36 protein-coding genes and 1 pseudogene are annotated in these 50,360 nt (G+C 64.6%); 13 read left to right on the plus strand and 24 right to left on the minus strand.

Features of this window, described 5'->3' with window-relative positions; translation table 11 throughout:
• Together G3N94_RS17030 and opgC are read left to right on the plus strand one after the other, a co-directional pair.
• Nucleotides 1-394: Hpt domain-containing protein (locus G3N94_RS17030; RefSeq protein WP_205793762.1), on the plus strand; the 394-nt coding region annotated here is incomplete at its 5' end.
• Nucleotides 394-1,608 (plus strand): OpgC domain-containing protein, encoded by a 1,215-nt coding sequence (gene opgC, locus G3N94_RS17035; protein ID WP_205793764.1) that lies wholly within the window; start codon nt 394-396, stop codon nt 1,606-1,608. The genes G3N94_RS17030 and opgC, both read left to right, overlap by 1 nt.
• On the opposite strand, the gene G3N94_RS17040 is transcribed toward opgC, so the two are convergent.
• The 11 genes from G3N94_RS17040 to glgC form a co-directional block, all read right to left on the minus strand.
• Nucleotides 1,561-2,040 carry a globin gene (locus G3N94_RS17040; RefSeq protein ID WP_124599546.1) on the minus strand — a complete coding sequence of 160 codons (480 nt, stop codon included), beginning with the start codon at nt 2,038-2,040 and terminating at the stop codon, nt 1,561-1,563. The two genes, opgC and G3N94_RS17040, sit on opposite strands and share 48 nt — an antisense overlap.
• A 121-nt stretch (nt 2,041-2,161) precedes the next feature.
• Entirely contained in the window at nt 2,162-3,526 is a 1,365-nt protein-coding gene (locus G3N94_RS17045; protein WP_205793766.1) for a DUF3131 domain-containing protein, read from the minus strand.
• A complete protein-coding gene (locus G3N94_RS17050; protein ID WP_205793768.1) occupies nt 3,517-5,064 on the minus strand; it encodes a DUF3131 domain-containing protein in 1,548 nt (515 codons plus the stop codon). Before G3N94_RS17050 ends, G3N94_RS17045 begins: the two co-directional genes overlap by 10 nt.
• A 19-nt stretch (nt 5,065-5,083) precedes the next feature.
• On the minus strand, nt 5,084-6,403 hold the full coding sequence (locus tag G3N94_RS17055) for a DUF3131 domain-containing protein (protein WP_205793770.1): 1,320 nt from the start codon (nt 6,401-6,403) through the stop codon (nt 5,084-5,086).
• The gene (locus G3N94_RS17060; protein ID WP_205793772.1) at nt 6,400-8,286 is read right to left on the minus strand and encodes a cellulose synthase catalytic subunit; all 1,887 of its coding nucleotides are present in this window, start codon (nt 8,284-8,286) and stop codon (nt 6,400-6,402) included. Before G3N94_RS17060 ends, G3N94_RS17055 begins: the two co-directional genes overlap by 4 nt.
• 5 nt (nt 8,287-8,291) lie before the next feature.
• Nucleotides 8,292-10,070: a glycoside hydrolase family 9 protein gene (locus tag G3N94_RS17065; protein ID WP_205793774.1), complete on the minus strand. Its 1,779-nt coding sequence runs from the start codon at nt 10,068-10,070 to the stop codon at nt 8,292-8,294.
• Entirely contained in the window at nt 10,067-12,298 is a 2,232-nt protein-coding gene (locus G3N94_RS17070) for a sugar-binding domain-containing protein (protein ID WP_205793776.1), read from the minus strand. Before G3N94_RS17070 ends, G3N94_RS17065 begins: the two co-directional genes overlap by 4 nt.
• Before the next feature lie 3 nt (nt 12,299-12,301).
• Nucleotides 12,302-12,784 carry an ATP-binding protein gene (locus G3N94_RS17075; RefSeq protein ID WP_205793778.1) on the minus strand — a complete coding sequence of 161 codons (483 nt, stop codon included), beginning with the start codon at nt 12,782-12,784 and terminating at the stop codon, nt 12,302-12,304.
• A gap of 31 nt (nt 12,785-12,815) precedes the next feature.
• Nucleotides 12,816-13,154, minus strand: coding sequence for an STAS domain-containing protein (locus G3N94_RS17080; RefSeq protein ID WP_205793780.1), 339 nt, complete (start codon nt 13,152-13,154; stop codon nt 12,816-12,818).
• A 37-nt stretch (nt 13,155-13,191) separates the two neighbouring features.
• Entirely contained in the window at nt 13,192-14,367 is a 1,176-nt protein-coding gene (locus G3N94_RS17085; protein WP_205793782.1) for a SpoIIE family protein phosphatase, read from the minus strand.
• A 236-nt stretch (nt 14,368-14,603) separates the two neighbouring features.
• Entirely contained in the window at nt 14,604-15,884 is a 1,281-nt protein-coding gene (gene glgC, locus G3N94_RS17090; protein WP_205793834.1) for a glucose-1-phosphate adenylyltransferase, read from the minus strand.
• Between the two features lie 587 nt (nt 15,885-16,471).
• Between glgC and G3N94_RS17095 the strand changes: the two genes are divergently transcribed.
• On the plus strand, nt 16,472-17,356 hold the full coding sequence (locus G3N94_RS17095; RefSeq protein ID WP_205793784.1) for a hypothetical protein: 885 nt from the start codon (nt 16,472-16,474) through the stop codon (nt 17,354-17,356).
• A 31-nt stretch (nt 17,357-17,387) separates the two neighbouring features.
• Here the strand turns inward: G3N94_RS17095 and glgX are convergent, their stop codons facing one another.
• On the minus strand, nt 17,388-19,532 hold the full coding sequence (gene glgX / locus G3N94_RS17100; protein WP_205793786.1) for a glycogen debranching protein GlgX: 2,145 nt from the start codon (nt 19,530-19,532) through the stop codon (nt 17,388-17,390).
• Nucleotides 19,533-19,706: 174 nt separating this feature from the next.
• Between glgX and G3N94_RS17105 the strand changes: the two genes are divergently transcribed.
• A complete protein-coding gene (locus G3N94_RS17105; RefSeq protein WP_205793788.1) occupies nt 19,707-22,151 on the plus strand; it encodes a glycogen/starch/alpha-glucan phosphorylase in 2,445 nt (814 codons plus the stop codon).
• 58 nt (nt 22,152-22,209) lie between these two features.
• Here G3N94_RS17105 and galU read toward each other — a convergent pair whose 3' ends face one another.
• Complete coding sequence (gene galU / locus G3N94_RS17110; protein WP_205793790.1) at nt 22,210-23,097, minus strand: UTP--glucose-1-phosphate uridylyltransferase GalU; 888 nt, start codon at nt 23,095-23,097, stop codon at nt 22,210-22,212.
• Between the two features lie 150 nt (nt 23,098-23,247).
• On the opposite strand from galU, the gene G3N94_RS17115 reads away from it, so the two are divergent.
• Together G3N94_RS17115 and G3N94_RS17120 are read left to right on the plus strand one after the other, a co-directional pair.
• The gene (locus tag G3N94_RS17115) at nt 23,248-24,402 is read left to right on the plus strand and encodes an acyltransferase (RefSeq protein ID WP_205793792.1); all 1,155 of its coding nucleotides are present in this window, start codon (nt 23,248-23,250) and stop codon (nt 24,400-24,402) included.
• 621 nt (nt 24,403-25,023) lie between these two features.
• A complete protein-coding gene (locus G3N94_RS17120) occupies nt 25,024-26,211 on the plus strand; it encodes a TIGR03118 family protein (protein WP_205793794.1) in 1,188 nt (395 codons plus the stop codon).
• 102 nt (nt 26,212-26,313) lie between these two features.
• On the opposite strand, the gene G3N94_RS17125 is transcribed toward G3N94_RS17120, so the two are convergent.
• Both G3N94_RS17125 and G3N94_RS17130 read right to left on the minus strand, forming a co-directional pair.
• The gene (locus G3N94_RS17125) at nt 26,314-27,114 is read right to left on the minus strand and encodes an anti-sigma factor (RefSeq protein WP_205793796.1); all 801 of its coding nucleotides are present in this window, start codon (nt 27,112-27,114) and stop codon (nt 26,314-26,316) included.
• On the minus strand, nt 27,104-27,631 hold the full coding sequence (locus tag G3N94_RS17130; protein ID WP_205793798.1) for a sigma-70 family RNA polymerase sigma factor: 528 nt from the start codon (nt 27,629-27,631) through the stop codon (nt 27,104-27,106). The genes G3N94_RS17125 and G3N94_RS17130 overlap by 11 nt, the downstream gene beginning before the upstream one ends.
• A 347-nt stretch (nt 27,632-27,978) precedes the next feature.
• On the opposite strand from G3N94_RS17130, the gene G3N94_RS17135 reads away from it, so the two are divergent.
• Nucleotides 27,979-28,293 carry a hypothetical protein gene (locus G3N94_RS17135; protein WP_205793800.1) on the plus strand — a complete coding sequence of 105 codons (315 nt, stop codon included), beginning with the start codon at nt 27,979-27,981 and terminating at the stop codon, nt 28,291-28,293.
• A 194-nt stretch (nt 28,294-28,487) separates the two neighbouring features.
• Here G3N94_RS17135 and G3N94_RS17140 read toward each other — a convergent pair whose 3' ends face one another.
• The 9 genes from G3N94_RS17140 to G3N94_RS17180 form a co-directional block, all read right to left on the minus strand.
• The gene (locus G3N94_RS17140; protein WP_205793802.1) at nt 28,488-29,432 is read right to left on the minus strand and encodes a heme-binding protein; all 945 of its coding nucleotides are present in this window, start codon (nt 29,430-29,432) and stop codon (nt 28,488-28,490) included.
• Nucleotides 29,433-29,545: 113 nt separating this feature from the next.
• Entirely contained in the window at nt 29,546-30,664 is a 1,119-nt protein-coding gene (locus tag G3N94_RS17145) for a tryptophan 7-halogenase (RefSeq protein WP_205793804.1), read from the minus strand.
• Complete coding sequence (locus G3N94_RS17150) at nt 30,654-32,468, minus strand: LodA/GoxA family CTQ-dependent oxidase (protein WP_205793813.1); 1,815 nt, start codon at nt 32,466-32,468, stop codon at nt 30,654-30,656. Before G3N94_RS17150 ends, G3N94_RS17145 begins: the two co-directional genes overlap by 11 nt.
• A gap of 16 nt (nt 32,469-32,484) precedes the next feature.
• Nucleotides 32,485-34,029, minus strand: coding sequence for a ferritin-like protein (locus tag G3N94_RS17155; RefSeq protein ID WP_205793815.1), 1,545 nt, complete (start codon nt 34,027-34,029; stop codon nt 32,485-32,487).
• 519 nt (nt 34,030-34,548) lie between these two features.
• On the minus strand, nt 34,549-37,260 hold the full coding sequence (locus G3N94_RS17160) for a TonB-dependent receptor (RefSeq protein ID WP_205793817.1): 2,712 nt from the start codon (nt 37,258-37,260) through the stop codon (nt 34,549-34,551).
• Between the two features lie 185 nt (nt 37,261-37,445).
• The gene (locus G3N94_RS17165; protein WP_205793819.1) at nt 37,446-38,804 is read right to left on the minus strand and encodes an MFS transporter; all 1,359 of its coding nucleotides are present in this window, start codon (nt 38,802-38,804) and stop codon (nt 37,446-37,448) included.
• Complete coding sequence (locus G3N94_RS17170; RefSeq protein WP_205793821.1) at nt 38,797-39,507, minus strand: hypothetical protein; 711 nt, start codon at nt 39,505-39,507, stop codon at nt 38,797-38,799. The genes G3N94_RS17165 and G3N94_RS17170 overlap by 8 nt, the downstream gene beginning before the upstream one ends.
• 2 nt (nt 39,508-39,509) lie before the next feature.
• Nucleotides 39,510-40,283, minus strand: a complete 774-nt coding sequence (locus G3N94_RS17175; RefSeq protein ID WP_346778705.1) for a 2OG-Fe(II) oxygenase — start codon at nt 40,281-40,283, stop codon at nt 39,510-39,512.
• Nucleotides 40,284-40,350: 67 nt separating this feature from the next.
• Nucleotides 40,351-42,735, minus strand: a complete 2,385-nt coding sequence (locus G3N94_RS17180; RefSeq protein WP_346778706.1) for a TonB-dependent receptor — start codon at nt 42,733-42,735, stop codon at nt 40,351-40,353.
• A 332-nt stretch (nt 42,736-43,067) separates the two neighbouring features.
• On the opposite strand from G3N94_RS17180, the gene G3N94_RS17185 reads away from it, so the two are divergent.
• The 6 genes and pseudogenes from G3N94_RS17185 (at nt 43,068) to G3N94_RS17210 (ending at nt 50,236) form a co-directional block, all read left to right on the plus strand.
• Entirely contained in the window at nt 43,068-43,256 is a 189-nt protein-coding gene (locus tag G3N94_RS17185; protein ID WP_205793827.1) for a hypothetical protein, read from the plus strand.
• Between the two features lie 359 nt (nt 43,257-43,615).
• Nucleotides 43,616-43,849 (plus strand): annotated as a pseudogene (locus tag G3N94_RS43215) (transcriptional regulator); the annotation flags it as partial.
• Between the two features lie 343 nt (nt 43,850-44,192).
• On the plus strand, nt 44,193-45,515 hold the full coding sequence (locus G3N94_RS17195) for a HipA domain-containing protein (RefSeq protein ID WP_205793830.1): 1,323 nt from the start codon (nt 44,193-44,195) through the stop codon (nt 45,513-45,515).
• A gap of 60 nt (nt 45,516-45,575) precedes the next feature.
• Nucleotides 45,576-47,738, plus strand: coding sequence for a DUF4132 domain-containing protein (locus tag G3N94_RS17200; protein ID WP_205793832.1), 2,163 nt, complete (start codon nt 45,576-45,578; stop codon nt 47,736-47,738).
• A gap of 448 nt (nt 47,739-48,186) precedes the next feature.
• Entirely contained in the window at nt 48,187-48,432 is a 246-nt protein-coding gene (locus G3N94_RS17205) for a hypothetical protein (protein ID WP_241021906.1), read from the plus strand.
• A gap of 109 nt (nt 48,433-48,541) precedes the next feature.
• Nucleotides 48,542-50,236 (plus strand): hypothetical protein, encoded by a 1,695-nt coding sequence (locus G3N94_RS17210; RefSeq protein ID WP_241021907.1) that lies wholly within the window; start codon nt 48,542-48,544, stop codon nt 50,234-50,236.
• Nucleotides 50,237-50,360 lie beyond the last annotated feature (124 nt).

Below are 50,360 nucleotides of genomic sequence, written 5' to 3' on the forward strand. Positions count from 1 at the left end.
TCCCGCGACGTCGGGGCGCGAGCCGGCGCCCGCGCCGATCGCGGAGCGCACACCGCTGTTCGATCGCGGTCAGGCGCTGTCCCGTATCGGCGGCGATGAGCAGTTGTTCCGCGAACTGGCGCATTTGCTGGTCGATGAGGCGCGACAGAAGCACGCGGAGATCGACGGCGCGCTCGTCGGCCCGGATCTGGAAAGGCTCGCTCACGTCGCGCACAAGCTCAAGGGCGACGCCGGCACGTTCGCGAGCGCGCCGCTGTCCGATGCGACGGTGCAGCTTGAGCGCGCGGCGAAGAACGGCCAGCAGGAAACGGCGCTGGCGGCGGCCCGCGAAACGATCGCGGTGTTCACGGATCTGGTGGATGCGGTGCGCACCGACGTGCTGGGAGCGTCCTGATGAACTCGTTGAACGCATTGAACGCGTTGTACACGCGCACGACCGCCCTCGCCTACGCCCAGACTGAACGCGACGAGTCGATCGATTTTCTGCGCGGCATGGCCGTCGTGTTCATGACGGTCGTCCATATCGAATATTTTTCCGCGTTCAGCCTGCTCGCGACGGAGCGACTCGGTTTCGTGACGGCGGCCGAATGGTTTGTCATCCTGTCCGGGCTCGTGCTCGGCAAGGTCGGCCGCTCCCGGCTCGCGCATCTCGGCTGGACGACGACCGCATGGAAATCGGTGGCGAGAGGCGCGAAGCTGTATCTCGTCAACGTCGCGCTGATCCTGATCCCGATCGTCCTGCAGCCCGTCGGCTTCGTGAAAACCGCGTCGCTCACGCATTTCGTCGACGAGGCGACCGCGACCGTCTATCCGCTTTATCCGGTCGAGGGCTCCCGCCTGGAGGACTGGTTCAACACCGTGCTGCTGTTGCGCGGCGGCCCGCATCAGGCGCAGGTGCTCGGCCTCTATGTCGTGCTGCTGATTTTTTTCGTACCGCTGCTGCTGCTCGCGTTCCGCCGATTGCCGTCCGCGTTGCTGGCGCTGTCGGCAAGCTGTGCGCTGTACGTGTGGCATCTGTTCGTGCCGTTCCGTCTGTCGGACATGCAGTTCGAGAATGCGTTTCCGGTCGCCGCGTGGCAATTTCCGTTCGTCGCCGGGATGTTCGTCGGCTGGTTCTCCAACGAGGCGTATCTGCTGTTCGCGTCCCGCTTCAGACGCTTCCTGCTGTACGCCGTATGCGCGACCGGCGCCATCGTCATGTTCGTCCTCGCGCAGGGGCACCTCGATCCGTTCACCCCGGCGTGGGCCAAGTTGCAGGCGCTGCCGCACGGCGCGATCGATTCGCTCTATCTCGGCTACGCGCAGAAGAACGCGCTCGGGCCGCTGCGCCTGATCGACGATCTGTGTCTGCTGGTCGTGCTCCACGCGGTGCTGCGCAGCCAGTGGCGGCGTATCCAGCCCGTCGCCGGATGGCTGCTGGTGCCGATCGGCGGAGCTGCACTGTACTGCTTCGTCGGGCACGTCGTGCTCGTGCTGATCGCGAGCCAGGTACTGCCGTTCGGGCTGCGGCCGCCGAGCTGGATCGCGGGAACGGCGATTCATCTCGGCGCGATCGCGGCCTTATGGCTGATGGCCCGGTACGGCCCCTGGCGCAGGTGGCTCCGGTGACGGCGCGTCGGACGCGATGTGCGCCGACATCTGGCGCATGAATTCGAGGCCGGGCGCGATCGTCATCGCCCACGCGATCTCGACTCGCGTATCGTAATGGCGCTCGTCCAGCTCGCGCACCGTCGCCAGGATCGCCGCTCGCCACGCATTGAACATCTGCTCGGGGATCGCCAGCCTTGACGGACCGTGTTCGCTTGCGATCCGTTCGAGATAGTCCGACGTCACCTTCGTGTGATACAGGTTCAGCAGATGGAAGAAGGATTTGCGCATCAACGCCTTCTGGCGCGTCATTTCCGTATTCGCGAATTTCTCGCGTATCTGTTCCGACGAGTTCAGGAAAATCTCGTAAAAGCGGTCGAAAAAGCGCTCGCCGTTGTCGTTGCCCGTCAGGCGGTGATAGCTCTCCAGAAATATTTCTTCGTAGTTCGTCACGGCATTCTCCCGGATGCGTCGCGCCTGATTCCGATGCTCGTATCCAACTTGAAACGCAGCTCGCTGGACCGGATGGCGGCATTGCTCCATATTGCCCGACGCGCATCTGTCCGTCACGCACTCATTGCGGGCCGGGTTCGACGCTGGCGGCGATCGGCAGGCACGTTGCCGGGTGAGCGAATACGTCCTTCATGCGGGCGGAGAAATAGCCGTCGGCCCGCGCTTCGGGCACGAGCCGGCCACTCGACTTGTAAAGCAACGCTTCCAGCACGGTCGCGTTGGTCGACAGCGCGAGGGTGCGGTCGTGTGCGCCGGTCGCCTCGTAACGTCCTTCGAACCAGCCGCGATCCGCGTCGTACAGCGCATCGACGCTTCGCATCAGACGAGTGGTGTACGCGGTGTCCCACAGCACCCACAAGCCGAACGCCGCGCGCGTCGCGACGAGCGCGAGTTGCGGATAGGCGTGGCCGTCGTCGCCGACCGTGTTCCACGCATAGCCGTTCGCGAACACCGAGTCATACACGAAGTACGGCGGCTGATCGACCTGATGATCGGTGCGGGCGGTCAGGATCCCGTCCTTGCGCCATCGCGCTTCCTGCGCTCGATAGACCGCGTCGGCTTGCGCGGCGCCGTCCGGTCGCCCGCTCGCGTCGGCGCGCTGCGTCCCGCGCCAGCCGAATTCGATGCCGGACAGCAGCCACGGCGCGCTGACGAGCGCGTTGGTCACGCCGGACTGGCGCGGATCCCGCGCGTCGAAATAGATGCGCACGCCGTTCGCGTAGGCTTGCGCGAGCGGCGCCGCGTCGGCGTCGGACGCCCGCACGCCCCACAGGCGGAAGCCGGTGCCCGCATACGCGTCGTAGCCGGGCCGGATCTCGGCGACGCGCACGGTCTGCCGAGCGTCGATGCGTGTCGCATGCAGCGTGCCGTCGCCACCGACCAGTTCACACAGATTCCAGCGCAGCACCGCGCGGTCCACGTATTCGCCGTACTCGGGATAACGAGCGCCGATCGCATGCAGCCACACCAGCACGCGTCCGACATCCACCGCTGACGTGCCGATCGTGCCGGGCTGATTCGCATCGTTCGACATCGCGCCCGTTTGCGTGTTGTAGACGCGGTTCGGCAGGCCGTTCGGCAATAGCGGCATCTGGCCGAGGAAGCGCAGCACGTCCGAGAGCCGGCGATCGAACTCGTTGCGTTCGATCAGCTTGAGTTCCCGCGCGGCGACGAGCGCAGCGAGATAGTCGCCGATCTGCCACATCGTCGTCGCCGGATAGCCGTCCGCGGAATTGACGAGGCCCGTCGACGCGTTGGTGTTGTTCGCCACATAGCGCCACGCGGCGCGCGCCCAGATCCGTTCGGTATCCGTCAGCGGACCGATGCGCCCGGGATTGGTCAGCGCGCCGGCATTCAGTTTCTCGTAGCCGTCGATCACCGTTCTCGCCACGATGCCGCAACCGCTGCACGCGAGCGTCAGTGACATTGCGAGTACGCAGGTAAAACGAACGGAGCGTTGTCTTGGCATGTTGAGCATTGACAGGATTGCGAGCATGCGGATACGGCGAACGGCACCGTGGCCCCGCTGCATCCGGCCTGGCCGCGAACCACGGCCCGCGGGCGATTCCTGGGTGCGTTCTCCAGGTCATACGGATCGGTCAGCGTGCGTTCCCACAGGCTCGGCTGCCGCCCGCCCGGTTGCGGCGCCCGATCGTCGAACGCGAGCAGACGCCCTTTCGCCTTGAACATCAACGCTTCCAGCATGATGCCATTGTTATTGGCCGTGAACGTCTTGATCGGCCCCGCGCCGTTTTCGAGCACGCCTTCGTAGTAGCCCTTCGCCGGCTGATATTGGCCCCACACTGCATCGGCGAGCCGATCCGTATACGGGGATTGCCAGAGCACCCACATGCCGACGGCCGCCTTCGTCGAGATCGCCGCGAACTGCGGGACGTACTCGCCCTTCTCCGTAATCGTGTTCCACGCGTACCCGTCCGAGTAGATCGTGTCGTAGACGAAGTACGGCGCACCGTCGAGCTGATGTTCGCTTCGCGCCGTCAGGATGCCGGTCTCGACAAAGCGGTTCTCCTGCGCCTGATAGATCCGCTGCGCGAAATTCGCGATCCACGTGTCTCGGGACAGCTCCGCCTGCGTCGCGGCCGTGCGGTCGATCGTGTCGGCCCAGCCGAGCTCGAGGCCAGAGAGCACATACGACTCGCTGACCACGTAGTTGTGCTGGGAGAGCGCGCGAGGATCGCGCGTGTCGTACGGGACATCGACGCAATAGATCGGCACGAGCGAATAAGGCTCGGGACGCGACGCGAGGCAGGTCGAGAAGCCCCATAGCCGGAAGCCGCTCGCCGCGTATTCCTCGTAGCCGAGCCGGCCTTCCTGCACGTACTGGACCTGCTTGTCTGCCCCGAGCTTCGCGCCGTACATCGTGCCACACGCATCCACGACATGAGCGAAATTCCAGCGCAACACCGCGTGATCGATCGCGTTCGCATGCTCCGGGTAACGCTGCTCGATGATCTTGAGCCAGATCAGCAGCCGCCCGAGATCCACAGCCGAGTAGCCGATTTCGCCGGGCTGGTTCGCATAGTTGACCTTCTGCGCGGTCTGCGTGTTGTACACGGTGTTCGGCAGTTCGCCGCGAAACAGGTCGAGCGAATTCAGCGTCCTGAGGAAGGCGCCGACACGGTCGTCGAACTCGCGCTTGTCGATCAGGTCGAGGTTGCGCGCGGCGACGAGTGCGCCGAGGTACGACGCGGTGTCCCACATCGTCGTCGACGGATAATTGTCGCCCGCGTTCACGAACCCGGTCGCCGGCTGGTAATTGTTCTCGAAATACAGCCACGCCTGACGCGCCATCTGCATTTCGCGCGCGTCGAGCGGGCCGTGCCGCGCCGGGTACGACGCGGCGGGAATGGCTCCGGCCCGCTCGCTGTTCTCGCCGCCCGGGTGCGCGCATCCCGCGCACGCCAGCAGCAAGACGAACCAGACGTGGCGCAACAGTTTCCCCATGCTCCCTCCTCACGCCCGTTCAATTGCGCAGCAGCGGCCCGCGTTCAATATACGCGAGGCTTTCGAGTATCACCGCGTTCGTGTTCGCGTTGAGCGCGGCGTTCGGCTGCCCGCTCTTCTCGTACACGCCCGCGTACCAGCCCTTGTCCGGCTCGTTGGCGGTGCGCACGTAAGCGACGAGCCTGGCCGTATAGTCGTCACGAAACAGCGCGTGCCACGCGAACGCGGCCTTCGTCGACACCGAACGCAATGCCGACGCGTCGGCACCCGTATCGGTGACGGTCGCCCACGACTTGCCGGCCGAATAGACCGTGTTGTAAGCGAAGTACGGCGGACGGTCGAGATGGTCCTCGGTGACGGCCGTGAGCTGTCCGGTCGAGCCGTAGCGCGCGCGCTGCACCTTCAGCAGCCGCCACGCGAATTCCCGGGTGGTGCCGTCGAGGCCGAACTCCAGCCCCTGAAGCATGTAAGGCTCGCTCAGCACGTAGTTCTGCGCGCCATACCGTGCGGGATCGCGCGTATCGGTCGGAATCGTCACGTCGTAGATATCGACGAAGCCGAGATGAGGCGACCACGTGGCCGCCTGCGCGCAATCGACGCCGGTGAGCAGCAGCGTGCGCGCCGCGTACTGCTCGTAGCCGAGCCGGCCTTCCTGCTGAAGCACCACCTTGTCGGCCGCGCGCGACGCGCCGATCAGCTCGCCGTCGCGCGCCAGCGCCGGCAGCGACCAGCGCCGGGTGACCTTGTCGAGCGCGTCGGTGAAGCGCGGATAGCGCCATGCGAGGATGTTGAACGGCACCGCGAGACGCCCGATGTCGATGGCCGACCAGCCGATTCCGCCTTCCGCCTTCTTGTTCGTGTAATCGACCATGTCGAGCGTGCGCGTGTCGTACGACTTGTTCGGCAACTGGCCGTTGAACAGCGGAATGCGCGCCAGCGCGTCGAGCGCGGCGGACATCCGGCGATCGAATTCGTCGGTGCCGATGACGCCGAGCCGTTCCGCCGAGATCAGCGCAAGCAAGTAGGACGCCGTGTCCCACATCGTCGACGACGGAAAGCCGTCGACCGAATTGACGAGCCCGGTGGCCGCCTGCGTATTGGTCGCGAAATATCGCCATGCGATGCGCGCCGCCGCGCGCTCGTCGGCGGTCAGCGGGCGCTGCGCGGGCAGCGCGGGCGAATCGGCACTGCGCGTGATCGGTATCGACGGCGCCGCGGCGGCCGACGACACGGCGGGACTGTTGCGCTCGATCGCCACCACGGCCGCGAACGATACGAGGATCGCGGCGATGAGCACGAGATGGCTGCGCGCCCGGACGAGGTTCTCCTTGAAGCTCATCGACTGCCTCCCGTTCCGGACGGCACGCGCCAGCCGGACGCCGCATCATGTTCCGTTTCACTCGCTGCTCCCGCATCCTGCGATTGCGCTTCGTCGGGCGGACGCCAGAACGCCGCGAAGACCACCGGCAGCATCGCGAGAATATTGTTCGTGCCCCAGACCAGATTGACGACGATCGACGCGGGATCCACGTTCGCGCCCATCGCCCAGCGCACCGTTGCGCATGCGAGCGCGAACGCGGTCAGCGCTGCGATCGCGATCTGCGGCATCACCAGATGCAGGAAACTGCCTTCCTGCCGGTCCTTCGGCGTCACCGGGAACTTGATCGTCTCGCCGTTCAGCACCGCGCGCAGCGCGCGCAGGCTCACCGGAAAAAACGCGAGATAGGACGACTTCGCGGCCCATCCCGGTATCCCCCATGCGCCGAACATGAACGCCAGCTCGGTGCAGATGATGAACGGCAGAAAATGCCAGTAGAACGGGCCGCTGTAGGTCTGGACCGGCGAGATGTTCGTCAGCAGGTAGACGATCGGCGCGATCAGGAACATCAGGTTCCACACGCAGCCGAAATACGACCAGAACGTGCTGAGGTACATCAGCTTCTGCGCGAACGTCAGGCCCGGACGCAGCAGCGGGTTGTCGTGCAGCGCAATGTCGAGCGTGCCGCCTGCGTACTTGTAGCGCTGGATCGTCCACGTGAGCAGATCCTGCGGCGACAGCATCTTCGATTCGACTTGCGGATGCAGCACGGATTTCCAGCCGCGCGTGCGATCCGAGTGCAGCACGATCGACGTGTAGATGTCCTCGGACACATGGAACTTGTATGGCGTCATCTCCGAATGGGTCGCGGCCTGGCGGCGCAACTCCCGTTCGAGATCCGCGCGCAGCGCCGGATCCGCCACTTCGCTTGCAAGCCGCGTCGCTTCCCGGTCGACCGCGAGTCCGTACGCGCGCAGCGCCGCTTCCATCACCGCTTCACGCCGATGGATCGACGCGGCGCCGCAGCAGAACGCGGCATTCGTGCGATTGCGGCGGCGCTGGATCACGTCGTAGAACATCTGCGGATCGCTGACGAACGGGTCGGCGCCGATCCGGATCGGGCCGACGAATCGCTGCACGCCGCGGGCGAGCATGCGCGCGGCCGTGCCGAGACGGCGCCCGGCCCATGCGTCGAGTGTTTCGCCTTCGGGGAGATCGAAGAACCACTGCGGCGTCTGCACCCACGCGACCTTCGGATCGCGGAAATAGCCGAGCGTGTGTTCGAGGATCGTCGGGAACACGCGCGTATCCGCATCGCAGATCACGATGAAGTCGCCGTCGGTCAGATCCATCGCGTGGCGCAGGTTGCCGGCCTTGAAGCCGACGTTGTTGTCGCGCGAGATGTAATGCGCGCCCTCCTCGGCCGCGACCGCGCGCATGGCCGGACGCCGGCCGTCGTCGAGCACGTGCACGCGGTAGTCGATCGGATGCGGGTACGCGACGGTCCGCGCCGCGCGGATCGACAGCCGCACCAGCTCGACGTCTTCGTTATACGTCGCGATGAACAGGTCGACCTTTGGCGGGCGGTGCGTCGCGTCGGACGGCGTTTCGACGTATTCGGACGCCCATTGCAGCGGCGCTCGCCGCGGATAGTCGTCGACGCGCCACAAATTGAACACGAACAGCGCGAGCCCAATGTACGAAAGCGTCTCCGCCACCACGAGCGGCACCGCGAACCACATCGCGTCGTGGTTCAGCGATGCGCTCCAGCGCCACACGAGATAGTTCGCGCCGAACACGAGTGCGAGCACCGCGAAGAACTGCCACACGCTCTCGATCGCCGGGGAATGAGGCAGCGGCTCGGGCGGCTTGCGATGTTCGAAGGAATCGAAATAGAAGGCCATGGTCGCTATTCCGGGTTGGCGCCGACGCCGTTGCGCTCGAGCGCACCGATCAACGCCAGCAGTGACGCGTTGTAGTCGATCGCGAATTCGTTGACCGAATAGGCGCGGTCGTCGTCCACATAACTCAGGAGCCGCTTGCCGCGCGGCGCCACGTGATCCTGCGCGGCGTCGTTCGGGCCGCCGACGAACAGGCCCGGTATCGTCTCGCCCGCCGCACGCCCGTACAGGTGCGCGGGGTGCCGCACCGAGCGCTCGCCGATACCGGTCACGAACGACATGCCGAACGGATTGACGCCCAGCAGGAAATCGAGTTGCGCGAGCGCCGCGCGCAGGTAGCGTGGATCGCCGCCGTGGCGTGCCGCTTCGGCGAGCAGCACGCCCTGCTCCGCATCCATCTTGTTGGAGCCCCAGACGAAACGCCGGTTGGCGAGGCCAAAGCCGCTGCGGCGCGCATCGCGATAGGCTTCGTCCGCCGCGCGCTGGAGCGCGTGCGCGATGCGCGAGCGCAGCGTCGCGGGAATCGCGCGCGCGCCGCGCGCGTCGAGCAGATGCAAGAGCCCGAGCGCCGCCGGATTTTTCCATTCGAAGATCGCGATGCGGCCGGTCCACTCGGGATGCCGCTCGACGAAATTCAGATATTGCCGGTCCCCAGTCGCGAGCCACAGCTCGGCCGCGGCCCAGATTCGGTCGTCGACGTCGCTCAGCAGGCTCGGTTCGGGGTCGACGGTGGACCATACATACGGGCCGGACCCGCTGTCGTCGCCGGGATGCGCGTCGACGAACAGCGGCGCGCGCACGGTCCGCAACCACGCCCATGCGCGCGTCGCCGCCTCCCGATACCGCGCGGCCACGTCGGCGTCGATGTGGGTCCACGCGCGCGATGCGAGCGCGAACGCGGCGGCGGCCTTCGCGGTGTCGGCACTCGACACGCCGTACACGTAGCGCGTCTGCGTGTCCTGATCCGGCGATATCGCGCCGGGCCAGTTCGCACCGGACAGCTTGCGGTACAGCGCGCCGTCCGCGCGCTGCATCGCCAGCATCCAGTCGAGCCCGACCCGCACTTCGTCGAGGATGTCGGGCACGCCGTTGCCGCTTTCGGGGATATGCGTCTGCCCATCCGGGAAGCGTGCCGGTGCGTCGAGGTATAGCGACACGAGACGCCCCGCCGTGACGGCCGTCGTCGCCACGTACTTGCCGAAATCGCCGGCGTCGTGCCAGCCGCCCGTCGCAGCGATCCGGACACCCGCATGCGTGTCGCCCGCATCCGGACCGGCCGCATCGGGATGCGCGAGCACACCGTCGGCGAGATGATCGGCGGGATGCTTCAGCCCGGTCTCGGGATCATCGAGCGCGACGCCGCAGCGTTGCAGGTAGTACGCGCGCAGCAACGATCGTTGCACGCGGCTCAACACGTCGGCGGCGACCACGAACGTGGCGTCCGGCACGCCATGCGCCGACAGCCGGTAGCGTCCGGCGCCCTGCGGCGGCAATGCGAGCATCGTCACGACAAGGCCGCTGTCCGGATCGAGACGGCCCGGCAAATGCGGCCAGGTGCGCAGCACGCGCCCTTCGGCGTCGGTCAGGCGCACGCTCGTGCCCGGCGCGAGCCCGATGACGGCCGCCGATTGCGCGAGGCCCGGCAGATAGCCGGCCTGAACGACCGCGAAGCCGTTGGCCACTGGCGCCGCGAGCAGCGTTTCGCAGCGCGCGCCGGACGTGCAAACGAACAGCACGGCCGCGCAGAGCGCCGGGAGCGCAAGCCGGGAGCGGCGAGCCGCACTCATGGAAGCGCTCGCACGTCGAAGTCGAACTGGTTGGTGCCGAGCACGCGCCCGCCCGCGTCGCGAATCGTCGCTTCGAGCGCGTAGGCGCCGGCCGCGAGCTGCGGCACCCGCACTTGCGTCACCGGACTGCCGCTGTCAGCCGCCATGTCGAACACCGTGCGCCCGGCGGCAATGGTTGCCCCACCCGTATCCACTTTCCATTCGATGACGCTGTTCGCGTACGCGCTCCACGTATCGTTAATCGCCCAAAGCGTACCGTCGAACGCTTCGCCGGGCACATACGTCGCGCGCGTCCATTCGATCGACGGCAGCACCGGCTGATATGCGCGCGCGAGCGCCGCATACCCGCGTTTGGGACGGCGCAGGTAATCGACGACGCCCCAGTCGATCGACGGCCATCCTTCGACGAACATGAACTGGAAGATCGCCGCGACCGGCTGGTAGCGCTGGCGGCGCAAGGTCTCCGCGATCCGCTGCACCAGCCGCGCCTGATAGCGCTGCGAGTTCGCAACGAACGTATCGAGGTCGCGGCCGCGATCGATACCCGCAAGCTCGAAGGTTTCATGGCGCTGGAAGTCGTGATACGCCCATTGCGCCCATCCGGCGTCGCTCGCCGCCGTGCTGGCCGGCCAGCTGTTGCGCGCGCTGACGATATGGCGAAGCGTGGCCACGTCGGGCAGCGCCTGCGCACCGAACTCGGTGATGTTCGACTGGCTCATCGCGGGAATCGGGTCGGTCCACTTGCCCCAGTACCAGCCGAGCCAGAAATGCTGGCTGGTCAGCGAAGCGTCGTCCGCGTGACGGGTCGTGTCCTCGCGCAACGCGGCCCCCACCGATGCGGATAGCAGGCGGTTCTGCGCGGGGTTCCAGTCGGGATAGCGGTACTTCATCCACTCGGCGTCCCACGGCGGCTCGTTCTGGCCGGACCAAGCGATGATCGACGGGTGATGCCCGAGCAACGCGACCATGTTGCGCGCCTGCCCGGCCGCCTTCGCCGCGAAACCGGCCGAATCGTCGTAACCCCACTGCAGCGGAAAATCCTGCCAGACGAGCAAGCCCTTCTCGTCGGCCACGTCGTAGAGCGGCTGGCCTGCGACATGCGCATGCACGCGGATCGCGTTGACGTGCGCGGCGAGCATCAGGTCGAGATCGCGCGCGTAGGACGCGGCAGTCATCTGCGATAGCCACGGGCTGCCGATATAGTTCGTGCCGCGCAGGAACACCCGCCGTCCGTTGATCGTCCAGCACGAATGCGCGCTGTCGAAGCGGATCGAACGCACGCCGGTGCGGCGTTGCGCGACGTCCATCGTGCCGCGCGCGTCGGCCAGCGTGACGACCACCCGGTACAGCGACGGAAAGCCGTCACCGGCAGGCCACCACAGCGCGACGTCGTCCAGCTCGCGCCGGATCGTCAAGCGATTCGCGCCCGTCGCGAGCGCGACGCTCTGCTCGAACGTATAGTGTCGTCCGTCGAAATTCGCCGGGCTCACCTGCACGCGCAAGGTCGCGTCGGTGTCGCGCAACGCGCGCGCATCGATTTCGAGCGCGAGCGTCGCATGCGACGCATCGCGTTCGCCCGGCATCGTGTCGATCTTCACCGCATCGATCGCCGCGCCCCGGCTCACGCGCAGATAGGCGGGCGCCCAGATGCCGCCCGAGTTCGCGTCCTGTCCATGCGCGGACCACGCACCGCCCGGCCGCGTGTCGTGATCGTCCAATACGCCCTTGATGAGCCGCTTGCGTAGCGACCACTCGGCGCCCGGCAGCTCGTTCGGGCTTCGCACGAGCACCGCGACACGGTTTTTTCCGTCGCGCAGCGCGTCGGTGACATCGAACGCGAACGGCGCAAAATAGCCTTCGTGGCTGCCGAGATAGCGATCGTTGAGCCATACGTCCGCTTCGTAATCAACGCCGTCGAACACCATCGTCGCCATCCGGTCGGCACCGCCGCGCGGCAGCGCGAATATCGTGCGATACCACAGTGAGCCCTGATGATCGAGGCCCGCCGCGTACCAGTTCGCCGGCACGCGCAACCGTCGCCAGCGGCGATCGTCGAGGCTCGCGCGCCACGCGTCGGCCGGCGCGGCGCCGGCGTCGCGCACCCGCCACATCCCCGTGAGCGAGACGGCGGTTGCATCGTCGCGCGCTACCTGCAGCGGATTCGCGAGCGCCGCACACTGCCACGCGAGCAGAAAGACGACGGCGGCTCGTTTCGCGACGCGCGTCATCGTCTACCCCCGATTCTTGACGAGCCGAAGACGATTGATGCCGAGCCGCCTGCGATGCTCGACGCAATCGACCGATGCGTGCATGATGCCGAGCCCCATGCCGCCTTCCGGCAACGTGTCGATGTCCTCCGGATCGAACGGCGGTAGCGCCTTGCGCGCGTCGAACAGGCCCTGCGGCACAGGTTTGCCGCCGTCGAACAGGTCGAGCGTCAGCGCGCGCGTGCCTCGACGCAGCGTCAGCGCGATCACCGGCTCATGGGACGCCTGTGCCGCACGAGCCGTCGCGGCCGCTCCATGCCGGATGATGTTCGACGACGCTTCGATCACCGCCAGCTCGAACGTGTCGAGCCACGCGCCCGATTCGCCGCAGCGCTCGCAGGCCCCGCGCAGCCAGTCGCCGATGCCCGCGAGCGCGTCGAGCCGTGCCGGAAAGCGTGCGCGCGAATGCGGCACGGGCTTGTCCGGACGTTCGCGCCGGTGTTTCATCGGGCATTCCCGCGACGGGGCGGCCAGCCGCTCAGGCTTGCAGGTGCGCACATGCCGCGTCGGTGTCGGGAACAACCGCGAACACGCGATCCATCCGCGTCAACTGCAGCATGCTCTTCACGCCGTCCGCGACGCCGCACAGCACGATGTCGCCCTTGCCGCCCAATGCCTTGAAGCCCGACACCATCGCGCCGAGCCCGCTGCTGTCGACGAACTTCACGCATTGCAGATCGAGGACGAGTTTCGCGACGCCTTGCCTCGCGAGCGACACCAGCTCGTCGCGGATCTGCGGCGCCACCGACGCATCGAAACGTTGCGGCAGCACCTTGATTACCTTGATATCGCCTGAATTGCTCATTTCGGTCAGCATGGTTTCCTCCAGTGTTCCGGTCACGGAAGTGAATCGATCAATGCGACAGACGTTCCAGCGCCAGCACCGACACGTCGTCATCGAACGTGCCCCGGTCCGCGCCGCGCCATGACTGCAACTCCGACTTCAATGCATCCAGTACCTGTCTCAACGGCATCCGGGCGCGCGCCGACAGGAACTCGCGCAGCCGCTCGTCGCCGAACAGCTCGCCGTCGGGCGCCGCACATTCGGTGACGCCATCCGAATAGAGAAAGAGACGCTCGGCGGGACGCAACGTGAACGACACGTCGTCGTACTCGCAGCCGGGGAGCAGGCCGACCGGGAATCCACCGCTCCCGAGCCGCGACGCGTTCCCGGCCGCCGTAACGAGCAGCGGGTGCGAGTGGCCGGCCTGGGTCAGGCGGCCCTCGCCCGTACGCGTGTCGAGAATCCCGTACACCATCGTGAAATACGACGCGTCGACCGCTTCTTCTAGGAACTGCCGGTTCATCTCCTCGACGACCGACGCGGGAGACTGCTGGCCGGCCGCGCCGCGCGCCTCGGCGCCGCGCGCGAGCAGGCGGTTCACGATCACCGACAGCATCGCGGCCTGCACGCCGTGCCCGGCCACGTCGATCGCACAGAACATCACGTGGGTGTCGTCCACGGCCTTGACGTTCAGCATGTCGCCGGACAGGTACGCGGATGGCGCGAACAGCCATTCGCATTCGACGCCGTCGATCCGCAGCCGGGGCGCGGGCAGCATCGACGTCTGCACGGCCGCTGCGGCCTGCAGATCGCCGCGCATCTGGCGGTAAGCGGTGTCGAGGTGGCGGTTGCGCTCGGCGAGTGCGGCTTCGAGCGCGATCACGCGCAGCCCCGCACGCAAGCGCACGCGCAGTTCATTGATGTCGACCGGCTTGGTCAGGAAATCGTCGGCGCCGGCATCCATCCCGTCGATCAGCGCTTCCGAGCCGTCGCGCGCGGTCAGCAGAATCATGTAGATGTACCTGCCGAGCGTTTCCTCGCGAATCGCCCGGCACAGGCCGGGACCATCCAGTTCGGGCATTTCCCAGTCGCATACGACCATCGCGATTTCCTCGCGCGCACGCAGCAGTTGCAGCGCCTGCCAGCCATCCTCGGCTTCGACGATTTCGAAGCCGAGTTTCCCGAGCGTGCTGCGCAACAACAGCCTGTAACTGGCGGAATCATCGACGACGAGTATCGGTTGCATGGCCATGGTCGATATGAAGACAAAGCCCTCAGTTCGATCGCCGATGCGAAAAAATGCACTCGCGCTTTCAGCGTTCGGTGTTTCGCTATTTAACCGAACCAGCGCGGGTATATCAAGTCCGGAAAGTCAAAGCTCACAATAGTAATTGTGCCGATTGCGGTCATGCGTTTCCGTGAAGAATACCGGCGAATGTCAATCGGATGTCAATCGGCAATGCGAGCGAAATCGCGATTCAATCATGCTTGAAGCCGTTCGAGCATCGCGCGCGTCACGAGCACCACGCCATTCACCGTTCGTTCGAAACGTTGCGCGTCGAGCGCCGGATCCTCGCCGATCACAAGCTTGTCGGGCAGCACGCAGCCCCGGTCGACGACGACCTTCCTCAGCCGGCAACCGCGCCCGACCTTCGTGTCGGGCAGCAGCACCGCTTCGTCGACACGGCACGACGCGCTGACCCGCACGCCCGGAAACAGCAACGAACGCCTGAGCGTCGACGCCGATACGACCGAGCCGTCCGACACGATCGTATCGACGATGTCGCCACGCCGGCCCAGGATGATTTGCGGCGGCGGCCGATGCAGGCTGCGTGTCCAGATCGGCCAGCGCACGCTATCGATATCGAAGCCGGCCTCGCCCGAGGCCAACTCGAGATTAGCGGCCCAGAATGCATCCACCGTGCCGACGTCGCGCCAGTAGCTCTCGGCGGCAGGCGCTGCATCAATGCAGGACATCGAGAACGGATGCGCACGCGCCCGCCCGTCAGCGACGACGCGCGGTATCACGTCATGACCGAAATCGTGGCTCGACGCGGGATTCGCGGCATCCTCGGCCAGCAGCCGGTAAAGATAGCGCGCGTCGAACACGTAGATGCCCATGCTGACGAGCGACGACTCGGCGTCATCCGGCATGGGCGCCGGATTCGCGGGCTTCTCCGCGAACTCGATCACGTTACGCCGCGCGTCGATCGCCATCACGCCGTAGCCGTTCGCGTCGCGTCGCGGCACCCGGACGCAGCCGATCGTGCAGGATGCGCGCCCGTCGACGTGATCACGCAGCATCACCGAATAGTCCATCTTGTACACGTGGTCGCCGGCGAGCACCAGCACGTAATCGGCTTGCGTCGTCTGGATCGAGCGCATGTTGCGATAGATGGCGTCGGCTGTCCCGCGGTACGGCGGCTCGTCGCGCAGCCGCTCGGGCGACGGCATCACGTCCACGGTCTCATCGCGATCGGCGCACAGGAAGCCGAGGCTGCCCTGCACGTGCCGACGCAGCGAATGCGTGTTGTACTGGCTGACGACGCCGATCCGGCGAATGCCGGAATTGACGCAGTTGGACAGCGTGAAATCGATGATGCGAAACCGGCCGCCGAAGAACATCGCCGGTTTCGCGCGTCGCTCGGTCAGTTGCTTGAGCCGGGTGCCGCGCCCGCCCGCAAGCACGATCGCGAACGTGCGACCGGTTGGCGCGGTAATGCGCGCGCGTTCGGCCTGCCACCAGTCGGGCAGCCCCGTCATGCGGTCGAATTCGGCAAGCATCGCTCGCTCCGCTGAAAATCCGGATTCCAGCCCCCGTTCGGGTGAGCATCCGTGTAATTCGTCACGCACGCCGCATCCCGGGATCGATGGAATGCGCGCGGCGACCGGTTACGTGATTAGTCTTTTTCCGCCAAAACCAGAATTAGTCTCTTCCCGCCAAATTCAACGTCAGTCTTTTTCCGCCAAATCCGAAATTAGTCTTTTCCCGCCAAATTCAACCCGTAAAACGCGGTGACATTCAGAGGCTTGCATGCGATAAATTTTTATGTTGGCGTTCAATGCACCAATCCGGCGCCGTTTCCAAATGCCAGAATTGCCGCGTCTGGTCAATTTAAGATGAAGTAACCGCTTTTATCAAGGCTGCGACCTCGAAATCGGCCGCCGAATTGCGTGTGCAATGGCGCGCGGATAGACTACACGCGACGCGCGTGAGCGACAGGACGGCGTCGCGTCGGCAACTGAAATGCACACGGTGACACGCCTTGTCGATAAAACTCACATTAGCCGCGCGTCTTTCATGCCGGCGGCGCGATCGCCATCTCTTCGCCTGCATCGCCGTCCCGTTGATGTGTGCGGGATCGTGGATCGATCGCGCGGCCGCGCAGACGGAGACGCGCAACGAAGTGCTCGACGGTCTCGCGAGTTCGTTCTCGACGCCATGGCATCAGCTCGTCGCGCCGAACGCGCCCGACGGCACGGGCAGTTGGCTATCCGGCCTGTCGATCAACGCAGGGATCACGCAAGCGCTGCAACCGAACCGGAAGAGCACGGTCGGCGCCGGTGCGCAAGGCGACCGGGCAAACGAATCGACGCTGCAACTCGGCATTCGCTACAACCCGATGTCATACTGGTTCGCGACGTTCACCGCCTATCGCTACCTGCGGCCAAGCTTGCAGCAAAGCTGGGATCCGGACTTCACCTACTCGTTCGGATACGACGACTGGCACCCTTACACGCTCAGCCTCGTCTACGGCAACTACACCGGCAACCGCTTTTCGGCCGGCAACGGCGTCGCGCATAGCCGGATCGAACAAGGCGGCATCACGTTCGCCTACAAGTTCCCGCTGCCCGACCTGCTGAAGCCGATCTTCCTGACCGGCTTCGGCGACGACCTGATGTGTTCGGCGTCGTTCACGCTCGTGCCGCGCTATACCGACGTGCAAAACGACGTGCGCGAAAACAAGACGAACGTCGGGCTCGGTTGCCGGTATACGTTTCGGGAAAAATGGTACGCAACCTTCACGGCTTACCATTACCTTCGACCGTCGCAGCAACAGCCGTGGGATCCCGATTTCGTATACGGCTTTGGCTATTACGACTGGCGCTCCGACACCATCTCGATCCAGTACAGCAACTATTCCGGCAATCGTTTCCCTTGGCGTTCACGCGCGGCCGGCACGGGCACGTTCCGCGCGGGCAGCGTGTCGATCGTCTGGTCGCATGGCTGGTGAATGGCGCGTTCGGCCGGCATCGCGCGACGGTTCAACGCCCGGACACCGGAATGGCCGCGCTGAGCAGCACAACCATGCTGCGTGCGCTCACATCGACGGCGTCGCCGTCGTGCAGGCCCCGCTCCGGCGCGTCCGGATGCGCGGAGTCGAGCATGATGTGCCAGCGCAACGCGGGCGCCGGCGGCACGAAACGCCTGTCGTCGGCGCCGCCGTTGATCAGCAGCAGCGCGACGTCCACGGTCGGCCCGGCATGCGCGCCGTGCCGGCGATCGTGCCACGCGGGCGCCGCGCGCCGCACCGCGAGCACGCTTTGCCGCGGGTCTTCCCATGCGGCGCTCGACATCGGCCGGCCGTCGGCGTCGAACCAGTCGACGTCCCGCACGCCCGGCAGCCATTCGTTGCGCCCGTGCGGGAAGTACGGGTGCTGAAACACCCGGTAGCCGCGCCTGAGCCGCGCGAGGCGCGCGCAGAAATCCAGCATCGCTGCGCCGCGCGGCGCGTCGCACGCGTCCCAGTCGAGCCACACGAGCGCGTTGTCCTGGCAATACGCGTTGTTGTTGCCCGACTGGCTGTTGCCCCATTCGTCGCCGGACAGCAGCATCGGCGTGCCGTTCGACAGATACAGCGTCGCGAGCATCGCGCGCCGGACCCGTTCGCGCAGCGCCTCCACGGCAGGATCGCCGCTCGCCCCTTCGACGCCCCAGTTGGCGCTGCAATTGTTGCCTGCTCCGTCGCGGTTGCCCTCGCCGTTCGCGTTGTTGTGCTTCTCCGCGTAACTCGTCAGATCGTGCAGCGTGAAGCCGTCGTGCGCGGCGACGAACTGGATCGACGCCCAAGGGCGCCGTCCGTCGCGGTCGAAGAAGTCGGCCGAGCCGCAGATGCGGCGCGCGAATTCCGGCCGTTCGCCCGCGTCGCCGCGCCAGAAGCGCCGCACGCTGTCGCGGAAGCGGTCGTTCCACTCGGCGAACAGTGGCGGATGATTGCCGAGCTGATAGCCGTTGGGGCCGAGATCCCACGGTTCCGTGATCAGCTTGAGCCGGTTGAGCACCGGATCCTGCTGCAACGCGTCGAAGAATCCGGCGCCCCGCTCGAAGCGGCGCGCCTCGCGGCCGAGCGTCGTGCCCAGATCGAAGCGAAAGCCGTCGACATGAAAGGATTCGGCCCAGTAGCGCAGCGAATCCAGCACGAGTTGCATCACGCGCGGATGCGCGATGTTCAGTGTGTTGCCGCAACCGGTGTCGTCGATGTAGCGGCGCTCGTCGCCGTCGGTCATCACATAGTAGCTCGCGTTGTCCAGCCCGCGAAACGACAGTGACGGGCCGAGGCCGTCGCCTTCGCCCGTGTGGTTGTACACGACGTCGAGCACGACTTCGATGCCCGCCCGATGCAAGCGCCGGACCGTGCGCCGGATCTCGTCCGGCCCGCCAGTGCCGAGATAGCGCGGCTCGGGCGCGAAGTACGCGAGCGGACTGTAGCCCCAGTAATTGACGAGCCCGCGCTCGACGAGCGCGCGGTCCTGCACGAACGCCTGGACCGGCAGCAGCTCGATCGTCGTGACACCGAGCTTCAGCAGATGGTCGATCGACTGCGGCGCAGCAAGCGCGGCGAACGTGCCGCGTACCGCCGGATGCAGGTCGGACCTCAGCTGGCTGAAGCCGCGCACGTGGGCTTCGTAGATCATCGTGCGGTGCCACGGCACGTCGGGGCGCTTGTCGTCGCCCCAGTTGAACGCGTCGTCGGTCACGACCGCCTTCGGCATCGCGGGCGCGCTGTCGCGCCGGTCCAGCGCGTATTCGCCGCGCGCCGCGCCGAGCCGGGGCGCATACAGCGCATCCGTCCAGTGCAGGCCGCCGTGCAGGCGCTTCGCGTACGGATCCAGCAACAGCTTGTGCGGATTGAAGTAATGCCCGTTGCGCGGCTCAAAAGGCCCGTGCGCGCGGAATCCGTACAGGAGGCCCGGATGCGCGTCGGGCAAGTAGCCGTGCCACACGTGATGCGTGCACTCGGGCAAGCGCAGCCGCGCGATTTCCTTGCGCCCGGCCGGATCGAACAAGCACAGATCGATGTGTTGCGCGTGCGCCGAAAACACCGCGAAGTTCGTGCCGAGCCCATCCCAGGTCGCGCCGAGCGGATACGGTTTGCCGGCGGCCAGCTCGTAAAACGAGGCATTCGTCATGTCGCGTCGTCCTGTGGCGAAGCGGTGTGCCGCGATGAGTGCGATCGAATCCGATTCCCGGCAAAAAGCGACTTGAATTCCTGTTTGACTAAGCCGCAATCAATTGCCTAATCTTGTACGGGCATTATGTCCGAATTCATTGGAAATTCCAGTTCGATTCCGGGAGACATGACCATGCGCGACAGCACGCGGCCCGCCGGCCGCTCCGACGCGGATGCACTGCGCGATGCGATCGTCGCCGAGCTTCGCTACAGTTTCGGCAAGACGCCTGCGCAGGCGTCGCCGTCCGACCTGTTCCATGCACTCGCGCGCGCGGTGCAAAAGCGGCTGATCGATCGCTGGCTCGACACCGAGGCCCGCTATGTCGCGAACCGGAACAAGCGCATGTATTACCTGTCGATGGAATTCCTGATGGGCCAGTCGCTGATGAGCAACCTGATCGCGCTCGGCCTGGAAGACACCGCGCGCGCGGCGCTCGAAGCGCTCGACGTCGAGCTGCACGTCGTCGTTCAAGCCGAGTACGACGCGGCGCTCGGTAACGGCGGGCTCGGCAGGCTGGCCGCGTGCTTCGTCGAGTCGCTGGCGTCGCTTGGCCATGCCGGCTTCGGCCGCGGCATCAAGTACGAATACGGGCTGTTCCGCCAGCAGATCGACAATCTCGAACAGACCGAGCGCCCGGACCAGTGGCACGGCGAATCGTCGCCGTGGCTGGTCGAGCGCGCCGACGAAACCCGTTATATCCCGCTGTATGGCCGGATCGAGCACGAGCGCGACGCCGACGGCCAATACAATCCGATGTGGCTCGACTGGAAGATGATCGCCGGCGTGCCGCACGACATGCTCGTGCCCGGTTACGACGGCGACACCGTCAACGCGCTGCGCCTGTACGCGGCGCGCGCGTCGGACACCTTCGACATGCGCATCTTCAACAGCGGCGACTACGTGCGCGCGGTCGAGGACAAGATCGCGTCCGAAACGGTGTCGAAGGTGCTCTACCCGGCCGACGACAATTACGCGGGCAAGGAGCTGCGGCTCGTACAGGAGTATTTTCTGGTCGCCTGCTCGCTGCGCGACATCATGGACACGTTCGCGAAAACGCGGCTGCCGATCGAGCGCCTGCCGGAACGCGTCGCGATCCAGATGAACGACACGCATCCGGCGCTGGCCGTCGCCGAGCTAATGCGGATGCTCGTCGACGAGCATCGCGTCGGCTGGGAGACGAGCTGGGACATCACGCGCGCCGTGTGCGCGTATACGAATCACACGTTACTGCCGGAGGCGCTCGAAACCTGGCCGGTCGCGCTGGTCGAGCGGGTCTTGCCGCGCCATATGCAGATCATCTACGAGATCAACCGGCGCTTTCTCGACGAAGTCGATGCCCGATGGCCGGACGACGTCGGCCGGCTCCGGCACATGTCGCTGATCGACGAGCACGAGCCGCGCCGCGTGCGCATGGCACATCTCGCAATCGTCGGCAGCCATTCGGTCAACGGTGTCGCGGAGCTGCACTCGAAGCTGGTCTGCTCGCAGCTTGTGCCGGATTTCCACGCGCTGTATCCGCAGCGCTTCAACAACAAGACGAACGGCGTGAGCGTGCGCCGCTGGATCGTGCAGTCGAATCCGGAACTCGCGTCGCTGTTCTCGGAACTGCTTGGCAGCGACGGCTGGATCATGGAGCTCGACCGTCTGCGCGGCCTCGAACGCTATCTGGACGACGGCGCAGTGCATGCGCGACTGAGGCAGATCAAGCGCCGCAACAAGCAATGGCTCGCCGCGCTGATTCAAGAACAACTGCGGATGAACGTGGACGCCGACGCGCTGTTCGATGTGCAGGTCAAGCGCATTCATGAATACAAGCGGCAATTGCTGAACATCTTGCACGTGATGCATTTGTACCTGCATCTGGTCGAGGATGGCGGCGACATCACGCCCCGGGTCGTCGTGTTCGCGGGCAAGGCGGCGCCCGGTTACGCGATGGCGAAGCTGATCATCCACCTGATCGCCACGGTCGCCGATCACATCGATCGAGATCCGCGCGTGCGGGAGCGTCTGCGCGTCGCATTCGTGCCCGACTACAAGGTGTCGCTCGCGGAGCGCATCATTCCGGCCGCCGACCTGTCCGAGCAGATTTCGACGGCGGGGATGGAGGCATCCGGGACGGGCAACATGAAGCTCGCGATGAACGGCGCGCTGACGATCGGCACGCTGGACGGCGCGAACATCGAGATCCGCGACGCAGTCGGCGAGGAGAACTTCTATGCGTTCGGGCTTACGGCCGCCGAAGTCGAAGCGGCGCGTACGAGCCGTTCCTATATCGCGCGCGTGCGCTACGAAGCCGACCCGTCGATCAAACGCGTGCTCGATGCGATGCTGGTCGGCCGTTTCGGCAATGGCGACGACCGGTTCCGGCCGATCTTCGACAGCCTCGTCGCGGGCGGCGACTACTACTTCCATCTGGCCGACTTCGATGCTTACGCGAAGACCCACGCGCGCGTCGCGGCCGATTTCGGCGAGACGTCCACGTGGATGCGGCGCGTCGTCGCGAATATTGCACGGCTCGGGCGGTTTTCCAGCGACCACACGATCCGCGAATACGCGCGCGACATCTGGGGGCTCTAGCCAGCGCAACGTGCAACGATGCGGCGGGCGTGAGTGCGGCTCACGCCCGCCGCGACGGTCAATCGGGCGTCGCGCGCGAGGAGATGCGCTCGCGCAGATAACCGGCGAACTCGGCGGCAACTTCCGGATGGCGCAGCGCAAATTCGACGGTCGCCTTCAGATAGCCGAGCTTGCTGCCGCAATCGTAGCGCTTGCCGAGATATTTGTACGCGAGCACCTGTTCGTCGACGAGCAATTCCTGGATCGCGTCGGTCAGCTGCAATTCGCCGCCCGCGCCAGGCTGCAGTGCACGCAGGTGCTTGAAGATGCGCGGCTTCAGGATATAGCGGCCGACCACGCCGAGGTTCGACGGCGCATCTTCCGGCGCGGGCTTCTCGATGATGCCCGCGAGCTTGACGATCGCCTCCTCCCACTCCCTGCCGAACACGATCCCGTACGAGCGCGAGTCCTGCGGCGCGATCTCCTCCACGCCGATGATCGAGCTGTGATAGTGGTCGAACATTCCGACCATCTGGCTCATCACGGGCGGCGAGCCGTCCAGCAGGTCGTCCGCGAGGATCACGGCGAACGGGTTGTCGCCGATCAGCTTTTCCGCGCACAGCACCGCGTGGCCGAGCCCGAGCGCTTCGGGCTGGCGCACGTAGAAGCAATCGACGTGACTCGGCTTGATGCTGCGCACGAGCTCAAGCAGCTTGGCCTTCCCGCGCGCTTCGAGCTCGGCCTCGATCTCATAGGACTTGTCGAAGTGATCCTCGATCGCGCGCTTGCTGCGGCCCGTTACGAAGATCATTTCCGTGATGCCGGCGGCGATCGCCTCCTCGACCGCATACTGGATCAGCGGCTTGTCGACGACGGGCAGCATTTCCTTGGGGCTGGCTTTCGTCGCGGGCAAAAAGCGCGTGCCCAATCCGGCGACGGGAAAAACGGCTTTCGTGACCTTCAGCATGCTGCCCTCCAGCGTTATTCTGTTTCATGGACATTTCGTCGATATCGCAAGCAGTGGCGCGCGCAATTTCGGAGAAATTGGCGGACTCCATCATCGTTTTCATAGTCTACTGCCATCAGGAAGAAGCGGGTAACCTAAACGGAGGATCGAATGCTTCAGCAGATTCCGCAGATTCAGACGCAAAGCAGTGTGGCTTCTGGTTCGGCACGGATGCACTGGCTCGATGCGTGCCGGGTGTTCGCCGCCCTTGGTGTGGTGTTGATACATATCAGTGCGAGTCCTGACGGACAATTGTTTCCGGATGCCCTGGCCTCTGAACGGGTTGGACCGGCCATCGTACGGATTACTGGCGAACTGTCCGGTTCAGAATTATTTTTTCTGTTTTCGATGTTCCTGATCGCCTTCAAGATCGATCGTCGGCATGTTGCATACCTTGACTTGATCCGCGAGCAGGCGAAACGACTTCTGATCCCGTTTGTCGCATGGACCGTGTTTTATGCATTCTTCCGCTTGTTCAAGGCCGGGTCATTCGGCTACCAGGCCGCAATCATGGAGCAGATCGTGCAGTGGCAGTCGTGGATTGGCTACCTGCTACTCGGCTCCGCTCAATACCATCTGCACTACCTTCCGACGATGTTCTTCCTGGTTTTGCTATATCCCGCACTTCAAGCAGCGATCCGCTATCCGGTTGTCGGATTATCGATCATTGGCACCCTGCAGGTGATGGACTACGTGCAGGGCTGGTTATGGGGACATGTCACCGATCCGCTCTACCGTGATTACCTGGTTCGGATGGTCAAGATCATCTGCTACAGCGGCTATGGATTTGCGGGATTCGCCGTATTCGGCATCTGGAAACGCAAGCTTTCGTTTGATGAGAGCAAACTGCTGCTTTGGCTATCCCTGTTACTGCTCGCTGTCGCTTATATGGCGAAGCTGGTTTACGCCGCCGACGCGGTCGCGGCCGCACAGTGGCCGGTGCGAACCGGCGCCGGATTCTATGCCCATTTTCTGTCACCGGTGCTGATGCTCACGGTATTCCTGGGATCCCAGCATCAACGTTGGTCTCCTCTCTACACGAGAATCGCAAAATATACTTTTGGAATCTACCTGATCCATCCGATATTCATCGACTGCTTCGATTTGCTCCAGCACGCCATGGGCTGGTCGACAGCGCCGATCGTCGCGGTGATATTGAAGCTGATCATGGTTGCGCCGCTAGCGTTTGCAACGACCTACCTGCTGGCGAAGTTCAGGCAAACTGCCTGGCTGGTTGGATTAGGGCCGGTTCCCTTCTTTGGCTAGCTGGGAAGCTTCAAGAGGTTGTTTCTCTAGACGGGAAGTCAGGCCATCGGCGCAATGTCGCCGATGGCGCTACGAGCATAATACTCGTGCGAGTAAAACGCAGCAAAATCAAAGGCCCCCCTGCTCGATCCCCTCAATCTGCGCGTCCAGCTTCGTCAGCCCGTTCCACGGCCCACGCAACGTATCGATCAGTGCAGCGTCGGCGCACGGACGATTCGCACCGCAATTCCATTTCGCTCTGCACGTTGGAATAAAGGTTGCCGCTTGCCCGTTTAGTCTCCGTTCCAACCGGCGCATCTATATGCGCGGGAGGCCGATCATGAAGCGGGGTCTCACGGTGCGCGCGCCCGTAGGCGGCATGCAACCGACCGGCATAGCGGCATGTGCCGGTTCAGTACACGCCCTGCAACACCGGCTCTCCTCATGTTTCCGACGGCAATGTTTCCTCGGCTCGAGTCGACGCGATTCGGAAGTGTTCGCGGAGCATTGTTGCAGTCCGAAAAGCGTCGCCCGGGACGCCAAGTGAAGCCCCGGAACGCTCGCGCGCCGTGAACCGGACCGCAGTCCTCCGGTGCTAACTCACGACGCAATTCCTCATCAGTCAGATCAAGGAGGAAAGTCATGCCTCAGGTCTCTTTGGGCCTCAAGGCGGCGGCCGTGCTGGCCCTCGTCGCGGGTTTTACAGTCGGGCATGCCGCTGACAATGACGCTTACGTCGTCACGCCACTCGTGTCCAATCTGGCAGGCGCGGCCCCGAAGGTCGACCGCGTGCTGCAGAACGCGTGGGGGATTGCCTTCAGTCCGGCAGGAAGTCCATTCTGGGTCAACGACAATGCCACTGGCTGCGCCACCCTGTATGACGGCACGGGGACGAAGGCGCCGTTGCAGGTTTCCATCCCGCTGCCAGGGAATGTCATTCCGGCCAGTGCATGTCAACCCTTCTCTCCCAACAATCCACCGAACCCCGGGCCTGCGGCGCCGACCGGCATCGTGTGGATTCCCCCATCGGCATTTCTTGTGCCCGGCACCAAGCTTCCGGCCGTATTCATCTTCGCGACCGAAGACGGCACGATTTCCGCTTGGGCTGGCGGGTTGATTCCGCCGGACCACGCGGTGCTCGCGGTCGATAACTCGTCCAACCCGTCCGCGGCCAGCGGGGCCGTCTACAAGGGCCTCGCCTTTGGTGTGAACGCGCAAGGAGGATTCCTGTTTGCGACGAACTTTCGCGCAGGTCGGATCGATGTATTCGGGTCAACCGGTGCGAACGGCTTGTTCACGACTGCGACGACGCACGGTGGCTTCATCGACCCGAACATCCCGGCCGGCTACGCGCCGTTCGGTATCGCGAACATCGACGGCGATCTTTTCATCACCTATGCGAAGCAGAACGCCGAGAAACACGACGACGTTGCAGGCAGAGGAAATGGATTCGTCGACGTATTCGATACAGACGGCCACCTGCTGCGCCGCTTCGCCAGCCGAGGGACACTCAACTCGCCGTGGGGAATCACGCGTGCATCGTTTGCATTCGGCCGCTTCAGCGGCAAGATCCTGATCGGCAACTTCGGCGATGGCCACATCAATGTCTTCGACAATGACGGCAGGTTTGCCGATCAGTTGGAGAACGCCGCCGGCAATCCACTGGCTATCGACGGCCTGTGGACGCTGACACTGGGTGGCGGCCGCAGCTCGAGCCCGGACGCGCTGTATTTCTCGGCGGGTCCCAATCAGGAAGTTAACGGACTGTTCGGAACCATAGCGCCAGTCAACGCCTCCAGGGCAAGAGAGTCGGGCGAGAACAGGCAATGACCGGCAGTCGCGCATCGCAACGGCGCAGCTTCCTGGCGGCGACAAGGTCACCGCCAGGAAGCGACGAGCGTGCAGCGCGCCGGCAGACAGCCATTCATCGTTTCAATCCCAGTCCCAGCGCTCGGGGTGTCCACCGAGCTTGCCGCACACATCGATCGCGATCACCCGCAACTGGCTCTCCGCAATCTGCCCCGACAACGCATAGCCCATATGGTCGGTGGCCCAGTAGAACGTGCGGAGATTGCCGTCGCGAAGGACGCCGTACGCCAACTCGCCTTTCGAAACGCCAGTCATGTAGAGCGTGACCCGTGCACCGGCGTGGTTCTCGTACATCAACTGACCCGCTGGCCCGGCGTCACCCGGCAACAGCCGCCCACCTACGAGCATGAACCCGTAGTTTTGCAACGACGGGGCGGACAACGGCCGGTTCATCCTTCGCCCGAGCCAACCCATCAACTGCTGCTCGTCTGCGGCACCCACTTCGACGGGATGGCGTACTTCCGGCACGTAGACCGCATAAGCAACACCGGCCCGTTGGGCGAATTCAGTTTGCCCCGGTAGCCAGCCGAACGGCGACAAGCTGCCGGCGAGCGACGCGAGACCGGCGCCGAGCGCCACCCAGCACGCGGCCAGCGCGGCGCGCTGCCACCATGGAACACGCGGGCGCAACACGATGCACGGCCCGCTCGTCCGTGCCGCCGGGTCCGCGAACAGTGCGCGCATCGCAGCGCGCTGCGCACGATAGGACGCAACGATGTCCGCCGCCCGCGGGTCGACCGCAAGCCGCTCGATCACGGCCAAGCGCTCAGTTTCGGACAACTCGCCGTCGACGAAGGCCGAGAACTCGCGCAGTTCCCGCTCGCTGTAGCCCGATGTCACTGTGGGGTCGAAATCATCGCTCATTGCCATCTCTCATGGCCTTGACTGACGCGAGCCGATGCAACGGGCCATCCGCAAGAAGCATGCGCATGTCCTCCCGTGCCCGCGAAAGCCGCGACATCACCGTGCCAATCGGCACGTTCAGCACTGACGACGCTTCCTGGTAACTCAGTTCCTCGACGCATATGAGGATCATCACTTCGCGCCGCTCGAAAGGAAGGCGGTATAGCGCGCGCTCGACGTCGCGCAGCGCAAGCGAGTCCACTTCGCCGCTCGGCGCTTCGAGTGTCCGCATTGGCTCGCTGTCGTCATCGACAGCGAGCTCGCGACGCCCGCGCAACTGGTCGATGTAAATGTGGCGCAGGATCGTCAGGAGCCAGGCAAGCAAGTTGCTGTTCGGGCGAAACGCGCGCGCACGCGTGAGCGCACGCTCGGCCGTGTCCTGTACAAGGTCATCCGCCCACGCAGGGTCACCCGTCAGCGCGCGTGCATAGCGGCGCAATCGGGGAAGCGACCCTACGACGTCGGCTTCGAAGCTCACACCAAGCCGGCACGTACATCGCCGCCGTTAGTCATCGCCATCACCGCTCGAGCTGCTCAATGCGTTCACGTCGCACGCCGACGAACAGTCGCCCGATAGTGCGAGCCCAAGTGTCATGAGTCTTGCCGACAGGATCTGCGTCGACTTCATGACTCTCCCCTCCGCATGCACGGACCATTCCAAGACTAGTTCACGCAGGCTAAAACGATCGGCGCGATCGCTTTATTCCGGGAATGAGCAGTCGTCGGAATGACGGGCGCTGCGCCGGGTCAGCGAACCCGCAGGCCTTTGCCGGTTCCGCGCACCATCCTTAGCGCTTGCCGACCGGCAGGTTCACGGCGTCCTTTATGCTGGCCGCGATCTGCGCGCCGGTCTTCGGGTCGGCAGTCGAGCGCGCGATCGAGACGCCGCCGGAAAGTATCGACAGGATCGCCCACGCTGTCTTGCGACGCGCGGCGAGTGTCCGGTCCTGCAAACCTTATGTGCTGGGCAGGGAGCACACGTTCACCGGCATGGACGAGACGCCGGTGGTTTTCGTCGAATGGAAAGTGCCGTCGTTCGCGTTTGCTGAACGCCGTGTCCAGGAAGGCTACTTCGCGGAAGCGACGCACATCATTCATGAGATGTCCGGCGGCCGGCAGCCGAAAGACAGGATCATGTGATGGCTCGGGTGATTGCGTCACCGCGATCAGTTCGCCATCGACAGTTCACCCATCATCGCCCACACGTGATAAATCGCGTCGCGTACGACCACCCAGACCTCATGCGACAGAAGCAAGTGCGTATCCATGGTGAATCCCCCCGCCGGGGCTGCATGCGATCGGCTGCATGCGGCCCCGGCTGTCGCCGTCGATGCCTACAGCTTCTCGAGCGTGGCCACCGACACATGCGGCCAGCTCAGTCCGTTGAAGTCGAGGATCACCTTTTGCGTGTATTGAAGCTGCAGCTTCGTCGAGCCGTCGGGCAGCCGCACCGTCTCGATCCAGAAGATCGCCTCGACCAGCGCCGCGTCCGCATTCGGCCCGCCCGCGGCACCCTGCAGGAACGCGATATTGGACGTGCCGCCGCCCGTGGCCGGCACCTTGCCCGATCGAGTCGAGATCAGCAGCGTCGTCGTGGCGATCACCTGCTTGCCCGAGATCCCGCTGTTCAGCACGACGTTCGGATTGTCGATCCACGCCTGCGTGACGTGCGGAATCTCCTTCGGCGGCGTACGGAACTCGCTCGGCGTGGCCAGGTTCATTTCCGGAAAATCGCCGGCCGGCAGCGGGTGGGACGGATTGCCGACCGGAAACGGCACGATGCTTTCAGGTGCGAACAGCGGCGGCCCGCTCAGTCGAAACGCGCCGCCCTGCATCACGATCGACGTACCGTGCGGAATCGTCGCGAGGCGGGCGACCGTCGCGGCGTTCGGCGGATTCTCGGTCGGCGGAACGTTGAGCCAGAGTCCGGGCTCGATATGGATGCCGGCAGGACGCCCGTCGACGATCACGTTGGCATCCGACACTTCCTGCGTATAGGTCATCCCGTGCAGATTGATATCGCCCTGCAGCAGGCCGCGATTCGGAATCGCGCCGTCAATCGCCTTGAACTCGATCGTCTCGATCGTTTCGTTCAGTTCCAGGAACCGGTCCTGCTGGCCGGTCGGCTTGCCGCCGCGCTGAATCGGGAAAGGCCGCCAGATCTGGTTGAATCCCGTTCCCTTCCACATCCCGATCAGATCCCGCAAAGGCCCGAACCGGTCGGCACCACGCAGGTCGGGAATCGTACCGGATACCGATGTCAATACGAACGCTGCCATGTCAGGCTCCTCGATGTGTCATTTGATTCGTCAACCTAACTATTCACGAACTTCCCCTCGTTCGCCCCACACCCCACCCAACGCTCACGACCGCCATGCACCAGCCGCAGTCGTTACGCGCATCCTTCGGCCAGCTCGGCGGCCGCCACCGGATTGCCGTGCCCGCGCCGCGCCCAGAACGCGCGTTGCGACCACCGCGACTCGGTGCCGTAACGCTGCGCGCGCTCAGCGAGATAGCGTCCGAACACGGCATTGGCGCGCGCGGCATACGCAATCGCGCCATCCGGCCGCCCTGCCAGCATGTCGACGACGGCCGGCGCGGCCGCGAGCCCGTCGCTGAGCGCGCCGGCAATCCCCGAAGACGTCAGCGGGTCCAATCCCATCAGTGCGTCGCCCACGGCGATCCATCCACCGCCCGAACTCCGCTCGATGCAGCCGCTGTGCGCGGCAAACACGTGAATCGCGGCGGGCGCTTGCCCGGGCGGCACATGCTTCGCGAGCAGGTGCGTGTCCTGCCACGCGCGCCGGTAGACGTCGGGATCGCGAAAGCGGCGGGCCGTGGCAATATCCCGATCGGTCATCAACGTGACGAGCGCTTGCCCGTCCGGCAAACCGACCGCGTACCACCAGCCGTCCTCGAACGACTCGACGAGCGAGAGCCCCGCGAGCTCGCGCGCATGCGATGCACGCGCAGCGAGCGCGACCATGCCATCAAAGCTTCGCCGGCGCACGCCGAACCACGCCGCCAGCGGCGAGCGGCGTCCGCCCGCGTCGACGAGCACGCGCGCATGCAACTCGCCGATCCCGCGCGCCTGTATCGCCCACCCGTCGCTCGTCGGCATGATCGCTTCCACGCCGGTGCACAAACGTACGGGGATGCCGCGCGCGCGTGCGGCGTCGCACAGTTGCGCATCGAACGCCGCCCGATCGAGATGCCAACCGTGCCCGGTCCCGCGGAACAGGAAATGGTCGACACGGGGCTGATCATCTCCCCAAAGCGACAAATTGCCGTGGTAGAACGCGTGTCCGGCGCGATCCAGCCTGTCGTCGACGCCCAAGCGACGCAGCAGGCCGGCCACGTCGGGCGTCGCCGACTCTCCGACCCGGAACGACTGCGTCGACGGGCGATCGAGCAACGCGACGCGGCACCCCGCCGCGTCGAGCGCGAGCGCCGTCGCGCAGCCGGCTGGGCCGGCTCCGACGATCAGCACGTCGTCGCGATCAGCTGTCATTCGACGCATGCTTCGACGGATAGAAAGGCCGCGGCAGGGTACGCTCGACCTCGACGAAGCGAGGCTCGCCGCCCGCGATGGGTTTCTCCATCACAAAACCGAGACGCGACCAGTACCGCACCATGTCGACGTTGTCGGGGAACGTCACATAATCGCCTGCCAGTTGATCGTAGTCGGTGCCGATCCACGGCACCTGCTTGCCGGAGCGCTCGCCGGGCGGCGGCGGTGCGACGCTCGCCTTCGCTGTCACCTGGTCGGCCGTCTGATCCCGATAGACGAACTCCGGACGCTGCGCCGGCCACCACCACAGCGTACGGTCGCCGATCGCCTGCGACGCGCACTCGTTGAAGTCGGCTTGCCACGGCAAGGCCATGTAGCGCGTGAGGTCGCCCGGCTCCATGCCCCGTTGCGGATCGTAGCCGAGACTCAGCGGCCCCTCGGTAACGAAGCGGCTGCGGATGCGGAACGGCTCGGCGTAGATCTCGGGCACGCGCGAGATCCAGGTCATCTCGATGCCCGGAGAGAACGCGCCGCCGACGCAGTTGTCGAGCACGCCGCGCGTCAGCGCGTCGGTCGGCAGCTCCTGCGGCGGCGTGTTGACGAAGTGCCCCTCCACCCATTGCTGCAGGAAGAAGTACTGCGTGTCGGTCAACCGCAGATAGCGGCTCGTGGCCGTGCCCGGCTTGAGGCAGTTGTCGCCGGCCAGAAACGGCATCATCGTCGCGCCGCGCGAATTCATCAGGTCGTTTTCCTGATACGGCGGCCGCAATACGTCCATGATGTAGCGCCGCAGCCCCTTGAACGCGTCGGCGCCGTCTCCGTCCGGCCCGAGCGCCCCGAGCTTGTCGAAGTCGAACCGGTGTGGCTTCGACGGAATCGCCGCGACCCATGGGTAAAGCATTGCGCGTTCGAGCAAGGGTTCGATCTCGGTCTGGAAATTGGGCCGGTAGCCGTGCTTGCCCGCTTGCCACATGCCGCCGTCGAGGATCTTCGGATAATGCCCGGACCGTACCATCGCATCGAATATCGTGTCGTAGAGCGTCACCAGATTCGGAATTTCCGGCGCGTACTTCGGCGGCGCGACGAGCACGTGTGCGCTGGCCGCATGGACGACTTTCCCATCGGCGAACTCGATCGTCGCACCGACCGGGCCATCGGACGTGTCATCCCACCAGCCGTCGTTGTTCGCGTAGTGCTCGAGTGACGGGTTCGGCTCCGTGGAGCCGGCAATGCCATGTCCGCCGAGCACCAGCAGCCGCCCATGGGCGTCGGTGCGCAACTCGCCGAGCGTCTCGATCGCATGCATCATCGGATAGAGCCGGCCCGGCGGGAAGTTCGTGCCCGTATACCCTTTCGGTGCGTGTTCCTGATTGAAATGGACGTTGGCAGCGTGTTTTCCGTGAATCTCGCGCGGCCCCGCATCGATCAGCAACTGGTGGCGATCGTGTGCGTCCGGGTTGCGCAACGGGTGCGTCGGCGCATAGCCGCCCTCGCCTTCGGCGGGACTGAACGCATACCAGCTGGGCTTCTTGTTCGCCAGATGGACGACCCAGCGGATCGACGTCACGTTCGCCGTGTCCAGCGTCACCTCCTCGGCGACGCCGTTCTCGACCCGGTAGACATGAAAGCGTGCGGCCTGCCGGCGAAGGCGGCCCTGCTCGTCGCGAAAATCCTGCTGCCGGAACGGCTGCCCGTCGGGATTGATCGGCAGCCCGCGATAACTTTCGGCCCCGATATAGAACGCTTCGGGTGCGTCGCCGACGCGTGCGACGCCAATCGGCGGATAGATCTTGTATTCGACCATGATGTTCCCCGTGGTTTTAGCTCGAGAGCGGCTGATCGGCAGCTTCGCTCAGCTCCACAATGTCGGTTCGCACGTCGTCCAGCACGGCCGTCAGGTCGGCGCGCTCCGCGCGATCCGTCACGCCGGATGCGGCCTGTAGCGCATGGGCCCGTTGTCGCTCCAGCATCGCCAGCGTGCAGCCCGGCCGGTACTGATAGGTCGGCGCCGCGTTCGGTCCGACCGAGCCGTTGCCGTTCGCGTGCATCGGCGTTGTCATCAGGCTCAGCGCGAGTTTCGGCATCACGTGGTGCATCAGCGGCAGCGCCAGCGCGAAGAACGGATCAGGCCCGTTCGGCGTGTCGGTGAAGCTCTTCTCCAGCGCGTCGAGCATGATGCTGTACGCGATGTCGAACGCCTCGGCAAGCTTGAGCGCGGTCTCGTTCGAATAGTCCTGCCGTCGGGGATTGGACGTGATCGGACGCGTCGCGGGAAAGTTGGCCACGTCGAGCGCCACCGCGCGGAATTTCCTGAAGTGCGACATCTCGTATGGCGTGCCGAGGATGGGGCCGTACGTTCCGTCGGTGCGTTGACCGTAGTGGTTGTAGGCTCCCCACGGGCTGTCGGTAATCATCGACTGCCCGTCGAGAATGCTGCCCTCGCCTTGCTGCTCGATCTGGGTGATCCCGTATTCCGCGGTCTTGATGTCGCTCACCCGCACCGCCTTGCCGCCGAACTTGCCCAGATAGATGTCGGTGCGCTGACGCATGTCGGGGGCCTGCTGGAACAGCGGCGGACCGTCGGGGTGGCGACTCAGGTAACGCTTCATGCCTTCTTTCAGCGCGTCGTACAGTTGAGCGATCGTGTCGTACTGATTGCCCTGCGCCGGCGCATGCGGCGGCGCGGGTGTCTCGATCGCGGCGAAGGTCTTCTCGAATACGTCGGGTGACGCCCTGTTCAGTCCGATGAACGGCATGCGGTCCGGGTTGGAATGGGGCAGAAAGCAGGGGTACTCGGGCACCGCGGTGCCCGTGAATTTCGGCGTTCCGCCAATCGCGACGAGCAGGTTGGCCGCCTGATTGAGGTGGAACATCTCCTCCACCACGACGGAGCGCAATGCCTGATAGGCGTCGCTGGCCGGATCGGCGATCGAGTAGAGCGCCGTCAGGTAAGGCGGAATCGTCGTGAACTCGACCTGGAGCGCCAGTTGCGCGGCCTCGTGCAGGCTCGCGCGGGGATCCGGTAGTGCGCCGTGTCCGATGGCTTCCCCATGCGCGGCGATGACCGCCCTGCCGACATCCGGCCCGCCGCTGAGGCGACTGAACAGGTTGCCGAATGGCTTCTTGGAATCAGCTGTGCTTGACATGTTTCCCCCGTGACCCGTCCGGATTAGGACGATTCGAATCGTCTGGCGATGCCGGGCACGACCGCCTGGCAGGGCCGGCCCGGATTGGCGCGAGAACCGGAAGCATTCGCTCCGCCGCCAATAAAGGCATTTTTCTTTACGAATCGAGCGATTTTTTGTTTTTAAAGGAAATGCCGATCCATAGGCCGCCCGCCCGAATGACAGGCGATATGGCGCCATAATTCATGGATGACCGGCGCTTCCCGTATTTGAAATCGAGCACAATTTTCCGGAAATGACCTTGTCTCCTTGCCTTATGCCGATTCACATTTCATAACAAATTAGACCACCGGGCGTTCAATGTCATCCTGATTTTTGTGACAGGCCACGGACACCAGCAGGCGCGCACGCGCACCCTGCAATGGCGCCAGAAAGCCAAGCACGAGGCTCTCGTCATCACGATTTATTTAAGCGTTTAAGACTGCGCCTGCCAGACCAATAAAGAATTTAATTCGCATGGATGTCAATTGAGATCACGCCTCCCACTCCGCTTCGATATAAAACGGAATTTTCATTCCGATTAAATTCGATCGATCGCGAATGTTTTTATCGGGAGTCGTTCGCAACTGCGGAATGGAACTCGCGCCCCGTCTTTACCATTCATTCATGGGTGGATCGTGTCGGGACAGCGTGTTCAGGAACGCGTCGTAGCCAGCCGGGCCGCCCACATTTTTCGCTGCGGCGCTCCCTGAAAGGCCCTCAGAACCGATACGTCGCACCAACCTGCGCGAATCGCCCGATGTACGCATAGAGCGATGAGTCGTAACCGGTCGGTCCCGCCATCCATACCGGATCGAACGGCGGCTTTCGATTGAAGATGTTGTCGACTCCCGCGTACAGCGTCCAATGCTTGAATCCCGTATAGCCGATCATCAGATTGAACTGGCTGTACGACGCAACGCCATCCGCCATGCCTGGGTACGTGCCTGGCGCAAGAATCGCCTGCGCGTACGGGCCGACATAGAGCCAGCTCAGGGTCGCGTTCCACCGGTGATAGTTCCAGCTCAGATCGGTGTTCCCCTTCCAGCGCGGAGAACTGCCGCCGAACGGCTGGTGGAGCGCAGCGTTGTTGCCGGCGAAATCCCTTTCTACCCCGCCGACCGGCATCTTGAAATGCCACACATAGGCCCAATCGCCTGACAACGTAAAGGTCCCGATTTTCGTCGCGACCGTCTGGCGGAACGTGGCCTCGAAGCCGTCCGTGTCCAGCGACGACAGATTACGATAGGGCAGCGTGACATACGCGATGCTGCCGTTGGCGTTACGGACCACCTGCGACGGATCATTCTGATTGACCACGACCTGCACATCGTCCGTGCCGATCACATTGTCGATGTGAATCTTGTACCAGTCGAAACCGATATCGGTCGTACGCGTCGGCGACAACTCGAATCCGATGTTGTAGTTCTTCGTGCGCTCGGGCTGCAAACCACGATTGCCCGCGCGAATTTCTTCGACAATGTTGTACGAACGCGGATTGTTCGGATCTCGCGCATCCACCACACCCTGCGAGCCGAAGGTCCGCGACGACGTATTCTCGATCAGCGTCGGCGCACGGAAGCCGCGATTGTACGAGCCATACAACGTGAATTCCCGCACCGGCTGAAAGCGCAGCGCGAACCGCGGAGAAAACGCGCCGCCGAAGTCGCTGTAATGATCGTAGCGGCCCGACTGGCTGAACGTCAGGGTCTTCAGAAGCGGGATGTCTATCTGATAGTAGACCGCCGCGACATTGCGCTCACCATCGACGGACTGGATTGACGGCGACGTCAACTGGCCGCTCGCCCACCCCGCACCCGTGCCGATATACTGGCTCTGATGCATGAACTGGGCTCCAAGCCCCAGGCCCACGTTGCCCGTTGGGAGCCTGAACAGGTTCGGGCTCGCTAGCGTCGCATCCAGCACATCGAGCTTCGTAATCGCCTGATTCGACGTGCTCTGATAAAGACCGTCAAGTCCGTTCGGCGTCGCGGACGGTTTGGAGAAATCGAATGTGCCGTTCTGGATGATGTTCGTCAGCGCGCTGGCGCTCATCAGGTTCGAATAGTGTTGCGAGACTGTATCCTGCGAATGCGCGTACGACGCACTCCAGTCCCAGTCGCCCGCCGACGGCACCGAGAACGTCCCCTTCACGCCGGTCGCGGCGCGCCAGTAATTCGAACTGACATGCACGGACTGCGAGGCCGGAAACGCATAGCGCAACTGCGTCGGCACACCGAACGGATTGTACGGATTGCTGGCCGGCACGACATTCGAAATCAGCGACACGCTACCCGTCGCCGGATCGTACGTCTGCGTACTGGTCGTCAGGCGGCCGACGCCCCGGTTCGCGACCGTCGTGTTGTTGCTCTCCCATAGATCGGCGAACGCCTGCATCGCATCGTCGATCCTGAACTCGCCATGTAGCTTCGCGCTCAGACGCTCGGTCCACGGAGAGATCGACGACGCACCTGCCGTGTTGCGTTGGCAGATCGTGCCTCCTGCACCGAACGACTGCGAATTCGAGTTGCCGGGTACGACATTGCCCCCATACGCACATGGATCGAGCGGCACGTTGCCGTTCGCCCGCGCCCAGTACGCGGTCGACTGGTTCGACAGGCCACCCGGGTAGTTCGAGAAATTCTGGTTCTCCGTCATGTTCCGGTCGGAAGCGAGCACGCCGTTGTTCTTGTAGTAACTGAGCGCGGCCGTCACGTTGAAACGATTGGCGTTGAGGTCACCGAAGCCCCCCAGGATCCCGAACCGGGTCGTGCCCGCGCCGCCGCCGCCATTCGTCGCGCCACCATAGCTGCCGGAGAGTTCGAGACCTTGATAGTTCTTCTTCGTGATGATGTTCACGACACCGGCGATCGCGTCGGAGCCGTACTGCGACACCGCGCCCGTCTTGACGATTTCGATCCGGTCAATGACGTTGAGCGGTAGCGTGTTCAGATCGAAGAACTGGTCCGTGCCGTTGGCCGCGTACGCATACGGCGCGACGCGTTGGCCATCGACGAGCACGAGCGTGTATTTTTCGCTCAGCCCGCGCAGTGCAATCCCGGCTCCGCCGACCGCGAAGTTGGCCGTCGACGCCGAGCCTTCGCCCCAACTACTCGATGAATTGGCCGTCACGCTGCGCAAATAGTCGCTGACAGTCGTATAGCCGCTGTTCTCGATATCCTTCGCGGTGATCGTCTGGACCTGGTTGAAGCCGACCTTGTCCGCGCTGCGGATCAACGACCCCGTCACTTCAAAACGCTTGATCGTCACGGCGTCGTGTTCTCCCGACGCCGGCAAGGCCGGCGCCGCAGGCGCAGCCACCGCCGCTGCGTCGGACGCCGGTTGGCTCTGCGCCCATACCGGCACCCACGGTACAGCAATGGATGCCCAGACCACCCGTGCGGCGGTCACCATCACCACGCTTCGCTTCATCGTTTCCTTTCCCGCGTTCGTTCGTCAGCAACACTGACGCGTATTTTTTAACAAGACATTTATTTAGATATACGAATGTTTAAACCGAATGCAACGCGTGTCCGGCAACCGCCCGGACACCTGTCTGCCATGGATCCGAGCAAGTTCGCGCGATAACCCGTGATCGATGCGTATCCGACAGCCGGTCAGTCGACGGCCACGGCGACCGACTCCCGCGAAAGGACGTGGTACAGCGCGCTGGCGGCGACGAGGATGGCCGCGAGCGCCAGCATCAGCGTCTGGTAGCCATGCCGAAAATCGTCGACGTGCCGCATCAGGAAGATCGCAAACGCAATGCCGCTCGCGCCGCCCACGTTGTGCACCGTCCACGACGTACCCATCGCCACGGCCGCTTTTTCGCGGGGCAGCGCGCCCAGCGCCACCAGCGTCGAGGGCCCGAGTATCGCCCCCCAGCCGATGCCGAAAAGCAGCAGAGGAACGATGAACCAGCCGGCATCGAGCTGGCCTGCGGCGACCGACAGCAGAATCGACGCGACGACGAACAGCGACAGGCCGGTCACGATCACCCGCGACGGGCCGAGCCGTTCGGTCCGGCCACCGATCCAGGACGACGTGATGGAGAACGTGATGGTCGCCGGCAGCAGAAACAGGCCGATGGTGATGTCGCTCTTATGGAGCTCGGTCGAAAAGAAGATCGGCAGCGTGAGCAGCACGATGCAGTAGAAGAACGCGAGAAAGAAAGTCGCGAGCAGCGCGGACAGGAACCTCCGTTCGCGGAAGAAGTGAAATTCGACGATCGGATCGCGCGTGCGCAGTTCGTGCCGGACGAACAGCACCAGCGCGACGATCGACACCGGCAGCAGCGAGAGATGGAGCCGGTTCCCGTCGACGGACAGATAGCTGACGAGCGTGGTCAGGCCGACGACCAGCAACAGGCATCCCGTCACGTCGATGCGCTTGCGTGCCTGTGCCTTGAATTCCGGGATCGCCCACGCACAGAGCACCAGGCTGATCGTGATGAACGGAATGTTGATCAGGAACGCATCGTGCCAATCGAGCGCGCCGGCGAACAGGCCGCCGATGATCGGGCCGAGCGCCAGCCCGACGCCGTTGGCGCCGAACAGGATCCCGAGCGCCTTGCCCTGTTCCTTCTCGTCGAACGTATAGCTGACGATCGCGCCCGACACGGTGTACAGGATCGCGCAGCCGATGCCCTGCAAGAAGCGGAACGCCACCAGCAGCCAGAACTGATGCGCGAGGCCCGCGAACAACGAGGCCGCGCCGAAGATCGCGAGGCCGATCATCAGCAGTTTCTTGCGGCCGAGGTTGTCTGCGAGCGTGGCAACCGGCACCATGAACGCGGACAGTGCGACCATGAAGATCGAGGTGATCCATTGCGTCGTCTGGATCGGGATCGAGAAATCCCGGCCGATCGCCGGAAGAATCGTGTTGACGACCGTGAGATCGATACATCCCAGGAAGCTCGCGATACAGATGCCGGTCAGCCCGACGTATTTCCGAACCTTGTCCGATGAATTAGTCATGCACGAGCGCCTCGATTTCCTCGTCGGCATGCGACCGGGATTTTTTCTTGAACTTGACGGCCAGCCAGTTGGCGCGGCCATCGCTCCCGTTCTGCACGAAAATCTCGCGGGTCTTGCTCATCGCGGCGGTCATCTGCTTCGGGTAAATGATGAAATCGATGCCGTCCCGCGCCCACATCGGCATGATGATCGGGCATTCCTCGAGAATGTAGAAAAGCGAGCGATAGAACGCGTCCTCGTGCTCGCGGGTGCCGTGCACGAGCCCGTTTCGTTCGGCGAACACGCCGATCGTGTCGTTGATCGCGTGGCGGTATTCGTGATTCGAGTAGTACTCGTTCGTGATCAGATGGTAGTACTGCGAGTAGTCGTCGCGACGCAGCAGGTCGTCCCATCGCAGGATCTCGCGCCGCATCGACAGTTTCGCGAGGGTGTCCGTGTGGTCCCGGAGCCACGCGTCGCCGCGCTCGCGGCTTATCTGATAGTTGCTGTGCGCGGAGCCCGTCGCATAGTTGTGACGCTGCAACGTATCGGCCACGCCGATCACGCATTGCCCGAACCCGGCCACGTTGATCTTGTCGACCGTTGCCGCCAGTTTCTCGCCTTCGTGATATTCCTTGCCAACGCTGATCAGCAGCAGTGCCGTCTTGCCGACATACTCGTGCGCCTGAAATTTTCCTTGTGCCTGCAATGAAACCTTGTACATGGTCAGCTCCAGTAGACTAAGGGTTCGGTTACGGACTTGACGCCGACAAAGGCACTCAACGTGACTCGGTCGCTGCCCCGGACAGGGCGAACCGCGTGAATGAAACGCGGATTCAGCAGGATCAGGTCGCCCACGTCCGGCTTGATCACCAGGTCGGGGGCGCCGACATGCTCGCGGCTGATCCCGTAGTGGCGGTCACCTTTCAGCGCTTCGTATTCACGCAGGTCGGGTGCGACGTGCCAGAGTTCCAGCTCGCCGCCGTGCGGCGGCACCTGGAGATAGATGTTGGCCGACAGTTGATACTGCAACGTCCACGCCGTGCCTTTCGGCAGGGTCCACTCCAGGTTGTCGATGTGCGGCTCGAGGTCCACCCCGGGCGTCAGGTAGCGGCAAACCCCGACGAAGCACTTGCTACCGTCGACGCTCAGCAGCCTGGCCCCTTCGGGCCATGCGTCGTCGAGCAGGGTTCGGAACCGGTCGACCGGCGACGCCAGCTCGCCGAACAGCGCGCGAACGCGCTCGATATTCGCGCGCGCATGCCGGTGGTAGGCCTGCCGAACCTCTTCGGATCGCACCTCGGCGTAGGCGATGCCGAGCCGGGTGAATTCGGTCGCATGGCCGAGCGCGCCTCGCTCAGGATGCGAGAACAGCTGCTCCTCCGCGCGCTGGATGACCGCCGGCGGCGTGAACGCACGAATGCGTATCGCGAGCGCATCGCCGCTGCACAAATCCAGAATGTGATTGGCGCGCAACGACGTTTCGTCGACGTCGATCACTGCAGGGTCAACCTCTGATCGTCGGTTCATGGCGTGGAGAGATGAACGAGTGAAGGAGCCGCGCGCATCAGAGCAGGTAGCGGGCGCGCAGGTAATAGAAGCCGCCGTTGATGCCGATCGGCGACGACACGATGTCGTACTGCGTGCCCAGGAACTGGTTCTCGGCCGGCAGCTTGCTCGGATACACGTTGAAGAGGTTGTTCGCGCCAACCGCGAGTTCGAACTTGCGCGTCACCGCATAGCGCAGCTCGACGTCGGTCACATATCTCGCCGCGTTCGTGAAATGCGCGAAACGCGTCGTCGAAAAGGCATTCGGGCCACTCCAGTAGCTCTCTTCGCCGGAGGTCGTGCCGTAACGCGTTTCATGCAGGCTGAACGCCCATTTATCGAGGCGCCACGTGCCACCAATGATGATCTTGTTCTTCGGCGTCGACGACGTGATGTAGCCGACCTGCTGCGCGTTCAGCAGCGTGTTGCCGTTCGTGTCGCGGCCCACGCTTGTCACGCTCGTCGTGTTGAAGTTGATGCCGAGATCCCAATCGACGGTGCCCCACTTCGCGAAGTTGCTGCGATAGGTGGCCACGATGTCGAGGCCGCGCGTGCGCGTATCCACGCCGTTCGTGAAATAGTTCGCCGTCACGGACGAGAGGCCCGCCGGCAACGTGATGCCGGCCTGCGTCAGCGCATCGATCGCGGGCTGTCCGCTGTAGGTGCCGCCTTGTACGATCCGGTCGCGGACGTTGATCTGGTATGCGTCGATCGTCACATTCAGGTTGGGCAGCGGGTTGAGCACCAGCCCGATATTGAAGTTGGTCGACTTCTCGGGCTTGAGCGGCGTCGCGCCGAGGTTGCGGGCGGCGGGCGAGTTCGGGGCCAGTTGCCCGTAGGCGGAGAACGGCGAAATGTTCAGGTTCGTGAAGTACTGCTGAGCGAGTGACGGCGCGCGAAAACCGGTGCCGACGCTGCCGCGCACCGCGATGCTTGGTGTGATGTCATAGCGCGTCGAGATTTTTCCGTTGGTGGTGCCGCCGACGTCGTTGTAATGCTCGAAGCGCCCCGCGAGATCCACCTGCCAGTTCGGCGCGAGCCTGGTCGCAAGATCGACGTAGGTGCCGATCACCTCGCGCGATTTCGACAGCGCGCTGAGTGGCGACAGGCCGGGCAGCGCCTGGCTGCCCGCGCCGTAGGTCGACGCGGCATCGCCCGCGCCGATCGCATAGCTTTCGTGGCGATGCTCGACGCCGACCGAGACGTTCAGCGGCGCGGGCAGCAGAGGCAGCCTGAATGCGCGCGACAGGTCGAGGTTGTTGGTCCACTGCGTGTTCGTGAACGTCGACAGGCGGAAGCTGGTCGGCGTCGATCCCGTCGCCGCGAACAGGCTCGTATTTGCCGAATTGACCATGCCGATGCCGGCGTTGTCACTGCCGTACGTCGAACTGATATCCCAGGCCCACCCGAGCAGCCGGTCGCCTTTCACGCCCGCCGTCAGCGAATAGTCGTTCTCGTTGAGCGTCTCCTGCGGGGTGAAGCCGTGCGGGTAGATGGCCGGCAGCACCGACGGCAATCGGTAGTTCTGGTAGCTGCTGCCGTAGCGGTGCGCATACGTGCCGAAGCCGTACAGCTTCACGCCGCCTTCGAGCTGGTAGCCCGCATTGAATGCGACCGATTCCCGCGTGCCGGCCGGCGACCCGAGAATCAGGTTGTCGTTCTGGCCGGTTCGCGGATCGGCTGCGGTGCGCACCGTATGATTCTGCCGGTTGTATTCGGCGCTCAGGTTGAGATAGCCCGCATCGCCGAGCGGCAGCCCGAGGTTGGCCGCATTGTTCTGCGCGAGGCCGTCGCCTTGATAAGTCTGGCCGGTCGTGTTCGACAGCTCGCCGCCCTGGTCGTCCGACTTGAGGATGATATTGATCACGCCGGCGATCGCGTCCGAGCCGTATTGAGCAGATGCGCCATCGCGGAGAATCTCGATATGGTCGATCGCCGTGACCGGGATCAGGTCCACATCGACACCGGTCGAGCCTTGCTGCGGCCCGCGGTTCAGCGAGATGTTCGCGGTCGAATGGCGGCGCTTGCCGTTCACGAGCACGAGCACGTGGTCCGGGCTCAGCCCGTGCAGCGTCAGCGCGCTGGTCAGGTTGCCCGCGTCGCCGCGCATCGCCTGGCGCGCGATCGATGGCGAGAGCTGGACGAGCGCGTCGCGCAGATTGCTCTGCCCGGTGCGCCGCAGCATGTCGCCGCCGATCACGTCCACCGGGTCCGCGGCATCGCGCACCTTCCTCGCCTTTTCACGCGTGCCGGTGACGACGACGACGTCCTGAACAGTCACGCCGCCGTCCTGAACATCGCCGGCGAGCGTCGAGCCTGGCGCGGTGCTCTGCGCCCACGCGGCGCCGCTAGCCGTGAACCAGCAGGCGGCCAGCGCCAGCGAGCGGCCACGAGGATACGTCACGCGCGCATTGTCGTTTTTCGGAAAATCCACTGCAAAGCCCTCATTTCAGCGAGCCGCGAGGTGCCGTTCGATTCCCGCGTCGCGCTTCTCGTTTGTGTTGATATCGGTGTGTTGCGAATCATCCTCCGATCGCAAAGGCTTGTTAAATAATGAATGTGGATTTTCATATGTCGCTTTAACCGATTGCCGTCGACATTGCACGCAATTCCGCAATCGAGCAGTGAATGGCGTAATTGCGTGGCGGAAGGCGACAGAGTCGGTTCGATTACCGGCTATCAGCGATATGCGATTTGAATAATGGAATGGCGCACGCGCATCGCCGGAAAATGTCGATGTCAATCAACAAGCAGCGCAGCTTCGGGATCGATGTCATTTATCTTTGCAGTACAAATCAATCTGCAGATAGCGGCAGCGCGCTCGACCAACAGGTTGTCGATCTCCAGCCGCCTGTCGTCACGGTGGCGCGTGAGCGCTTCCCACAGGTTCAGCGCATAGAGCCAGATGCCGCCTGGGTTCGATAGCGTGGTTCGGAATGCCTTCGCGTGGCCGTCTCTTTGGTGCTTCTGGTGTCACTGCGTAGAGGGCATCTTGCCGGCCATGCGCCAAGGTTGCGACCATCGCCAGATACTGTGCAATCAAACAGTTTTCCCGAATGCAATGCGCCTGCCCCAATAAAACTGTACGATCAAACGGTTTTCATCATCAGCGTGCCGCGTGACACGAAAACTCGCCGATCACACAGTTTTCGCTTGATTTTCGCGCCACAGATGCAATACTGTTTGATCGTACAGTTTTCCATCCTGCCGCCGTGGCGGGCGAAGCGTCCGCGCCATGACCCTCTGGCGCGCTGCTGGCGTCCCTGCGGCTGGAGTTTCCCGACATGCGTTACCCGATCGAACAAGCGTCGGACATCGGCGGCGTGATCCGCGCCGCCCGCAAGATCCAGAACCTGCGTCAGGACGATGCGGCCGGCAGCGTCGGCGTCAGCGAATCGTTCATGGTGAAAGCCGAACGGGGCGCGGACACCGTCCAGTGGGGCAAGCTGTTCCAGATCCTGCAGGGGCTCGGCGTGCGCGTCGTGTTCGACATCCCCGACGCGAGCGACGAACTGCTCCAGCGCCAGTCGGCCCGGGCGAACCATCGCGCAAGCGTCCGCGAACGACGGGCCGCCGAGCGCCTGCTGCTGCGCGTCGATGCGGCTCACGCGCTGGACGAAAGCGACGACCACCCGCGCGCCACGCCGCTCGCCGACGAGCGCGTGCTGAAGGCCGCCCGGCTGCTGGTCGCCGATGCCGACGCGTCCGGATCCGCCACCAACGCCCGGCACGCAGGCACCGAACACCCGCCGCATCGGCCGGACGCGCCCACCGCAGCGCGTGCGCTGGAAATCGCGCGTCGCATCCTGATCGACCCGGAAACCGCGCGCCCGGCAAGCCAGCACGGCACGGAGACGCCGCATGACTGAGCGTGCCCTCATCGCGTCGATCGACGGCCAGCAGATCGGCACGCTGCACGAGGACCGCAACCTGTGGGCGTTCGAGTACGCGCCGTCATGGCTCGACGCGCCGTCCCGTTTCGCGCTGAGCCCTCACCTGCCCCTTCAGGCGGACCTCCTGCGCGATGGCGCAACCACGCGTCCGGTCCAGTGGTATTTCGACAACCTGTTGCCCGAGGAGACGGTCCGCGCGCTGCTCGCGAGCGACGCGGGGCTGCCCGACATCAGCGATGCATTCGCGCTGCTCGCGCACTACGGCCGTGAGTCGGCCGGCTCGGTCACGCTGCGCACGCCCGACGATCACGCGGACGCCGACACGCGGCTGCGGCCGCTCGACGACGCCGAACTCGACGCGCGCATCCGCAATCTGCCGACCGTCCCCCTTACGCACGACGCGCCGAAGAAGATGTCGCTCGCGGGTGCGCAGCACAAGCTTCCGGTCGTGCTGCGCGACGGGCGGCTGTTCGAGCCGAGCGGCCAGGCGATCTCGACGCACATCCTGAAGCCGAATCATCCGCACGCGCACGACTATCCGCACTCCGTCGTCAACGAGTGGTTCGTGATGACGCTCGCGCGCCGCGTCGGCCTCGACGTGCCGGACGTCGAACGGCGCTACGTGCCGGCGCCCGTCTACGTGATCCGCCGCTTCGATCGCGAGGTCACGGCCGACGGCGTCGAGCGGCGGCATGCGATCGACGGCTGCCAGGTGCTCAACCTCGCCGCGATGATGAAATACACGGGCTGGTCGCTCGACGCCCTCGCGGCGCTCGCGAACGCGTGCCGCGCACCGGCGCCGGCGCGGCTGCGGATCTTCCGGTGGCTCGTATTCTGCATCGTGGTCGGCAACGGCGATTCGCATCTGAAGAACCTGAGCTTTCTCGTCGGCGACAGCGGGATGACGCTGGCGCCGCACTACGACCTGCTGTGCGACGGCGTATACGAAACCGCAACCTACAGCGCGAAGAGCCGCTGGCCCGATCTCGCGGAGTTCACGCGGCCGGTCGCCGGCGTGCGGCGCTATGCGGAATTCACGCGCGACGTGCTCGCGGCAGCCGGCGCAGCGCTCGGGCTCGCGCGCGGCACTGCAATGCGTCACGTCGACGAGTTGCTCCAGCGCATTCCGGCGGAAGCGGACAAGTTGCTGCTCGACGTCGCGCGCGACAACGACGCGATGATCGCGAGCCGCCCCGAACTGACCGCGACGCTCGGCGGCGAAATGCATCTGCTGAGGGCGATCCGCCATATCGTGATTCACGAGATGGTGGCGCGCTTGCGCAGCCGCTGATCACCTCGATAACAACACGGCAACACGGCCGATCCCGGCAGAAGCGCGCTGCCAACCAACATGAACGAATCCACCCGAACCGCCCTCGCCGACCGACTCATCGCGATGCTCGACGGCACGCGTGGCCATCCGCGCTTCGACGATGCGCCGCCCGACCTGTCCGGCCTCGATGCGCATCTGCTCGGCAAGGTCTGGCCGGCGCTGCGTCGAGCCGACCATCTGCCGGACTACGCCGACCCGCGCCGCGAATGCGCGCGTTGGCTGCACGAGCAGATCGACACACTCGACCTCGTGCCACTGCTCGACGAACCGGCAAGCATCGAACTGTGCCGCGACATTGCGGCAGGCGACTGGAAACGCGCGTTGCGGGAACTGCCGTACCTGTCGCTGCAGCCGTCCCGCGCCGTGCAGGATCAGCTGGACCGCATCCTGCGCGACACGCCCGAAGGCGGGTGGCGCAGTTCGATGTCGTACGGGGTGTTTGCGCTGGAATACTTTGCCGGCCGCCGCGGCCGGACCGCGCTGCGCGACCAGGTCGCCGAATCCCACGAGGATTCGCCGTTTCGCGCGCGGGAATGCGACGCCCTCGAGGAACTGGGGCCCGCCGCGCTGCTCGCGCTCGCGGCGACTAACGACGGCTATTTTGCGCCGAAGCGTCTGTGGTTCGATCTCGACGATCCGGCCGTCACGCTCGCGGACGAAATCGCCTATGTCGAATTCGCACGCGAGACGCTGACCGGGGCCGCGCGAATCGTCGCCGATCTCCACGGCGGACGCATGCCGTACGCGGCCGACCGCGCATTTACGACCGACGATGCGCAGGTCGTCGCGCGCGCCGCGCGCGTGGCCGCATATCGCGACGAGCCGTGGTTCCGGCCGCTGATCGGGCCGCTGTTGACCGGCGTTTGCGTCGCGCCGACCGCCGCGAAAACCGCGCCGTCGCAGTCGCTCGCGATCGCGGTCGGGCATGCGATCGAGACGATTCCAACGCCGGAGAGCGTCCGTGCGTTGCGCGATGCGCTGGCGGTGGTCCGTCACGCGGGTGTGCAGAAGAAGCTCGCGCGCAACCTGAAGCCTGCCGAACGGGCGCTCGGCGAACGACCGCGCACGGCCCTGCGCATGACGCTCGACGCGAAGCCGGACAAGAAGCAGCTGGCGATGCTCGCCACGTGCATGGAAGCGGGTTTCTGGCAGACGATGACGCTCGACGTCGCCGAATGGCGGCAGCGCCTCGTGGATGCGCCGGCCGGCGCCGCGTTCTCGACTCGCATGATCTGGAACGCACACGCGCGAGACGGCGCGATCGTTTCGTTCATGCCCGATGCGACAAAGGACGGCATCGTCCTGCACGACGCGGCCGGCGCCCCGTGCGAGATCGACGCGCACGGCACCGTGCGCCTGTGGCATCCGCTGCTGGCCGACGCCGCCGAGCGGCTTGCGTGGCAGCGCGCCGTCGTCGAACGCCGGATCCGGCAGCACGTCAGGCAAGCATTCCGCGAGTTCTACGTGCCCGCGCCTGCGGATCAGCCGGCCAGCGACACCGCGATGTTCGACGGGCATGTGCTGGCGGTGCGTCCGCTGCTCGGTCTTGCGCGGCGGGAGGGCTGGGCGATCCGCTCTTACGACGACGGCCTCGTGCGCGAATTCGGCGACGTGCGGGCGACGTTCGGCATTGCCGCGCGACTCTATCCAGGCGCGGACGGTTACGGCACGTCAGGCGCGATCGGCTTCGAACGCAGGGACGAGCGACGCTGGATACCCGTGCCGATCACGCAACTGGATCCCGTCGTCTTCTCGGAGATCGCGCGTGCGGCAGACCTGCTCGTGAGTGTCGCCGGCTTTGCGCTGGGTGACGATGCGAGCGACGCGCCGTTGGCAGCGGCCGAGCGTGATCGCTGGTATGCCGAGCGGCAGGCGCGCGACGATCGCCTGTATCGGCTGTCGGCGCTGCCGCTCGGCGTGATGGCGCAGCATCGCCGGCATACGCTGTCGCTCGTGTTGGCCGACCGGATCGCGCAAGGTGCTGTCGCGATCGACGAACGCCACGTGCGGGTCGGTGAGTTCTCCGTGCACTGTGCGACGGGCCGCGTGACGCGCGGCGGCGAACCTGTCGACATGGCGCTGGAGCCGGCGGCGTCACTGCCGCGGTCGGGCCTGTGGGTGCCTTACGACGAGGCGCTGCTGCAGCGGATCGTCGATGTCGTGGCGAGCTTGCTGAAGTGAATCGGCTGGAGCGTATTGGTTATTTCACTAAAGCCGGGCACGGCTGAAATATCCGAAGCCGCCGTTCGCGTCACCGCCAGCGCGCCATTCGCACCGAACGTATCGCACCTGAAACGTTTCTTACGTTTTCCAGACGCCGCACTGACATTGCAGCGACAAATATGCCAACAAATCAATAGCTTGATACGGATGGCATGCATGTAGCTTACATCCGCCGTACAGGTCGGGAAGCTTGTCGTGCGAGTGTCATCACGCCGTAATCGTCGCCCGCCAGGAGACAGCCGCTTCGCTTTCGCGACGACCGCACTGGCCTGTGCAGGAGACCCGTCGTCATTGCCCCGGGATATGCCCGGTGAACATCGGCATGCATCACACATCTGCAATGCCACCGACGTCATGGTCGTTTGTGCAACGTATTCGACACGCTACGCCGCGTCACGAGGAAATCATGACACCTCGCAGAACCCACCCGCTCCGGCTCGCGTGGCGCACGCTGCTGCCCTGCGCCTGCGCGGGACTGCTCGTCGTCGCCGCACTCGACTCGCCGGCCGCGTTCGGCGCCGGCAAGCGCCCCAGCGGCCATCCCCTGCCAGCGCCCGAGGCCCGGGTTCCGGCCAGGCCGCCGACGATGCCGACCGGCCCGCATCCGGGTGAAGCGATGCGCAAGCAGGCCTTCACGCCGAAAAAACTCTAGGCACCGCATCGCCGCGTTACCCGCGGGAAACATCCCGTCATCCGATACCCGATGCGTGAGGTCCGTCATGAGCGCAATACGATCATTATTTCGTTTTCCGAATTTTCTGATGCGCGACATCGTCGCCGCAATACTCTGCGTGCTGGCCATTCCCGGCCACGCGGTGCCGGTCGACGCCCAGATCGATCTCAAGGTGCTGATTCTCACGAGCCAGCAGGCCGGCAACGGTCCGGAACTGCAGATGGCGCAAACGGCGCTCGACCGGATCGGCGTGCCATATGCGGTCTACCGCTACGACACCACCAATCCGACCTTGCCGCCGCTCGAAACCGGCAATCACGCGTTATACGAAGGCATCATCCTGCCCGTCAGCGACTACCGCTACATGAACCCGTTCGCCGGCGGCGCGCTCGCGCAGACGCTCGCGCGCTACCAGTTCAAGTACAACGTGCGGCTCGCGAGCCTGTACACGTGGCCAGGCGACTCGGCCTGTCTGCAGTATGCCGGCTACCGCGACACGACCGCTTCGCCGCTGCCGTCGACACTGACGACATCGGGCGCGGCGCTGTTCCCGTACCTGAACGCCGGTACGAGCGCGAGCAATCCGCTGACGGTGCAGAGCGCGTGGACCTATTTCGCGTCGCCGGCGAGCCCGCTGCCGGCCGGCACGACCGTCACGCCGGTGCTGCAGGCGAAAGGCACGAACAACGTCACGTATCCGGTCGCCGCAACGTGCCTGTTCGCGAACGCGACGCCGCTCGCGGGCGACAGCACGTCGCGGGAAATCCTGTCGCTGATGTTCGACCACAACCCGTTCCTGGTCCATTCGATGACGCTGTCGTACGGGATCGTGAACTGGCTCACACGCGGGCTGTTCCTCGGCAGTCGGCACGTGTACCTCGATCCGCAAGTCGACGATGTCGGCATTCCGGACGAGCTCTTTCCGTATGCGCAGTCCGACCTCACCGGCCTCTGGTACGACGTCCGCAGCGGCGCGACAACGGGCACGAATCCGCCGGGACAATGCCCGCTCGGCAATCCGCCGGGATCAGTTGCGTCGTATACGGGCACCACGTCGTGCGAGTACCGCATCACCGGCGCCGATCTCGACAACGTCGTCAAGTGGCAGTCGAACCTCAATGGCAAGACCGCCAACGCAGCGGCGCTGAAGCTTTCGTTCGCGTTCAACGGCGCCGGATACGGCACCGCGTATGGCGGCCTCGGCGACTATCCGGGTGTCGGCAACGATACGCTGACGACCGAGGTCCGCTCGAACCAGGGCCGCTTCAAGTGGATCAGCCACACCTACGATCACCTGCTGCTGGATCCGCCGTTCACGACGACGGCTGCGCAGGTCGCTGCCGCAATGCAGAACAACCATAACGTCGCACGGCGCTTCGGGTTTTCGGCGTACACGACGCAAGCGCTCGTCACGCCGGAGATTTCCGGGCTCTACAACGCGACGACGCTCGGCGCGCTCGCATCGTTCGGCACGCGGGTGCTCGTGTCGGATTCGTCGAAGCCCACGCCGCCGGTCGGTACGTCCGGCTGTCCGGCAAACGACAATGGCGCGCCGTGGCCGCTGCCAGCGTTCAATGCAGGCAAGTACAACTGCGTGAACCAGGCGATCTTCGAAGTGCCGCGTTATGCGACTGCGCTGTTCTACAACGTGTCTCAGCCGCAGGAATGGGTCGACGAATACAACTACTTCTACGGCGCGAACGGCATCGATCCGACGAAGTGGGGCTACGACCTGACCTATCCGCAGGTGCTGGACAAGGTGTCGGATACGCTCGTGAGCTAAGTGTTCACGAGAAACTGGTTTGAAAAGCGGAGCCGTAGCCGCGTAGCAGCTCCGCGAGTTCAGCGTCGATGGTTTCCTTGGTCCAGGTGACGAAGCGACGCCATCGGTACTTCAATTGCCGCCA

The organism is Burkholderia sp. Ac-20353 (genome assembly GCF_017104785.1).
Taxonomy (GTDB): Bacteria; Pseudomonadota; Gammaproteobacteria; order Burkholderiales; family Burkholderiaceae; genus Burkholderia.

Bases quoted from the DNA above. Each gene is read 5' to 3' on its own strand.
- G3N94_RS17165 (WP_205793819.1), bottom strand. From the start codon at position 38,804: ATGACTAATTCATCGGACAAGGTTCGGAAATACGTCGGGCTGACCGGC.
- G3N94_RS17210 (WP_241021907.1), top strand. From the start codon at position 48,542: ATGCGCGACATCGTCGCCGCAATACTCTGCGTGCTGGCCATTCCCGGC.
- G3N94_RS17135 (WP_205793800.1), top strand. From the start codon at position 27,979: ATGCTGGCCGCGATCTGCGCGCCGGTCTTCGGGTCGGCAGTCGAGCGC.
- G3N94_RS17055 (WP_205793770.1), bottom strand. From the start codon at position 6,403: ATGAGCTTCAAGGAGAACCTCGTCCGGGCGCGCAGCCATCTCGTGCTC.
- G3N94_RS17205 (WP_241021906.1), top strand. From the start codon at position 48,187: ATGACACCTCGCAGAACCCACCCGCTCCGGCTCGCGTGGCGCACGCTG.
- G3N94_RS17085 (WP_205793782.1), bottom strand. From the start codon at position 14,367: ATGCAACCGATACTCGTCGTCGATGATTCCGCCAGTTACAGGCTGTTG.
- G3N94_RS17075 (WP_205793778.1), bottom strand. From the start codon at position 12,784: ATGAAACACCGGCGCGAACGTCCGGACAAGCCCGTGCCGCATTCGCGC.
- G3N94_RS17050 (WP_205793768.1), bottom strand. From the start codon at position 5,064: ATGGGGAAACTGTTGCGCCACGTCTGGTTCGTCTTGCTGCTGGCGTGC.
- G3N94_RS17140 (WP_205793802.1), bottom strand. From the start codon at position 29,432: ATGGCAGCGTTCGTATTGACATCGGTATCCGGTACGATTCCCGACCTG.
- G3N94_RS17045 (WP_205793766.1), bottom strand. From the start codon at position 3,526: ATGTCACTGACGCTCGCGTGCAGCGGTTGCGGCATCGTGGCGAGAACG.
- G3N94_RS17185 (WP_205793827.1), top strand. From the start codon at position 43,068: ATGTCAATCAACAAGCAGCGCAGCTTCGGGATCGATGTCATTTATCTT.
- G3N94_RS17125 (WP_205793796.1), bottom strand. From the start codon at position 27,114: ATGAGCGATGATTTCGACCCCACAGTGACATCGGGCTACAGCGAGCGG.
- G3N94_RS17195 (WP_205793830.1), top strand. From the start codon at position 44,193: ATGACTGAGCGTGCCCTCATCGCGTCGATCGACGGCCAGCAGATCGGC.
- G3N94_RS17160 (WP_205793817.1), bottom strand. From the start codon at position 37,260: ATGAAGCGAAGCGTGGTGATGGTGACCGCCGCACGGGTGGTCTGGGCA.
- G3N94_RS17070 (WP_205793776.1), bottom strand. From the start codon at position 12,298: ATGACGCGCGTCGCGAAACGAGCCGCCGTCGTCTTTCTGCTCGCGTGG.
- galU (WP_205793790.1), bottom strand. From the start codon at position 23,097: ATGCTGAAGGTCACGAAAGCCGTTTTTCCCGTCGCCGGATTGGGCACG.
- G3N94_RS17080 (WP_205793780.1), bottom strand. From the start codon at position 13,154: ATGCTGACCGAAATGAGCAATTCAGGCGATATCAAGGTAATCAAGGTG.
- opgC (WP_205793764.1), top strand. From the start codon at position 394: ATGAACTCGTTGAACGCATTGAACGCGTTGTACACGCGCACGACCGCC.
- G3N94_RS17120 (WP_205793794.1), top strand. From the start codon at position 25,024: ATGCCTCAGGTCTCTTTGGGCCTCAAGGCGGCGGCCGTGCTGGCCCTC.
- glgC (WP_205793834.1), bottom strand. From the start codon at position 15,884: ATGACGGGGCTGCCCGACTGGTGGCAGGCCGAACGCGCGCGCATTACC.
- G3N94_RS17200 (WP_205793832.1), top strand. From the start codon at position 45,576: ATGAACGAATCCACCCGAACCGCCCTCGCCGACCGACTCATCGCGATG.
- G3N94_RS17115 (WP_205793792.1), top strand. From the start codon at position 23,248: ATGCTTCAGCAGATTCCGCAGATTCAGACGCAAAGCAGTGTGGCTTCT.
- G3N94_RS17170 (WP_205793821.1), bottom strand. From the start codon at position 39,507: ATGTACAAGGTTTCATTGCAGGCACAAGGAAAATTTCAGGCGCACGAG.
- G3N94_RS17150 (WP_205793813.1), bottom strand. From the start codon at position 32,468: ATGGTCGAATACAAGATCTATCCGCCGATTGGCGTCGCACGCGTCGGC.
- G3N94_RS17060 (WP_205793772.1), bottom strand. From the start codon at position 8,286: ATGGCCTTCTATTTCGATTCCTTCGAACATCGCAAGCCGCCCGAGCCG.
- G3N94_RS17095 (WP_205793784.1), top strand. From the start codon at position 16,472: ATGTGTGCGGGATCGTGGATCGATCGCGCGGCCGCGCAGACGGAGACG.
- G3N94_RS17065 (WP_205793774.1), bottom strand. From the start codon at position 10,070: ATGAGTGCGGCTCGCCGCTCCCGGCTTGCGCTCCCGGCGCTCTGCGCG.
- G3N94_RS17105 (WP_205793788.1), top strand. From the start codon at position 19,707: ATGCGCGACAGCACGCGGCCCGCCGGCCGCTCCGACGCGGATGCACTG.
- G3N94_RS17155 (WP_205793815.1), bottom strand. From the start codon at position 34,029: ATGGCGCCATATCGCCTGTCATTCGGGCGGGCGGCCTATGGATCGGCA.
- glgX (WP_205793786.1), bottom strand. From the start codon at position 19,532: ATGACGAATGCCTCGTTTTACGAGCTGGCCGCCGGCAAACCGTATCCG.
- G3N94_RS17145 (WP_205793804.1), bottom strand. From the start codon at position 30,664: ATGACAGCTGATCGCGACGACGTGCTGATCGTCGGAGCCGGCCCAGCC.